Origin of the sequence: Leptolyngbya sp. GGD (assembly GCF_026735145.1) — a bacterium.
GTDB lineage: Bacteria > Cyanobacteriota > Cyanobacteriia > Leptolyngbyales > Leptolyngbyaceae > Leptolyngbya > Leptolyngbya boryana.
Map to the genome: position 1 here is coordinate 799814 of NZ_JAPQKE010000003.1, position 57671 is coordinate 857484.

General features: G+C 47.4%; 53 protein-coding genes (1 of these 53 cut by a window edge). 27 read left to right on the top strand and 26 right to left on the bottom strand.

What is annotated here, in order from left to right; genetic code table 11:
- Nucleotides 1-283 precede the first annotated feature (283 nt).
- Nucleotides 284-1093: a lysophospholipid acyltransferase family protein gene (locus OU814_RS18850; protein WP_268184701.1), complete on the top strand. Its 810-nt coding sequence runs from the start codon at nucleotides 284-286 to the stop codon at nucleotides 1091-1093.
- 47 nt (nucleotides 1094-1140) lie between these two features.
- On the opposite strand, the gene OU814_RS18855 is transcribed toward OU814_RS18850, so the two are convergent.
- The 3 genes from OU814_RS18855 to lepA all read right to left on the bottom strand — a co-directional run bounded on the left by OU814_RS18855 (nucleotide 1141) and on the right by lepA (nucleotide 5718).
- A complete protein-coding gene (locus OU814_RS18855) occupies nucleotides 1141-2556 on the bottom strand; it encodes a UDP-glucose dehydrogenase family protein (RefSeq protein ID WP_190652460.1) in 1416 nt (471 codons plus the stop codon).
- A 78-nt stretch (nucleotides 2557-2634) separates the two neighbouring features.
- Nucleotides 2635-3609 carry a UDP-glucuronic acid decarboxylase family protein gene (locus OU814_RS18860; RefSeq protein ID WP_017288266.1) on the bottom strand — a complete coding sequence of 325 codons (975 nt, stop codon included), beginning with the start codon at nucleotides 3607-3609 and terminating at the stop codon, nucleotides 2635-2637.
- 291 nt (nucleotides 3610-3900) lie between these two features.
- A complete protein-coding gene (gene lepA, locus OU814_RS18865) occupies nucleotides 3901-5718 on the bottom strand; it encodes a translation elongation factor 4 (RefSeq protein WP_017288267.1) in 1818 nt (605 codons plus the stop codon).
- Between the two features lie 303 nt (nucleotides 5719-6021).
- On the opposite strand from lepA, the gene OU814_RS18870 reads away from it, so the two are divergent.
- The 5 genes from OU814_RS18870 (at nucleotide 6022) to OU814_RS18890 (ending at nucleotide 11529) form a co-directional block, all read left to right on the top strand.
- Entirely contained in the window at nucleotides 6022-6246 is a 225-nt protein-coding gene (locus OU814_RS18870; protein ID WP_017288268.1) for a type II toxin-antitoxin system CcdA family antitoxin, read from the top strand.
- Between the two features lie 94 nt (nucleotides 6247-6340).
- Nucleotides 6341-8113 (top strand): sensor histidine kinase, encoded by a 1773-nt coding sequence (locus OU814_RS18875; RefSeq protein WP_017288269.1) that lies wholly within the window; start codon nucleotides 6341-6343, stop codon nucleotides 8111-8113.
- Between the two features lie 101 nt (nucleotides 8114-8214).
- Nucleotides 8215-8862, top strand: coding sequence for a DUF3386 domain-containing protein (locus OU814_RS18880; protein WP_017288270.1), 648 nt, complete (start codon nucleotides 8215-8217; stop codon nucleotides 8860-8862).
- A 118-nt stretch (nucleotides 8863-8980) separates the two neighbouring features.
- Nucleotides 8981-9217 carry a NifU family protein gene (locus OU814_RS18885; RefSeq protein WP_017288271.1) on the top strand — a complete coding sequence of 79 codons (237 nt, stop codon included), beginning with the start codon at nucleotides 8981-8983 and terminating at the stop codon, nucleotides 9215-9217.
- 77 nt (nucleotides 9218-9294) lie between these two features.
- The gene (locus tag OU814_RS18890) at nucleotides 9295-11529 is read left to right on the top strand and encodes a glycoside hydrolase (RefSeq protein WP_268184702.1); all 2235 of its coding nucleotides are present in this window, start codon (nucleotides 9295-9297) and stop codon (nucleotides 11527-11529) included.
- Nucleotides 11530-11561: 32 nt separating this feature from the next.
- On the opposite strand, the gene OU814_RS18895 is transcribed toward OU814_RS18890, so the two are convergent.
- Nucleotides 11562-12092, bottom strand: coding sequence for a hypothetical protein (locus tag OU814_RS18895; protein WP_268184703.1), 531 nt, complete (start codon nucleotides 12090-12092; stop codon nucleotides 11562-11564).
- Between the two features lie 83 nt (nucleotides 12093-12175).
- On the bottom strand, nucleotides 12176-12946 hold the full coding sequence (locus OU814_RS18900) for an Rpn family recombination-promoting nuclease/putative transposase (RefSeq protein WP_268184704.1): 771 nt from the start codon (nucleotides 12944-12946) through the stop codon (nucleotides 12176-12178).
- A gap of 177 nt (nucleotides 12947-13123) precedes the next feature.
- On the opposite strand from OU814_RS18900, the gene OU814_RS18905 reads away from it, so the two are divergent.
- Nucleotides 13124-14029, top strand: coding sequence for a cation diffusion facilitator family transporter (locus tag OU814_RS18905; protein WP_017288275.1), 906 nt, complete (start codon nucleotides 13124-13126; stop codon nucleotides 14027-14029).
- Between the two features lie 16 nt (nucleotides 14030-14045).
- Here OU814_RS18905 and OU814_RS18910 read toward each other — a convergent pair whose 3' ends face one another.
- The 3 genes from OU814_RS18910 to OU814_RS18920 all read right to left on the bottom strand — a co-directional run bounded on the left by OU814_RS18910 (nucleotide 14046) and on the right by OU814_RS18920 (nucleotide 16110).
- On the bottom strand, nucleotides 14046-14723 hold the full coding sequence (locus tag OU814_RS18910) for an ATP-dependent Zn protease (protein ID WP_268184705.1): 678 nt from the start codon (nucleotides 14721-14723) through the stop codon (nucleotides 14046-14048).
- Nucleotides 14720-15526: a D-alanyl-D-alanine carboxypeptidase family protein gene (locus OU814_RS18915; protein WP_190652466.1), complete on the bottom strand. Its 807-nt coding sequence runs from the start codon at nucleotides 15524-15526 to the stop codon at nucleotides 14720-14722. The genes OU814_RS18910 and OU814_RS18915 overlap by 4 nt, the downstream gene beginning before the upstream one ends.
- 71 nt (nucleotides 15527-15597) lie before the next feature.
- The gene (locus tag OU814_RS18920; RefSeq protein WP_017288278.1) at nucleotides 15598-16110 is read right to left on the bottom strand and encodes a phosphoribosyltransferase; all 513 of its coding nucleotides are present in this window, start codon (nucleotides 16108-16110) and stop codon (nucleotides 15598-15600) included.
- Between the two features lie 117 nt (nucleotides 16111-16227).
- Here OU814_RS18920 and OU814_RS18925 point away from each other — a divergent pair, with 117 nt between their 5' ends.
- From OU814_RS18925 to OU814_RS18955, 7 genes are all read left to right on the top strand, one after another.
- A complete protein-coding gene (locus tag OU814_RS18925) occupies nucleotides 16228-17661 on the top strand; it encodes an MFS transporter (protein WP_268184706.1) in 1434 nt (477 codons plus the stop codon).
- A 102-nt stretch (nucleotides 17662-17763) separates the two neighbouring features.
- Nucleotides 17764-20331 (top strand): NACHT domain-containing protein, encoded by a 2568-nt coding sequence (locus OU814_RS18930; protein ID WP_268184707.1) that lies wholly within the window; start codon nucleotides 17764-17766, stop codon nucleotides 20329-20331.
- Nucleotides 20304-20498 (top strand): hypothetical protein, encoded by a 195-nt coding sequence (locus OU814_RS18935; protein WP_268184708.1) that lies wholly within the window; start codon nucleotides 20304-20306, stop codon nucleotides 20496-20498. Before OU814_RS18930 ends, OU814_RS18935 begins: the two co-directional genes overlap by 28 nt.
- An 18-nt stretch (nucleotides 20499-20516) precedes the next feature.
- The gene (locus OU814_RS18940; RefSeq protein ID WP_268184709.1) at nucleotides 20517-21380 is read left to right on the top strand and encodes an Rpn family recombination-promoting nuclease/putative transposase; all 864 of its coding nucleotides are present in this window, start codon (nucleotides 20517-20519) and stop codon (nucleotides 21378-21380) included.
- A gap of 238 nt (nucleotides 21381-21618) precedes the next feature.
- On the top strand, nucleotides 21619-22266 hold the full coding sequence (locus OU814_RS18945; RefSeq protein WP_268184710.1) for a CIA30 family protein: 648 nt from the start codon (nucleotides 21619-21621) through the stop codon (nucleotides 22264-22266).
- 10 nt (nucleotides 22267-22276) lie between these two features.
- A complete protein-coding gene (gloA, locus tag OU814_RS18950) occupies nucleotides 22277-22705 on the top strand; it encodes a lactoylglutathione lyase (RefSeq protein ID WP_017288295.1) in 429 nt (142 codons plus the stop codon).
- 63 nt (nucleotides 22706-22768) lie between these two features.
- A complete protein-coding gene (locus tag OU814_RS18955; protein ID WP_268184711.1) occupies nucleotides 22769-24244 on the top strand; it encodes an iron uptake porin in 1476 nt (491 codons plus the stop codon).
- Nucleotides 24245-24301: 57 nt separating this feature from the next.
- Here OU814_RS18955 and OU814_RS18960 read toward each other — a convergent pair whose 3' ends face one another.
- The 3 genes from OU814_RS18960 to OU814_RS18970 all read right to left on the bottom strand — a co-directional run bounded on the left by OU814_RS18960 (nucleotide 24302) and on the right by OU814_RS18970 (nucleotide 26649).
- Complete coding sequence (locus OU814_RS18960; RefSeq protein WP_242045181.1) at nucleotides 24302-25135, bottom strand: hypothetical protein; 834 nt, start codon at nucleotides 25133-25135, stop codon at nucleotides 24302-24304.
- 171 nt (nucleotides 25136-25306) lie between these two features.
- The gene (locus tag OU814_RS18965; protein WP_017288298.1) at nucleotides 25307-25909 is read right to left on the bottom strand and encodes a DUF1517 domain-containing protein; all 603 of its coding nucleotides are present in this window, start codon (nucleotides 25907-25909) and stop codon (nucleotides 25307-25309) included.
- A 95-nt stretch (nucleotides 25910-26004) separates the two neighbouring features.
- Nucleotides 26005-26649 (bottom strand): hypothetical protein, encoded by a 645-nt coding sequence (locus OU814_RS18970; RefSeq protein ID WP_017288299.1) that lies wholly within the window; start codon nucleotides 26647-26649, stop codon nucleotides 26005-26007.
- Between the two features lie 115 nt (nucleotides 26650-26764).
- Between OU814_RS18970 and dacB the strand changes: the two genes are divergently transcribed.
- Nucleotides 26765-28222 (top strand): D-alanyl-D-alanine carboxypeptidase/D-alanyl-D-alanine endopeptidase, encoded by a 1458-nt coding sequence (dacB, locus tag OU814_RS18975; RefSeq protein ID WP_268184712.1) that lies wholly within the window; start codon nucleotides 26765-26767, stop codon nucleotides 28220-28222.
- 94 nt (nucleotides 28223-28316) lie between these two features.
- Here dacB and OU814_RS18980 read toward each other — a convergent pair whose 3' ends face one another.
- From OU814_RS18980 to OU814_RS19030, 11 genes are all read right to left on the bottom strand, one after another.
- Nucleotides 28317-29909: an iron uptake porin gene (locus OU814_RS18980; RefSeq protein ID WP_268184713.1), complete on the bottom strand. Its 1593-nt coding sequence runs from the start codon at nucleotides 29907-29909 to the stop codon at nucleotides 28317-28319.
- A 314-nt stretch (nucleotides 29910-30223) separates the two neighbouring features.
- Nucleotides 30224-31615: an efflux RND transporter periplasmic adaptor subunit gene (locus OU814_RS18985; protein WP_268184714.1), complete on the bottom strand. Its 1392-nt coding sequence runs from the start codon at nucleotides 31613-31615 to the stop codon at nucleotides 30224-30226.
- Nucleotides 31616-31675: 60 nt separating this feature from the next.
- A complete protein-coding gene (locus OU814_RS18990; RefSeq protein WP_268184715.1) occupies nucleotides 31676-34039 on the bottom strand; it encodes an ABC transporter permease in 2364 nt (787 codons plus the stop codon).
- Complete coding sequence (locus tag OU814_RS18995) at nucleotides 34039-34782, bottom strand: ABC transporter ATP-binding protein (protein ID WP_190652476.1); 744 nt, start codon at nucleotides 34780-34782, stop codon at nucleotides 34039-34041. Before OU814_RS18995 ends, OU814_RS18990 begins: the two co-directional genes overlap by 1 nt.
- Nucleotides 34783-35046: 264 nt before the next feature.
- Nucleotides 35047-35922: a metal ABC transporter permease gene (locus OU814_RS19000; protein ID WP_017288306.1), complete on the bottom strand. Its 876-nt coding sequence runs from the start codon at nucleotides 35920-35922 to the stop codon at nucleotides 35047-35049.
- Nucleotides 35885-36610, bottom strand: coding sequence for a metal ABC transporter ATP-binding protein (locus tag OU814_RS19005; protein WP_017288307.1), 726 nt, complete (start codon nucleotides 36608-36610; stop codon nucleotides 35885-35887). Before OU814_RS19005 ends, OU814_RS19000 begins: the two co-directional genes overlap by 38 nt.
- Nucleotides 36607-37575, bottom strand: coding sequence for a metal ABC transporter solute-binding protein, Zn/Mn family (locus OU814_RS19010; RefSeq protein WP_036045906.1), 969 nt, complete (start codon nucleotides 37573-37575; stop codon nucleotides 36607-36609). The genes OU814_RS19005 and OU814_RS19010 overlap by 4 nt, the downstream gene beginning before the upstream one ends.
- A 162-nt stretch (nucleotides 37576-37737) precedes the next feature.
- Complete coding sequence (locus OU814_RS19015; RefSeq protein WP_190649288.1) at nucleotides 37738-38175, bottom strand: type II toxin-antitoxin system VapC family toxin; 438 nt, start codon at nucleotides 38173-38175, stop codon at nucleotides 37738-37740.
- On the bottom strand, nucleotides 38168-38386 hold the full coding sequence (locus OU814_RS19020) for a hypothetical protein (RefSeq protein ID WP_017288310.1): 219 nt from the start codon (nucleotides 38384-38386) through the stop codon (nucleotides 38168-38170). Before OU814_RS19020 ends, OU814_RS19015 begins: the two co-directional genes overlap by 8 nt.
- 141 nt (nucleotides 38387-38527) lie before the next feature.
- Nucleotides 38528-39070, bottom strand: a complete 543-nt coding sequence (locus tag OU814_RS19025; RefSeq protein ID WP_017288311.1) for a peroxiredoxin — start codon at nucleotides 39068-39070, stop codon at nucleotides 38528-38530.
- A gap of 30 nt (nucleotides 39071-39100) precedes the next feature.
- Nucleotides 39101-40495 carry a BCD family MFS transporter gene (locus tag OU814_RS19030; protein WP_268184716.1) on the bottom strand — a complete coding sequence of 465 codons (1395 nt, stop codon included), beginning with the start codon at nucleotides 40493-40495 and terminating at the stop codon, nucleotides 39101-39103.
- Nucleotides 40496-40626: 131 nt separating this feature from the next.
- Between OU814_RS19030 and OU814_RS19035 the strand changes: the two genes are divergently transcribed.
- Nucleotides 40627-41580, top strand: a complete 954-nt coding sequence (locus OU814_RS19035; protein ID WP_268184717.1) for an aldo/keto reductase — start codon at nucleotides 40627-40629, stop codon at nucleotides 41578-41580.
- Between the two features lie 80 nt (nucleotides 41581-41660).
- On the opposite strand, the gene OU814_RS19040 is transcribed toward OU814_RS19035, so the two are convergent.
- Together OU814_RS19040 and uvrB are read right to left on the bottom strand one after the other, a co-directional pair.
- Complete coding sequence (locus tag OU814_RS19040; protein ID WP_017288314.1) at nucleotides 41661-42503, bottom strand: DUF4351 domain-containing protein; 843 nt, start codon at nucleotides 42501-42503, stop codon at nucleotides 41661-41663.
- 129 nt (nucleotides 42504-42632) lie between these two features.
- On the bottom strand, nucleotides 42633-44636 hold the full coding sequence (uvrB, locus tag OU814_RS19045) for an excinuclease ABC subunit UvrB (protein ID WP_268184718.1): 2004 nt from the start codon (nucleotides 44634-44636) through the stop codon (nucleotides 42633-42635).
- A 200-nt stretch (nucleotides 44637-44836) separates the two neighbouring features.
- On the opposite strand from uvrB, the gene OU814_RS19050 reads away from it, so the two are divergent.
- The 10 genes from OU814_RS19050 (at nucleotide 44837) to OU814_RS19095 (ending at nucleotide 54085) form a co-directional block, all read left to right on the top strand.
- Nucleotides 44837-45025: a CsbD family protein gene (locus tag OU814_RS19050; RefSeq protein ID WP_026148649.1), complete on the top strand. Its 189-nt coding sequence runs from the start codon at nucleotides 44837-44839 to the stop codon at nucleotides 45023-45025.
- Between the two features lie 248 nt (nucleotides 45026-45273).
- Nucleotides 45274-46770: a TM0106 family RecB-like putative nuclease gene (locus OU814_RS19055; RefSeq protein ID WP_017288317.1), complete on the top strand. Its 1497-nt coding sequence runs from the start codon at nucleotides 45274-45276 to the stop codon at nucleotides 46768-46770.
- Nucleotides 46771-46972: 202 nt separating this feature from the next.
- Nucleotides 46973-48241: an MSMEG_0569 family flavin-dependent oxidoreductase gene (locus tag OU814_RS19060; RefSeq protein WP_268184719.1), complete on the top strand. Its 1269-nt coding sequence runs from the start codon at nucleotides 46973-46975 to the stop codon at nucleotides 48239-48241.
- 173 nt (nucleotides 48242-48414) lie between these two features.
- Nucleotides 48415-48897 carry an MSMEG_0572/Sll0783 family nitrogen starvation response protein gene (locus OU814_RS19065; protein WP_017288319.1) on the top strand — a complete coding sequence of 161 codons (483 nt, stop codon included), beginning with the start codon at nucleotides 48415-48417 and terminating at the stop codon, nucleotides 48895-48897.
- Nucleotides 48898-48949: 52 nt separating this feature from the next.
- The gene (locus OU814_RS19070; RefSeq protein ID WP_268184720.1) at nucleotides 48950-49930 is read left to right on the top strand and encodes a Nit6803 family nitrilase; all 981 of its coding nucleotides are present in this window, start codon (nucleotides 48950-48952) and stop codon (nucleotides 49928-49930) included.
- The gene (locus tag OU814_RS19075) at nucleotides 49923-50999 is read left to right on the top strand and encodes an MSMEG_0568 family radical SAM protein (protein ID WP_268184721.1); all 1077 of its coding nucleotides are present in this window, start codon (nucleotides 49923-49925) and stop codon (nucleotides 50997-50999) included. The genes OU814_RS19070 and OU814_RS19075 overlap by 8 nt, the downstream gene beginning before the upstream one ends.
- A 270-nt stretch (nucleotides 51000-51269) precedes the next feature.
- Nucleotides 51270-51755 carry an MSMEG_0567/Sll0786 family nitrogen starvation N-acetyltransferase gene (locus tag OU814_RS19080; RefSeq protein ID WP_190649264.1) on the top strand — a complete coding sequence of 162 codons (486 nt, stop codon included), beginning with the start codon at nucleotides 51270-51272 and terminating at the stop codon, nucleotides 51753-51755.
- Nucleotides 51755-52708 (top strand): sll0787 family AIR synthase-like protein, encoded by a 954-nt coding sequence (locus tag OU814_RS19085; RefSeq protein ID WP_268184722.1) that lies wholly within the window; start codon nucleotides 51755-51757, stop codon nucleotides 52706-52708. Before OU814_RS19080 ends, OU814_RS19085 begins: the two co-directional genes overlap by 1 nt.
- Nucleotides 52705-53805 (top strand): MSMEG_0565 family glycosyltransferase, encoded by a 1101-nt coding sequence (locus OU814_RS19090; protein ID WP_268184723.1) that lies wholly within the window; start codon nucleotides 52705-52707, stop codon nucleotides 53803-53805. The genes OU814_RS19085 and OU814_RS19090 overlap by 4 nt, the downstream gene beginning before the upstream one ends.
- The gene (locus OU814_RS19095; protein WP_017288325.1) at nucleotides 53798-54085 is read left to right on the top strand and encodes an MSMEG_0570 family nitrogen starvation response protein; all 288 of its coding nucleotides are present in this window, start codon (nucleotides 53798-53800) and stop codon (nucleotides 54083-54085) included. Before OU814_RS19090 ends, OU814_RS19095 begins: the two co-directional genes overlap by 8 nt.
- A 45-nt stretch (nucleotides 54086-54130) precedes the next feature.
- Here OU814_RS19095 and mutL read toward each other — a convergent pair whose 3' ends face one another.
- Together mutL and OU814_RS19105 are read right to left on the bottom strand one after the other, a co-directional pair.
- Entirely contained in the window at nucleotides 54131-55768 is a 1638-nt protein-coding gene (gene mutL, locus OU814_RS19100; RefSeq protein ID WP_268184724.1) for a DNA mismatch repair endonuclease MutL, read from the bottom strand.
- Nucleotides 55769-55991: 223 nt separating this feature from the next.
- Complete coding sequence (locus tag OU814_RS19105) at nucleotides 55992-56960, bottom strand: aminotransferase class IV (protein WP_017288327.1); 969 nt, start codon at nucleotides 56958-56960, stop codon at nucleotides 55992-55994.
- A gap of 237 nt (nucleotides 56961-57197) precedes the next feature.
- Here OU814_RS19105 and OU814_RS19110 point away from each other — a divergent pair, with 237 nt between their 5' ends.
- Nucleotides 57198-57671, top strand: the start of a protein-coding gene (locus tag OU814_RS19110; RefSeq protein ID WP_268184725.1) for a hypothetical protein. 1140 nt of this gene lie beyond the right edge of the window; the window shows 474 of its 1614 coding nt (coding positions 1-474); the start codon lies at nucleotides 57198-57200; its stop codon lies beyond the right edge, outside the window.

Genomic DNA, 57671 nt, shown 5'->3' on the forward strand with positions numbered 1-57671 from the left:
GCGTTGTTCAGCGCGTTTGACATTTACTAATATAAGCGACAAAACTGTAACTGTCAACACCTAAGTTATTCGATTTTAGAACTTAGGGTTTGAAGCTGCGAGGAAGGGAGCCTTGCAAAAAGAGTCAGTGATTCGTTCTAAATTCGTCAATCAGCCACCCCTAGAACTGTCCTCTGATAGAGCCGCACGATCGAGAAAACCCACTACCGTAAATGGAATATAAGGATCATCTACCGACCCTAGAAGGTACGAGTTTTATTCTGCTATGCTTCTGATTGACTTCATGCGCTCGCCAAAATCCTCCAAATCTCATGGCGTATTGACTCGCCCCGGTCTTTCCATGCCTCTGTCTCAATCTTCCGCTACTGCAAAGGAGCGACTTTGTTCTGCCGAATCCGAGTCAACCGCTCGTCCGCCCGTGGAAATCCCAAATTCTATTGTTCAATCTACCCGCTCGCGCTGTCTTCCGTGGCTGGCTTCTATTGCTTACCCGCTGGCGCGATACCTTGTGCTTCCGTTCTACTTTCGTCGGATTGAAGTCACGGGTCGAGAGCATTTTCCAACCACAGGTCCAGTGATCATTGCCTCAACGCATCGATCGCGCTGGGATGCATTCATGGTTCCTTATGCGGTTGGGCAAGATGTCACTGGACGCGTGTTGCGATTTATGGTGACTGCCGATGAGATTAAAGGGCTGCAAGGTTGGTTTATCCGACGTTTGGGTGGCTTCCCCATCAACACACGTCACCCTGGAATCTCCGCTTTGCGTCACAGCGTTTGTCTCCTTCAGCACGGCGAAGTCTTAGTCATCTTTCCGGAAGGCAATATCTATCGTCAGCCAGCACCGCTTAAACCGGGACTTGCTCGACTTGCACTTCAAGCGGAAGCGAGCCAGCCAGAACTAGATGTTCGGATCGTGCCGATCTCCATCCAATACAGCAAGCCGCTTGTCCCCTGGCGCACCGCCGTCAAAATTCATGTCGAAAAGCCCTTGAGTGCTATCGTCTATGCCTCTGACCATCCCAAACAAGGTGCAAAACGATTAACTGAAGATTTAGAAATCATTTTGCGATCGCTCTCGAACTGCCCATAAAAAAAGAGACGCATCGCTGCGCCTCTTTCGAGTTGAGAAGATGAAACTTAGCGACCGATACCGATATAACGGAAGCCTGCTTCCTCCATCACAGGTTGGTTGAGGAAGTTCCGACCATCGATCAAAATTGGGGTGTTCATCAGTTTTGCCATCTTGATGTAGTCGAGACTGAGGAACTGTTCCCACTCGGTAATCAGAGCGAGTGCATCACAGCCATCGGCTAAGCGCTCTGCATCGGTTTCGACGATCACATCCGAAAGACCATGACGCATTCCGGTCTGAGAAATAATCGGATCGTATGCCTTCACTTTTGCACCGAGCCGAGCCAAGTTCTCAATCACATTCAATGCAGGAGCATCACGCAAATCATCGGTGTCCGGTTTGAAGGTCAAGCCCAGTAAGCCGATCGTTTTTCCTTTCAAGATTTTCAAAGCTTGCTGCAGCTTCTCAACCACGATCAACCGTTGACGCTCGTTGACACTCACTGCAGCCTTGAGCAGTTGAGTTTCGTAACCATAATCATCAGCGGTGTGAATCAATGCCGAGACATCTTTCGGGAAGCAAGATCCACCCCAACCGAGACCTGCTTGAAGGAATTTGCTGCCGATCCGAGAATCTAAACCGATGCCTTTCGCAACCTGGCTCACATCTGCCCCAACGCGATCGCAGATATTCGCCACTTCGTTGATAAAGCTGATTTTGGTTGCCAAAAATGCATTCGCTGCATATTTGATCATTTCAGCTGAACTGAGATCCGTCACAACCACGGGAACTGGAGGCGCAGATTTAACTTCTGCAAATTGACGCTCTACGATCGGAGCATAGAGTTCTTTCATCAATTTGATTGGACGATCGTTGTTATTGCTGCCTAAGACAATACGATCGGGATTGAATGTGTCAAATACAGCCGAACCTTCGCGCAAGAATTCAGGATTACTGACGACATCAAAATCATAGTCGCCTGTCACCGCACTGGGCATGACTTCATCCACGCCGCCACCTGCTGTCGCGAGGACAGGCTGTGCTTCAGCCTTTTGGCGCTCTGCGATGCCATCAAGCACGATCATTCTCACCCAGTCACCCGATCCAATCGGAACTGTAGACTTATTCACAATCACCTTATAGCCGCCTTTGAGGTTTGAGCCGATGCCCCGGGCTACTGCTTCAACATAGCGGGTATCACTTTCCCCGTTTGGTAATGCAGGCGTGCCAACCGCAATAAATAAAATTTCGCCATGTTCAACACCCGCTGCGATATCAGTGGTAAATTCCAAGCGTCCAGACTGAATGGACGACTGCATGATTTCAGACAATCCGGGTTCAAAAATTGGGGACTGTCCCGCCTGCATCAACTTGACTTTTGCTTCGTTGTTGTCTACGCAAATGACATGATGACCAATATGCGAAAGGCAAGCACCTGTTACCAAACCTACGTAGCCTGTTCCAATAACGCAAACGCGCATAACTCTAGACTCCTCAAAACAAAGGTCAGTTTATTTCTCGCTAGCATTCCCGAATTTCAGAAATTCGGGAATGTTTGATTAATGCGTGGTGATGCTAGCCGCATCCAATTGAGATTGTGCTTCGGAAGCTTCAATACGGCTGCGAAAATCTGCGATCGTACGCTCTAATCCGTCTCTCAGCGAGATTGTCGGTTGCCAACCTAGGTGCGTTTGAGCACGAGTGATATCCGGCTTGCGACGACGCGGATCATCTTGCGGCAGTGGCTCAAATTTCAACGCAGCTTCAGGATTGACCATATCCTGAACCGTTTGCGCGAGCTGTAAAATTGTATACTCGCCTGGGTTACCCAGGTTCACAGGCCCAATAAAGTCGCCATTCATCAAGCGATAAAGTCCGTCTACGAGGTCGGAGACATAGCAGAAGCTGCGAGTCTGAGATCCATCTCCGTAAACTGTTAAGGGAATCCCACGCAGTGCTTGAACGACCAGATTGCTGACAACGCGACCGTCGTTTTCGAGCATTCGAGGCCCATAGGTATTGAAAATTCTAGCAACACGGATATCAACATCGTTTTGGCGATGATAATCAAAGGCAAGGGTTTCCGCGACTCGTTTCCCTTCGTCGTAGCAGCTGCGAATCCCGATCGGGTTGACGTTACCCCGATATTCTTCCGTTTGAGGATGCACTTCTGGGTCGCCGTAGACTTCTGAAGTGGATGCCAGCAGAAATCTTGCCTTGACACGCTTCGCCAATCCCAGCATGTTGAGCGTGCCCATCACGTTGATTTTGACAGTTTTGACTGGATTGTACTGGTAATGAACGGGTGAGGCAGGACATGCCAAGTGATAGATCTGATCAACTTCGAGCCGAATCGGTTCTGTAATATCGTGACGGATCAATTCAAAATTGGGATTTCCTAGCCAATGTTGAATATTGCGTTTATGTCCGGTATAAAAGTTATCCAAGCAAAGCACTTCATGACCTGTGTTCATGAGGCGATCGATTAAGTGAGAGCCAATAAAACCCGCACCACCAGTGACAAGAATTCGCATAAGTCCAGAATCTGTTGAAGTTGCAAACGAACGAGGGTCGGAGTTGCAAGGTGCTCAATCTTACGATTGAGTCAACTCTTGCTTGCCAAGATTGTACCCATTAAATTAACGAGCATCGCGGAGTGCATCCGGATGGAGCAAGCGGAAAGAGCTGATGTGAAACGAGCTTTTGCAGTTAGCACCATAGCAGAAGCCTTTGAAATGGGGGGTTCGTGTCGATCGAGTTCACCGAATCTTCAATCCCCAAATGAAAATCGCTCCAACTTTTTGGGTAGGAGCGATTCGAGCGTGTTAACTTTGTTCGTTTGAGAGTCGAAGCACTGCCATAAAAGCTTCTTGGGGCACATCGACCGTCCCGATCGCTTTCATGCGCTTCTTGCCTTTCGCTTGTTTTTGCAGCAATTTCTTCTTCCGTGAGATGTCACCGCCGTAGCATTTGGCTAGGACATCTTTACGAAGCGCCGGGATATGTTCACTGGCGATAACTTTGCTGCCGATGGCGGCTTGAATCGGGATTTTAAATTGATGGCGTGGGATCAGTTCGCGAAGTTTCTCTGTAAGCGCACGACCGACTCCATAGGCTTTGTCGCGGTGAACGATCGTTGCCAGCGAATCGACCGGATCACCGTTGATCATGATATCCAACTTCACCAACGCGTTTTCTCGGTAGCCGATCAGTTGATATTCCATGCTGGCGTACCCGCGCGATCGTGACTTCATCTGATCAAAGAAGTCTGTGACAACTTCTGCGAGCGGCAATTCATAAATCAGCGTGGTGCGTCCAGGGGTGAGATACTTCATATCTTTGAAAACCCCACGCCGATTTTGGCAGAGTTCCATCAACGTCCCCACATACGTTTCAGGCGTGATGATATCGACTTGAACATAAGGTTCTTCGATCTTTTCGCGCTCGGTAGGTGAGGGAAGTTTACCTGGATTATCGATCAAGACAACTTCGCCTTTGATCGTAGTGACTCGATAAACCACCGAAGGCGCAGTGATAATTAGATCCAGGTTATATTCGCGTTCTAGCCGTTCTTGGACAATTTCCATGTGCAGCAAGCCGAGGAAGCCACACCGGAAGCCAAAGCCCATCGCACTGGAAGTTTCTGGCTCAAAATTCAATGCAGCATCGTTGAGCTTTAATTTGTCGAGTGCTTCTCGCAATTCTGGGAACTGGTCGGCATCGGTCGGGAACATGCCGCAAAACACCATCGGTTTTGCTTCGATGTACCCAGGTAGAGGTTCAGAAGCTTTCTTCGCCGAGAGGGTAATTGTGTCGCCGACTCGTGCATCTTCTACTGCTTTAATCGAAGCCGCAAAATAGCCCACTTCACCTGCATGAAGTGAATCAACCTGGACTTGAGTGGGAGAGAGAACGCCCAGTTCATCGATCTGATATTCCTTACCCGATGCCATCAGGTAGACTTTATCGCCTTTTTTCACCTGGCCATCGACGACCCGGAAATAGACAATGACACCGCGATAAGCATCGTAATAACTATCGAAAATCAGAGCGCGGAAGGGATCGTTGGTTGTGTCTGCAGGGGGCGGAACTTTTTGCACGATCGCTTCTAAAATGTCGGGCACACCAATGCCTTCTTTTGCCGATGCCATGATCGCTTCCGAGCAATCTAACCCGACGACATCTTCGATTTCTTGGCGCACGCGATCGGGTTCTGCGCCGGGCAAATCAATCTTGTTCAGAACCGGAATGATTTCCAAATCGTGTTCCAGTGCCAGATAGACGTTTGCCAGCGTTTGAGCTTCTACGCCTTGAGAGGCATCGACGACGAGGAGCGCACCTTCGCACGCTGCGAGCGATCGCGAAACTTCGTAAGAGAAATCGACGTGTCCAGGCGTGTCGATCAAGTTCAACACATACTGCTGTCCATCTTTTGCGGTGTAATTCATTCGGGCAGCTTGCAGTTTGATCGTGATCCCGCGCTCCCGCTCCAGATCCATACTATCGAGGAACTGTTCTTTCATTTCCCGTGCGGTCACGGTTCCCGTTTCTTGGAGCAAACGGTCAGCCAGCGTAGACTTGCCGTGGTCGATATGAGCAATGATCGAAAAATTGCGAATGCGGTTGACGGGTACGTCAGTCATAAACTTCAGAAGGTGCAGGAGCAAAGGACAGGCACTCTCAGACAAAAGAGATGCTTAAGATATTTTAATGCTTTCTTCACTGAGTTCGAGAATTTGAGAGGCTATTAATAAAGAAACATCAGTTACGATAATTTCTCCTGGTGTCAAATTTGCCTCGAAGCTATCAATGAAAAAATGTTAAAACTTTGATGAATCTAGGTAAAAAACGGTACATCCATTTTATGGGGAAAGATCGCAACTGGGTGATTTTTACTGAATTGCCCCGACTCTTCAACCAACCTTCTCAGAGAAGGTGATTGCCTTATGAATGATAAAGTTCAAATTCCCGATCGACACAAAACCGAATTAGCCATTCAGATTGATTCTGATCTGTTGGATCAAGTCCGTCATTTGACGAACGATCCAAGCAAAGTGGTGGAAGTGGCGTTGCGGCAGTGGTTGAGAAGCGAAATGTACCGGGACGAAGACAATGCGCGGACGCTGCCAAGAAATCCACCTTTGCCTCCCCGAGGGGAATGGAACGATTAGGATAAGAAGTGAGCGATCGGGCATTGTGATCGGGCTATCTAGGTTAGGGTCGCGTTTGTGATGCCAGGTGTTGTTGCTTCGAGATTCAGGTCAAATGGTCACTTCTGTGGATCTTTCTACTTCTCTGTCTGATTCTTCTTACTCGATTGACTCGTCCGCTTCTGATTCTGCTGCACCCAGGGTTGCAGAGTTGATGATGATCCAAGATGCGGCGGGAGTTTTGATTGCGTTCGACTGGCAGAGGGCAGCAGATTTTCAGATTCAACCTGAGCATTTGTTGGGCAGATCGATTCAAGCCGCATTTGCACCCGTCTCTCGTTCAACCTATCTCGATCGTCTGAAACGAGTGCTTGCCTCTCAAACGCCCGAACAGTTTCGATGTCTGTTTGAGTGCGGCGATCGTACCGTTCTCTTCGACTTGGTGATGAGTCCGGTAATTTTGCCCAATGGAACAGCGGCACTCGTTGCTGTGACTGGCGAACAGGCGAATGAGCTAGATGAGATGCGATCTCCCTTGCAAGCAGTTGAATTGTCGCGTGGGAATTCGCTCGATCGCTATCAGCAGCTTTTGACCCAAATTGTTTGGAATGCGCGCCAGAATTTAGACCTCTCAACGATTTGGCAGGTCACCGTAGACGGATTGGGCATGGCACTCGATGTCAGTCGGTGTGTAATTTGTCCCTATGATCCCAAGCGATCGAGCATTAAGTCGGTGGCAGAATTTCGTCAAGATTGCATGACTTCATTGAAAGGGGCAACGTTTGACATTCAGAGCGATCCTTTACTCCAGAAAGCTTTGACAACACTGAACCCGATTCGGGCAGTGCGCCAAGCTCCCGAAGAGATTGAATTAAATTCGAGTCTGGATGTTCCTCAAACGCGCTTGCTGGTCGCCACCCATTATCAGGATCAGCCGAATGGGGTGATTATTCTCGATCAGTGCGATCGCGATCGCGTTTGGACGCAAGCGGAATTAGATTTTGTGCAGGAGTTAGCCGATCAGGTGGGAACCTCGATCGCTCATGCGGCATTGTTGATTGAACTGCAACGTGCGAATGATAATTTGATGCTGAAGCACCGCGAACTCGATGAAGCACGCCATCAAGCCGAGGAAGCGTCCAGACTCAAGAGTGAATTTTTAGCCAATACCTCGCATGAGTTGAGAACGCCGCTGAATGGAATGATTGGCTTTTTGAAGCTGGTTCTCGATGGGATGGCAGAAGATCCCCAGGAACAGCGAGAATTTATCGAAGAAGCTCATCGATCGGCAATGCACTTGCTGGACATCATTAACGATGTCTTGGATATCGCCAAGATTGAAGCTGGAAAGATGCAGATCGAATGCAGTCCAGTGAGCTTGCAAGAATTACTCGATCAAGTAGAAACGATGACTCGAACTCAGATTCGCCAGAAGAATTTGAGTTTTGAGGTGCAAATGCCTCAGACGCACGATGAAATTGTTGTGTATGGCAATTATCAGCGTTTGCTTCAGGTGTTGCTGAATTTGATGGGAAATGCGATCAAGTTCACCAATGAAGGCGGTGTGACCGTGAGTGCCGAGGTGATTAAAAAGCGAATTGTCGTGCAAGATGAGGAGTTGCCCGGACTGGTGAAGATTCGGGTCGCAGATACCGGAATTGGGGTTTCATTAGACAAACAAGACAAACTGTTCCAATCGTTTAGCCAAGTCGATGGATCGCTGACGCGGCAGTATGGCGGAACAGGTTTAGGGTTGGCAATTTCTCAGAAATTGGTAGAAGCCATGGGCGGAGTTGTCAACTTCTATAGTATGGGTGAAGGCTTGGGATCGACTGTGACGTTTACAGTGCCGTTGTATCAAGAGCCTGTAATGATTGCAGCAGATTAAATCGAGCCTGCTGGCAGCACCGACTCGATGAAGTTCAATCCTACAAGCGAGTTTGTGCCAAATTCTCTAAACTAGAACAAGAGAAGTAACGGAGATCTAGGATGACGACTGTGCAAACCGATGCTCGTGCTTTGTTTCGGGCTGCTTACGAAAATCGGTACACCTGGGATGAGAATTTTCCGGGCTATACCGCAGATGTAACCTACCGCGAAGGCGATAAGACTTACAACGCAAAGTGCCGCATCAATCCTGATTTCACCTTTGATGTATTTGACATTGAAGACGGAGAAGGCAAGAAAGCGATTCACGGGCAAGTTTGGGAAATTGCAGTGCATCGGGTTCGTCGGGCTTTTGAAGCGACGCATGGCGAGAATACATTTACGCTCGGCGCAACTGATCCAGATGGGAGCGTTGAGCTTTTAGTCGGTGGGAAGGGAGAAGGCGATCGCTATAAAATTCGCAATAACGAAGTCAGCCTCGTGCATCGTCACATTCATGGTGTCGTCGTGACGATTAATACCTTCAGCAGTCACGATACGGGCAGTGGCTATCTCTCGCATCGCTACGATTCGATCTACAGCGATCCGAAGACTGGCGCAGTCAAAGGCGCAAGAAGCGAATTTGAAGACCTGTACGAAGAAATCGGTGGGTATTACATTCTGACCAGCCGGACGATCAAAACTGAACAGCATACGAGCGAATTTTCGTTTGCGAATGTGAGATTGTTGGAACCTGCGAGCGTGGCTTAGTAGAGGGTGGGGAGTGGGGAGTAGGGGGTAGGGAGTAGAACTTTCTCCCCACTCCCCACTCCCCACAGTCCGCCAATCAAAGCTACGATGAGATCAACAAGTTGTTAGTAGGTGAACTATGTCTTTGACACTTACGCCCGAAAATGTCGAAACCGTTTTGGACGAAATGCGTCCCTATCTGATGTCAGATGGTGGCAACGTGGAACTGGTGGAATTAGATGGGCCGATCGTGAAACTGCGTCTTCAAGGTGCTTGCGGCAGTTGCCCAAGCTCAGCGATGACTTTGAGAATGGGAATTGAACGACGTTTGCGCGAAATGATTCCAGAAATCGCGGAAGTCGAACAGGTTTTGTAAGGAAATCCTGAAAATGAAATGGGGGGCAAGCGGTAGACTATTAAACTGAACAGGTCTATCCCAAGCCTCCATTTTTTATGCCGTATCCGCTTCACGTCGCTTTCATCTGGCATCAGCATCAACCGCTTTATAAAAGCCGTGGCGATGCGAATTATTATGCTGCTTCTGAGGGGCAATATCGCTTGCCTTGGGTGCGGCTGCATGGAACCAAGGATTATCTTGATCTAATTCTGTTGTTAGAACGTTATCCAAAATTGCATCAGACGGTGAATCTTGTGCCGTCGCTGATCATGCAAATTGAGGATTATGTGGCTGGAACGGCACTTGACCCGTATTTGATCGCGACCGTTACGCCTGTAGAGAACCTCGATCGCGCATCCAAGGAATTCGTGATTGAACATTTCTTTGATGCGAATCAGCATACTTTAATCAATCCGCATCCGCGCTATTCAGAACTCTACGGGCAGCGGCAGGAACGGGGACGCGGTTGGTGTCTGGAGAATTGGCAGGAACAGGATTATAGCGATCTGCTGGCTTGGCATAATTTGGCGTGGATTGATCCGTTGTTTTGGGATGATCCAGAGATTGAGGCTTGGTTGAAGCAGGGGAAAGGGTTTACGTTGAGCGATCGCCAAAGAATCATCGCGAAACATAGAGAAATTCTCAGTCGCATCATTCCTCAACATCGCAAGATGCAAGAATCGGGTCAGCTTGAGGTGACGACAACCCCTTACACGCATCCGATTTTGCCGCTGCTCGCAGATACGAATGCGGGACGGGTAGCTGTACCGAATATGACGCTGCCAGAATCGCGCTTTCAGTTTGCAGAAGATATTCCTCGGCATTTGAATAAAGCTTGGCAGATGTATGAGGAGCGATTTGGGTGTGCTCCACGGGGCTTGTGGCCTTCGGAACAGTCGGTGAGTCCTGAAATTTTGCCGTATGTTGCAAAACAGGGATTTCAGTGGCTGTGTTCGGATGAGGCAGTGTTGGGATGGTCGCTGAAGCATTTCTTCCATCGGGATGAGACGGGGAATGTTTATGAGCCGGAGAAGCTTTATCGTCCGTATCGGTTGGAAACGCCTGCGGGAGATTTAGCGATCGTATTTCGGGATCATCGGTTGTCAGATTTGATCGGATTTACTTACAGCGCGATGGAGCCGAGGCAAGCTGTGACGGATCTGGTCGGACATTTAGAAGCTATTGCGCGATCGCTCAAAGATCAAGCGGATCAACCTTGGTTAGTGACCATTGCATTGGATGGTGAGAACTGTTGGGAGTTTTACCCACAAGACGGTAAGCCTTTCTTAGAACTGCTTTACCAGACTTTGAGCAATGATCCAGATATCAAGTTAGTTACCGTTTCAGAATTCATTGAGCAATATCCACCGACAGAAACGATTCCTGCACAACAATTGCATAGTGGTTCTTGGGTCGATGGAAGCTTTACAACCTGGATTGGTGATCCTGCCAAAAATAAAGCTTGGGATTTGCTCACTGCGGCGCGTCAGACTTTAGCAGACCATCCTGAAGCAACGGAAGAAAACAATCCCGAAGCTTGGGAAGCACTGTATGCAGCAGAAGGATCGGATTGGTTCTGGTGGTTTGGGGAAGGACATTCCTCGAATCAAGATGCCATGTTTGATCAGTTGTTTCGAGAGCATTTAGCAGCGTTGTATCGATCGCTGAATGAACCTGTGCCTGAGAATGTTCGCCAGCCTGTTGAGGTTCACGAAGCTCGTGGAGATCATACGCCGCAAGGATTTATTCATCCGATGATCGATGGTCGCGGCAATGAGCAAGATTGGGATAAAGCGGGACGAATTGAAGTCGGAGGTGCGCGCGGAACGATGCACCAAAGTAGCCCGATTCAGCGCCTTTGGTATGGGGTAGATCACTTGAATCTCTATCTTCGCTTGGACTTTCAGACGGGCGTACAACCGGGTAAAGAGATTCCGCCAGAGTTGAATTTACTGTGGTTCTATGAGAATCGCCCGATGCACAATAGTCCGATTCCGCTCGTCGATTTGCCGAAGGAATCGCCTTTGAACTATGCGTTTCACCATCATTTGGGGATAAATTTGCTGACTCAGACGGTTTGGCTGCAAGAGGCGGGTGAGTATTCGCGCTGGCAGTCACGGGCAAGTCGGGCACAGGTTGGAATTGATAGTTGTGTTGAGATTGCAATTCCATGGGCGGATCTTCAGGTGGAGCCGGATTATGGATTGCGCTTAGTTATCGTGTTCTCAGAGGGTGGACGCTATCGACAGTATTTGCCAGAGAATGGAATGCTTGCGATTTCGGTTCCGTAAGATGGGGGCGATCGTCGTTTTGGGCGATCGCTCTACTCTCTTGCGAAGATAGTTACACCGCTAGGTGTAGCAATAACAAATGACTTACCACTGTAAGAAAACCCATACGCTCGGATATCAGCGTCTTCATATATTTTGGTCATCCTGTCAGGCTTACTATACAGATAAGAATTAGGGGGAAGCAAAATCACCATTTGCTCTGGGAAACTCAATGTGACGCATTCAAGCTGCCAACCGTCTTCTGTAATAGTTGAAAGTCCACCTCCAAATAAACCAGCCATTCTAATGATGCGATCGCTTAAGATACCAATGCCTTGAGCTTCCAGGTACGTCTCATTCTCATAGTATTCCTCATCATCTCTTACAATTTTTTGCCCTTTGAGACAGTCAATGACACCTCGACCTTGTGAAGATACAACTAGCAAGTTGTCAGATTCACGATCATAACCAACTGAGCGCAATCCGCCTGTAGAGAAAGTGGCAAGGCGTTTCCAAGGATCTGGCACTTGGTCAATTTCTAGGGATCGCAATCTTTTCTTCAATGGCTCTAAATGGTTATACATACTCGTGAGTTGACACTGAATACGGAGTTTCTTAAGTTGAACAACAAGTCCTAAGCGGTTTCTAAGAGCGCAGAGCACGATCACTAGTTCTGTGGAGCATCATTCATTTGTTGTTGAAGGTGTTGAACTTCTTCGATCGACAAACCTGTTCCACGTGCAATTGCTTCAATTGGAAACCCTTCACGCAGGAAATTCATCGCAATTTCTCGTCGATTTTGCTCTTTTCCTTCTGCCAAGATTGAACGATAAACAGAGGATTCCTGCATAATGTCTCTCCGTAATATGCGATAAATAATGCCATCCTCTAATTTTAACCCGGCGAGAATAGCTGAGGTGGCAATTAGGTTCGCTTGTGTAGCAAGGTCTGGAATCTGCTCGATCGCTTGTGCTGCTTGCCGTAATGTTGATTCTGGATTTAGTGTCTGTCCTAGAACCGCAAAAGGAATTAGACCAGGATATTGCAAGAATAGATCATTCGGCTGCTCCCACAAACGGATGACATCAAATTCGTGGCGCGTACGTTCCAAGGTAAAGTCCGTTTTGTGAACGAGGTCAGATGCGGTTTGCTTGAGATAAATCACGACTTGGCGCATCGTTTTTGTTTTATCTCGTCTGTATCCTCGCCCGCGATAATCGAACATTCTGAATGGAATATCTGGGTCAGGACGGGTTTGAAATTCTAGGTGCAAAATCATGTTGTCTGACTCTAGTAGAATCAGAGCATCAGCGCGAATTGGGTCAAGTGAAAGCTCTGAAGGCTGAATCTCAGTTAAGATAACGGGTTCTCCAAGTAACCAACTCGCAAAGTCCGCTGAGAAGTTTTCAGCTAAAAAGCGACAAGCATCGTCGTACATTTTTCCGGTCTATAAAGCAATACAAATATACTGTATAATTGCGTTTCAAGCTAGTCTAAAAAGAGCGATCGCGCTTTCCACTCACACAATCAGCATCTCTTCATTGCAGGCTAGACATCTGAATAAACGTTCAGATATTCTGAAGACAGTCTTTGAAGGTTGAGCCGCAGCATTCTAATGCATCATCATCACCATCACGATCATTCAACCGTTCGATACGATCGCGCTTTTCTCATCGGTATCGTTCTCAATTTAGGCTTTGTAATGGCTCAAGCGACGTTTGGTTGGTTGACGAATTCTCTCGCTTTACTCGCGGATGCGGGACATAATTTAGGCGATGTTTTGGGACTTGCGATCGCTTGGGGCGCATATACACTGGCACGTCGTCGTCCCACGAAACGTCATACTTACGGACTGCGGAGAGCTTCGATTCTCTCACCACTGATTAATTCTAGTTTGCTGCTCAGTGTGACGGTCTTTATTGCGATCGAAGCGATTCAGCGCTTGATTGATCCGAAACCTGTCGAAAGTCTGACCGTGATAATTGTCGCTGCGATCGGGATTTTGGTGAATGGTGCAACAGCTTTGATGTTCCAGAAAGATCATCAGCATGATGTGAATGTGAAAGGCGCATTTCTGCACATGGTTGCAGATGCTTTAGTTTCGGTGGGTGTGGTCTTGAGTGGGTTGATCATTACTTTGACTGGGTGGCAGTCAATTGATGCGATCGCAAGTATGGGAATTGCGATCGTGATTGGAATCGGTGCATGGAATTTGCTGCAAGAGTCGCTCAGTTTGGCATTAGATGGTGTGCCTGCAAATGTAGATTTACGAGCGATTCAAAACTATTTACTAGACTTACCCGGAGTTGGCTCGATTCATGATTTACATGTGTGGGCACTGAGTTCAACAGAACCCGCTTTAACAGCACATCTCGTCATGCTTGCAGGCGTACCTGGGTCAGATTTTCTGGCTCGGATTTCTCACGACCTGCACGATCGTTTTGGAATTGAACACAGTACGATTCAGATTGAGACAGGTTCAGCTTTTCTGCCTTGTATGCAGAGCGATTGCGGTATGTAGAGCCTAAACACGGCAATTAAGATTGGTCTTGAATCGCTGAATAACATTGTTCGATCGATTGATTCTCCTGCAAAGCAACGACTAACGCGTCGTAGGCTGACTGATGATTTTTCAGCAGATCTTTCGCTCTCAAAATAGATAAACGCTCCCGCTGAGGCAATTCTGACGCAGGAATACGTAATTTCGTTAAAGTCTCACGGAATTTCTGGCGATCGTCTGCGCCCCCTTCTGAATTGCCATACGCTAATTGCTCTGCCGCAATTCCTGCCATCCAGACCGTACAGTAACGCTCAAGCAATTGGGATGAGAGCTTGCCTTGCTGAAGTTCCGCTTCTAATTCCTGAGTGTCAAACTGCACACCACCCAGTCCGGCTTGCCCTTTGCGAAACGCTTGCCACGCATTTAAGGTATAGCCCACGACCGGAATTTGCAGTTGTTGAGCAACAAGAAAATGTCCCGCTTCATGCCGCAGAACGCGATCGCGATGAGCCGGAGAAAACCGAGCAAGCCAATCGAGGCAGAGTGTGCCAAACTTCCCTTGCCACTGAAATGAATCCAGCGTTGCAAGTCCAAGAATGCTAAAGGTTGCGATCGCAGGAATCGCAGGCGAAAAATTCAGCAACGGACTGAGCAAGGTGCTCATCGTCATAGTGAAAATGCCGATCGCAACGAGATTCAATGCAGTTTGATTCATGGATTTGGGGTAGGCGGATTTTCTTGCTTGAATTCTTTCGCTCTGTAGAAGGTTTCTAAGCTTTGCTTATCCCCTACAAATCGCCAATGCCAAGGCTCATAAGTCACGCCTTGCTTGTTTCCCTGGGGAAAAGAGAGTTCAAAATTAAATCTTGTCGCATTGGCAGCCAGCCATCGGTAGGCAGGAGTCTTATCGAAATCTGGACTGAGATTTACCGCTGGAACCGTGCCATCGCCAATATCGATCGCGTATCCAGTGTGATGTTCACTATATCCAGGCGGCGCACTGACTAAAGCACGCTGTTCTGGGGTCTGTGCCCGTTCTGCTTTGACATCAAAATAAACTTGCTGCTGTTCTTGAAGCGATCGAAATCCAGAAAGCGGATTGAGAATTACGCCTTCGGCATTCGCTGCTGCCACCATCTCTTTGAAGGCTCTAGCAGCAGGAGTTCGCATTTTTATTCCACCATCAGCAGAAACGGCTTCGAGGTCGTTTAGCGGTGCTTCGGGATAGGCAAAATGATTGAGAAGTCTCCCATCATCCGGAGATTTTGCGTCACTCGGCTGTGGGCTTTCCGCGACAGGAGTCGGACTGGCAATGCTGCGACTCAGCCACCATTGATAGGCAAGCCACCCGCCTCCGGACAGTAGCGCGATCGTCACCAGTCCGCCTAGCCATAGCCAAAACTTCGAGCCAGACTGAACCGGAGGCGCAATCGGAGATTCGCGCTCAGCAATCGGAATGTCATCAAAAGACGGTGCTTGATCTTGCGGAGGTTTTCCCGGCTGACTGGCATTACTCAAGAGGGGCGCTCCTCAACTCCACGGCTCACAGTATTACAGAATAGCAATAATCCGGGATTGCGATCGCAGCGTCATTCCACTTTCTCCAGTTCCAGCAGATCAGAGGGCTTCATATCCTCGTATTTTTCAAACGGCTGGTGAATCCAGGGATTATCCGCCAAATAATCGACGTAATAGTCAGGCTTGATCACCGAGCAATCTTTATACCAGAGAACCCCGGTGCGCATTTCTTCGATATAGAAGCCGTAATGCTGTTTGAGCCAAGGAATCGTTTTTTGCAGCGTCACACCCGAATCAACGAGATCATCCACAATTAAAACGTGGCTACCCAGATTCAGAGTCGTCATACTGAGATCTTTGGAAAAGACTAACGCACTGCGCGATCGCGATCCACTCCGATAGGAAGAAGTAGACAACACTGCCAAAGGCACATCAAACATGCGAGAGAGGAGATCTCCAATCCGTAATCCGCCTCTAGCTAAACAGACAATCTGATTAAATTCCCATTCAGATTTGTAGACCTGAAGGGCAAGTTTCTCGATCAAGCGATGATAGTCTGACCAACTGACATAGAGATCCGACATAGAGTTGAGGATGAATTATAGAGTTGAGGATGAATTAAGTTTTTCTGCGACTTGTGCGATCGCAGCCGAAGCCGAAGAAAATAATACAACTTGTTAACCCGGCTTGTGCGATCTGTTATGAACAATTCTGCTAATGAATCGGCCTCTGAAAAGCTTAACTTAAAGACGAAGGTGGCGTATGGAGCAGGGGATTTAGGACCTGCAATTACGGCAAATATTTTAATTTTTTATCTGTCGCCTTTTTTAACCGATGTCGCAGGACTCAATCCAAGTTTGGCAGGGCAAACGCAGTTAATCGGAAAAGTTTGGGATGCGGTGAACGATCCGATGGTCGGGGTGATGAGCGATAAAACGCGATCGCGCCTGGGTCGTCGCTATCCTTGGATTTTGGCGGGTGCGGTTCCGTTTGGGTTTTTCTTCTTCTTGCAGTGGATTGTGCCGAAATTTAGCGATAACGCAGGTTCGCAGCAGTGGGGATTGTTTTGGTATTACACGTTTATTTCGATCGTGCTTGGCTGGCTATATACAGTGGTGAATTTGCCGTATACGGCAATGACTCCTGAAATGACGCAAGACTATGACGAGCGTACCAGCTTGAATAGTTTTCGATTTGCATTCTCAATTGGGGGCAGTATTCTGTCGCTGATTTTAGTCGGCTTGATTAGCTCTAGATTTCCAAATTTGAGTGACCGATATGTTGCGATCGGGATGGTGTGCGGTGTTTTGTCGGTGTTGCCCTTGTTTTGGTGCGTTTGGGGGACATTCGATCGCATGAAAGCGGTCGGATTACAGCATCCAGAAGCAGAAATGCCTGTGTCGATTCCGATCGTGCAACAGCTTAAAATCGCGTTTAGTAATGGGCCTTTTCTGTTTGTGGTGGGAATTTATCTCTGTTCGTGGCTGAGTTTTCAACTGACAGCAGCAATTATTCCTTACTTTGTTGCAAGTGTGATGCGGTTGAATGATGCTTGGGCAGTGCCGAGTGTCGTTTTAGCTGTGCAATTGACGGCGATGCTCATGCTTCCTGTTTGGAATCAATTGAGTCATCGGATTGGGAAGCGGGGGGTTTACTTTGCAGGCATGGTGCTTTGGATTATTGCTCAAGGTGGCTTGTTCTTTTTGCAACCGGGACAAATGACTTTGATGTATACCTTGGCGGTGATGTCAGGATTTGGAGTTTCAGTGGCTTATCTGATTCCGTGGTCGATGTTGCCGGATGTGATCGAACTCGATGAGTTGCGGACGGGACAGCGGCGCGAAGGCATTTTTTATAGCTTTGTGACATTTTTGCAGAAGGTTTGTTTGGGAGTTGCAGTAGCAGTGGTATTGCAGCAATTGGGGAATGCGGGATATGTTCCGCCGACTGATGCAGTTCCTTTGCCTGTGCAGCCGGAGAGTGTGTTGTTGGCGATTCGATCGTCGATCGGGCCTGTGCCGACAGTTGCTTTACTGATTGGCATGGTGTTGACGTATTTCTATCCGATTACGAAGGATGTGCATACTCAGATCCGATTGCAGTTGCATGAGCGGAAGCGCGCTCAAGGGGAATAGTGAAATGTGCGATCGTAAAATCAAAACTCAGTCGCGAATGGAATTTCCTGATTTTTCTCGCTAGAGTATGAGACATTAAACGACTCTTTGCTCTGACAGACGATGCAGCCGATCGAGATTTTCATTTCCTACGCCCGTAAAGATGAATTGCTGATGAAAGAGTTGGAGAAGCATCTCAGCAATCTGAAAAACCAACGCATCATTCGAGCTTGGCATAATCAACAGATTCCGGCGGGGGCTGAACGGGCTGAACAAATTGATCATTATCTCGAATCGGCTCAAATTATCCTGCTGCTGATTAGCCCGGATTTTCTAGCTTCTAGGGAGTGCTATGGAGTTGAACTCAGACGGGCAATGGAGCGGCATCAGGCAAAAGAAGCGATCGTTATTCCCGTGTTACTGCGTCCGGTAGATTGGCAAGGAGCACCTTTTAGCCAATTACAAGCTTTGCCGCAGAATGGTAAACCGATTACTACATGGAAAAATCGGGATGAGGCATTTCAGAATGTGGCGACGGGGATTCGTTATGCGATCGCATTTCCGCATTTAGACATTGACGAGATCGTTCAAGAAGTTCGCCAAAAGATTAGCTCTGACATTCAAAAACGCTGTGGCTCGATGCGCGTGTTGGATATGGAGCAACCGATTACGATCGATTCGATTTACACAACGGTCAACATTCTAGAAAAGCTCACAGGAAATCAACGGCGCAGTATTGAGGAATTGCTCGAAGGTTGTAATTTTGAAGACTTCGATCGCTTTAGTTTAGGAAGAGTGCAGCAAAAACGAATCCCCGGATTAGAAGCAGTTCAAAAGCATGACAAACTCTTGATTTTAGGCAAGCCCGGAGCAGGAAAAACAACATTTCTCAAGTGGTTAGCGCTGCAATGTCAGGCAGGACACCTGTATGCAAATCGTGTTCCAATCTTTGTCACATTGAAGGAATTTGCTGAAGCATCAGGGCGACAAAGCTTGATCGAATTTATTGCAAAACAATTTGCTGAATGTGGAATCGAGAATTCTGAAATAGTCAAAAAGATTTTGCTGGCAGGTCGATCGCTGATTCTGCTTGATGGATTAGACGAAGTTCGAGCAGAAGATCAAAAACACGTCTTAAGGACAATTCAACAGACTTCGCTACAGTTCAATGGCAATCAATTTGTGATGACCTGTCGGATTGCAGCCAAGGAATACACGTTTGAGAGCTTTACAGAGGTCGAAGTTGCTGATTTTGATACGGAGCAAATTGCTGACTTCGCTTTCAAGTGGTTTCAGCATAAAGATCCAACTAAAGCAACAGAGTTTCCAAAAGCATTAAAAGTACATCCAGGGTTACAAGAACTTGCAACGAATCCCCTCTTGCTGACTCTGCTGTGCTTGGTTTACGGCGAACAAGCTGGATTTCCAGCAAACCGAGCAGAACTCTACAAAGAAGGCTTAGATGTCTTACTGAAAAAGTGGGATGGCAAGCGAAACATCACACGAGATGTCGTATACAAACAACTTTCGCTCAATCGCAAAGAAGACTTACTGAGCCAGATTGCTTTTAATGCGTTTACGCGAAGCGAGTACTTTTTCAAGCAGAGATTTGTTGAGGAGGAGATTCAAGACTACATTCGCAACTTACCTGATGCGAATCTTGAGCCGAAAACCTTGCAACTTGATCGCGAAGCGGTGTTGAAATCCATTGAATCGCAACATGGCTTACTCGTTGAGCGGGCACGCGGAATCTATTCATTTTCTCATCTGACTTTTCAGGAATACTTTACCGCTCGACGAATTGAAAAGGCTGAGGAAGATTCCACAGAGATTGTCTGCCATGTCACCGAAAAGCGTTGGCGAGAAGTCTTTTTGCTAACAGTTGGAATGCTAAGAAATGCAGATAAGTTTTTGCTGGCAATGAAGCGAGAAATCGATGGCATTCTAGCGAAAGATGAGAAACTTCAACAATTGCTTACTTTTGTTGAGCAAAAGTCTTGCTCAACAAAAGCTTCAAAAGCTTCCTATAAACCTGCTGCAATTCGAGCTTTTTACCTCGCCCTTGACCTCGCCCGCGACCTCAACTTCGCCCTTGACCTCGACCTCGCCCGCAACCTCGACATCGACCGCAGCGACCGCAATCTCGCCCGCAACCGCAACCTCGACATCGACCGCAGCCTCGCCCTTGACCTCACCCTTGACCTCGCCCTCGCCCGCGACCTCGCCCGCGCTGCCCTCGACCGCGCTGCCCTCGACCGCGCGGTCGCCCTCGCCCGCGATCCCAAATTGAAACAAAAGCTCCAAAAGCTTAGATCACAACTTCCCTCACTAGAAAACCGGGAACATCTCGATCAATGGTGGAAAACAAATGAACAGAATTGGAGTGAGCGACTTAGAACTGTAATGATTCAGCATCGCAACATCGGGCACAATTGGCAATTGACTACGGCTCAGAAACAGCTTCTCAATCAGTACTACGAAGCTAACTGTCTCCTTGTAGCCTGTCTCAACAGCGATTGCTACGTCAGCCGCGAAGTCCGCGAGGAAATCGAAGCGACCTTACTGTTGCCCTACAATCGCTCCGGCATCAGCACACGACCCAAGCCAAAGACGCAACCTCGAAAATTTGGAAACGCGATCGACTCTCTCAGACGTGCAATTGGATGGATTATGCGATCGATTGGATTGTGAAATGCGATTGGACATGGCGATTGGAAATAGCGATCGTGAATGTGGAATTGTTGCTGCGTTTTATTCGGCTTCAGCCCCCTAAATCCCCCATTCTGGGGGACTTTGAGCAATTGGAATCGGATAAATTTAGCGATCGTGCTTCATCAATTCATGCGATAGTACATTGACCGAATGCTATCCAAGCTATGCGCCGAGATCCCCTCTTCTATAAAATCTTCCAGCAGTCGCCAGATCTCCTTTTTGCCCTCATTCGAGATCGTCCTGCCAACGCCGCCAACTATCGCTTCGATTCCGTTGCCGTCAAAGAACCCAAATTTGAAATCGACGGCGTATTCCTACCTCCCGAATCCGACGAACCCGGCATCGTCTACTTCTGCGAAGTCCAATTCCAAAAAGACGAAGAACTCTACGAACGTCTCTTCAGCGAATCCGCCCTTTACTTCTACCGCAACACTGCCCGCTTCTCAGACTGGCAAGCCGTCGTCATCTATCCCAACCGCAACACCGAGCAAACCAAACTACACCCCCATCGATCGCTCCTCAATGGCGAACAAGTCCACCGCATTTTTCTCGACGAAATCGGAGACATCGAATCGCTTCCGCTTCCAGTCGCCGCACTCGTTTTGACCATTACAAAAGAAACCGAAGCCCCCCAAGCTGCAAAAACCTTACTGTCCCGTATCGAACAAACGCCATTAACACCCAAGCAAAGAGACGACATAATAGATATCGTCACCTCCATTCTGGTGTATAAATTTGCAAACCTAAGTCGAGCAGAGGTCAGAGCCATGATCGGACTGAATTTGTCTGAAGAACCCCGCGCAATTCGAGAAGCTAAAGAAGAAGGGCGAGGAGAAGGACGAGAAGAAGAAGCCGTTATCCTGCTGACTCGAATCTTAAGCCGCCATTTTCAGCAAGAAATCCCTGAAAGTGTACGATCGCAACTCGCTACCTTATCTCTTCCAATTCTCGAAGACCTCAGCGAAGCACTATTCGACTTCACCAACCTGGCAGATTTAGAAAATTGGATCGCAGAACACACCAATTAACGCAATTCTCAATGCCTGCATAAATCCAATACCGCAACGTGAACTTCAACATCCTCAGAATTCACAAGTATTGGATCGAAAGCACGATCGATAAAATTAACGCACCTATCCAAAGACCTCTTTGCTTTAGCATCGTAATCTTTGCAGTATCAGGAACAAATGAACGAGTTGAAACCACGATCAGGAATCAAGGTTTCGTCGCTAGAGTAGGGGAAAGCCTCTTCATTTGGTGAATATCATGGCTCAGTGGGATCTTGGTCGATTTGTGCAAACATTAGAGTATTTTGAAGCGATACCCGTCGTTAGCTGGCTACAAAACATGTTTCAACCACGCCCCAAACCTTTGACCTCAAATGAAACTGTTCTCTTCGACTTCAACGATTCAGCAACAGATTTGAAAAATACTTGGGGGGCACTTGATGATGTCGTGATGGGCGGTGTTAGTAATAGTGGCATCCGTCTTGAGGGGGGTGTTGCTGTTTTTACAGGCAATGTCTCGATCGAGAATTCTGGCGGATTTGCCTCAGTTCGGACACGCAATTTTGATCCATCCCTTGATTTATCGAATAGATCCGGAGTTGAACTGCGGATCAAAGGTGACGGCAATCGCTATAAATTTCTCATCCGTGATAGTGATGGGTGGGATAGTACAGGTTATTCTTACTCGTTTGATACTGTTGCTGGCGAATGGATGACGATTCAAATTCCTTTTGCCCAGACGGTTCCAGTGTTCCGGGCAAAGACCGTTCCAAATGCCAGACTGGCGACTGAACATCTTCGGTCGTTTCAACTGATGCTGAGTAAATTTGAATATGATGGAGCGTTGAATCCCAGATTTAATCCTGGGACATTTCGCTTAGAAATTTTGTCGATCGCTGCCTACTAGGAGAAAGTTGATGCGGTTATTACACACGATGCTACGAGTTGGAAACTTAGACGAGTCGCTAAAATTCTACTGCGACACGCTTGGAATGAAACTCTTACGAAAAAAAGATTATCCCGGCGGTGAATTTACTTTAGCGTTTGTCGGCTATGGCGAAGAAGCAGATCACACCGTCATCGAACTCACCTACAACTGGGGAAAAGAGCAGTATGACTTAGGCGATGCTTACGGTCACATTGCGATCGGGGTCGATGATATTTACGCAACCTGTGAGGCGATCGCCGCGCGTGGCGGAAAAGTAACGCGGCAACCTGGTCCAATGAAACATGGCTCTACTGTGATTGCCTTTGTTGAAGATCCGAATGGGTACAAGATCGAATTGATTCAGCTTGGAACACAAGGATCAACTTCAGAGAAAAAGGAGGCAACCGCGAACGCTTAAAGCGCGCTCGGGTTCAGAGGGCTGCTATAACTAAGTTTGGCAGCCCGTCTGAGGAGTGAGTCTGTGAAAGAGTTGAATTGGATCTGTATCGGTATAATCCTTGCAACCGCCGTTTTGCCAGCGCGATCGCAGCCCGTTTCCGATGAGCCGAGCGAGCCAATGGAGCAAGTCACGACTGTTTCAGAATTGACCGATATTCGTCCTAGCGATTGGGCATATCAAGCGGTTAAATCCTTAGTCGAGCGTTATGGAATTCTCTCCGGCTATCCAGATCGCACCTTTCGCGGCAATCGTCCTCTGACTCGGAATGAATTTGCAGCCGCGATCGCAAATGTCATCGGTCGAATCGAAGAACAATTAATTGCAGGCAATTCAGCCAATACGATCGCAGAAGATATGCAAACGATTCGCCGCGTGGTTGCCGCGTATGGAGAAGCCTTATCGCAGCTACGATCGCGCGTTGATGATCTGGACAATCGGACAGCTACAGTCGAACGTCAGCAATTTTCGACAACGACAAAGCTGAGCGGGCAAGTTTATTACGGTGTGACGAATGGTACAAATGATCAGGCAACATTGCTGTCTCGCGTGCGGTTAAACTTACTCACCAGCTTTCAAGGGAACGATGTGTTAGTGACGCAACTCCAAGCCGGAAATGATGGGCGAGATGCAATTTCCAAAGCACACGACGCGCGGCAAAACTTACTAGGAACGAATGGAATTTTGGCAGACGGTGGCGGACTCGATGCTGTCGGAGTTCCGCGTGAATTGAGAGTTCGTAAACTCTACTATTCATTTCGCCCAAGTGAGAATTTGCAGGTTTCAGTCGGATCAAATTTACCACCTAGCGATTTTATCGATCGTAATCAATTTGCCAATCAATCCGGGCAAAACTTTGGATCGAGCTTTTTCGCGAACAATCCTTTGATTGTGCAGAATGAAATCGATCGCTTTGGGGGAGCTGGTGCGGCAATTGCTTGGAATGCGAATCGAGCATTGGTGATTCGAGGACTGTACGCTGCTGCCGATTCTGCAACCACAGGATTGTTTCAAGACCGCTATCAAGCCAGTCTCGAAGCTGAATATACGATTCCAAATCAACCGATCACCGTTCGCGCCCAGTACACTCATGCTGATATTAATGGCACGCAGATCAATGCGGCTGGTTTAAGCGCAGAATGGGCGATTCAAAGGCGATTCGGAGTGTTTGGAATATTTGGACGATTGGGAATTGGGAGCTATGAAGGCTTTAACTCCATTCTCCAACAAGATTTAGACCTCAATCCAAAAACTTGGGCGTTAGGGGTTTCGTTTCAGAACTTTTTAATTCCCGGATCGAAAGCTGGACTTGCTGTTGGACAACCATTTATTAGCGATCGCTTAGGCAATAAGACTCAGACGAATTTTGAAGCATTCTTTGGTCTGTTGCTCAACGATCGCTTGAATATCAGTCCTTCTGTTACGGTCGTATCGAATCCGAATAATCGGGCGAGTCCGACGATTTTAGAGTGGTCGTTGCGGGTGTTGTATGAGTTTTAGGTTGGTCGTGAATTGCATTACGAAAAAGCCCCCGATGATCGAGGGCTTACTAAATCTTTAACGTCTTCTGCCGCTACCGAACGACGATCTCGATCGCGTTCCGCTGCCAAATCCACCTGGGCGATTGACTCGGCTTGGAGTGGAGCGATTCGATCGACGAAGGGTGCTGGTTCCGTATCCCGATCCGGTTGGGCGATCGCGATTAATCGCCGGGCGGCGCACGCGCGGATTATTCAATCCTGGAGAACCGATTCGACCCGTTGAACGGAAGACTTGTCGATTTCGTTCAACCACAGGTGCAGAGCGATAGCGTTCTTGGTAGCGATTCACCGCTTGACCGTAAGAAGAACCATAACCACCAAATCCTGTCAAAGGCACACCTGGCTGATAGAAGGGCGGCACATAGTACTGAGGACGGAAGAGTAAACTCCCGATCGCTTGACCTGCTAAAGCCCCTGCAAACGGAGACCAGAAACTCGGCTCTTGGCGCACAACCACCGTTTCAGTCCGACCCGTTTGGGGATCAGTGACATTCTCGGTAACGTTATGGACGTACTCAATTTTGAACTCTTCAGGAATATGCAGCGACACTTCCCCGTTTTCAGACTTGAGGTAAGCTTTTTGACCTGCTTTTACCTCGTCTGGAGTCAATTGAGCTAGCTTCAAATTTTCAGTTCTAAACGCCGAATTGACTCCAGCAGGCGTATCTCTGAGAAGAACCGTATACTCGCCTGTGCCATCATCAAACGTGGCTTGCTGAACCCCAAACTGACCATTGGGCAATTTTTGATCCGCACGAGTGGTTGCAGCGGGGCGATCTTGCGGACGTTGAGGATCGCCTAAAGAAGAACTGCTACAGCCAACTGCAGTCCAACATAAAGCTACCGACATAGAGAGGGCAAGAAATTTTCGCATCATCGATCGAGCGAGGTTAATGGAGATAAACATGGGTGTTTCAGTACCGTTCTAGAGTCTCAGAGGTGGGGGAGTGGGGAGTGGGGGAGTGGGGAGAAATTACCTTTTGCCCCGTGCCCCTATTCCCCCGTTCTTTACCTTCCGATTCTAAAGGGGAATCAGTTCTGGAAAAAATTCTATAAGCTGATCGGTGCTAAGTTCGTCACCCAAACGAGAGGGAGAGAAATGAACTTGAACGGCTCGGAGACGTTCTTGGTAGTGCAAATTGATGATCGCTTTCAGTCCAGCTTGCAGTGCCCGCAAATCCGCTAAATCCGTTTCGAGTTCAGGAGCTTCTCCTTCTGCTGCGATCGTAATCATCACGACCAAATTCTGCGTGACGGGTAACGTCAATTCGTCAGGTGAGGTTTCCGCACTTTCAAGCTCAGGGGCACTGAGATAGCGTTGAGCCGAATCGGTAAATAATTCGTTCACGTAGTCGCCTGCTTCGCCTTCATCCCGAATTGCATCGCCTTCATTGGCGGCAGATCGCCAGTAGGTTTGGTACTGCAATAAACTTTGACAAATTTCAACTAACCCTTCGCCGAGGGTATGTAAATCGCCCTCTGACGCGATCGCATCTCGACCTGCTTGGTTCAACACGCCTAACAATGGCGCGACTTCATCCCCCGCCAAATGGATAAAAATACGGCAGACGACAAAGCGACTTCTGCCTGTGAATTGATTGAAGCGATCGCGCCATGAACTCATAATCAATGCGTCCCCAGTCTAAAATCTTTCAGAATGATAAACCGCCCTAGAAACAGAAATTTCTATCCCAGGTTGAAATCTTTGCACCTGGGAGATTAGCTAATCGAAATTGGTACATTGCGAAATACACGGACATTTGGAATATCGAGATCAATGCGATCGAGCGTATCAGGAACTCGGAGCGTCACCGAAGTGTTCAGGCTTGATCCAGGACGCAAGTTGCTTAGACTGATGAATTGATTATTAGAGGCGGGTGTCTGAATGACTGGATACTGCTCATTTGTGCGGGAATTGAGCGCGATCGCATTGGCAAGATTGATAGTCGGAGCCGCAGTGACTGGGCGATCAAGCCGACGCACTTGCAGTTGAATCGTGGCTGAATTCGACGAGCCGCGCGTTGCAGATAACAGTTCAACCTGAGCGGAACGGTCTTCAGTCGGTTGGATAAATTGACCCTGTGTAACCTGCTGCGGTTGGGATAGAAAGGGCAACAATGGACGGCTTACAGACGGATTCGACGATTGCGGTTGAACAGAAGATTGCCGTCTGACTTGAATCACCGCGTAGGCACTGAGGAAAAATGCAATCAGCGATATGAGTAACGCTAACCCTGAGAGAATATCGCTCAAAGGGGTGCCGGAATTTTCATGCCGCATCGGCGGGATCGGGCGATCGCCAAGTGGACGATCGAGATCTGACTCCTGCATTTTCCGGGGTCGAAGATCACGTTCTTGCACCATAATGATCACTCTTTGAAGATTGTGCTTCAATTCTATTGGTGAAAGATAAACTTCCGCACTGTACTAAGGGGAGATTTCACCGATATCTACCGTGAATTGTTGTTGCAAAATCGTCATGACCGTGTTCTCTCAGCGATTGATTATTAGTCTACTAGGATGGTTTTTTCTGGGTCTGACAGGGTTCACGACAAGTTTGCGTGCCGAATCGGGGGCAATTTGCTCGCAACAATTAACTCCGCAAATTGATGCGATCGTCAATCGTCCAGAGTTTGCCCGATCCAGATTTGGGGTGATGATTCAGACGCTGGACAGTCGCCAGACGCTCTATCGCCGAGATGCCGATCGCTTTTTTATTCCGGCTTCTAATATGAAGCTGTTCACGACGGCGATCGCGCTGAAAGAGTTCAGTCCTAATTTTCGGATTCGCACTTCGGTGTATGGTGCGCCGACTGCAAATGGATGGCGGTTACGATTAGTCGGGCGAGGCGATCCGAGTTTGAGCGATCAACAGTTGAAAGAAATGGTGCAGCAGTTGAAGCGGCGCGGGATTCAGCGAATTGCAGAATTGACGATCGAGGATAGTTATTTTGGACAGGATAGTTTGATTTCCAGTTGGGCAGTCGGAGATATCCAAGCGCCTTACGCGGTGCCTGTCAATAGTTTGATTTTGAATCAGAACAGTTTAGGCTTTCAGGTGATACCGCAAGCCGTTGGACAACCGTTGCAATTAAAATGGGACGATCCAACGCAGGCGCAGTACTGGCAAGTCGATAATCGCTCTCGAACGGTCGAGACAAAGACCAAAGAATTTTTGCAAATTCAGCGAGATTTGAGCCAGTCGATTTTGAAAGTCGAGGGGCAGTTGCAAGTTGGAGCGAAGCCCGATCTCTGGGCGATCGCGGTTCCGAACCCGAACCAGTATTTTCTGCGGCAGTTGGTGCGATTTCTTCAGGAAGAGAAGATCTCAGTAGAGCGATCGCAGATTAGTGATCAAGCAATGCGACCGTTTGGAATTGAGGTTGCAGGAATTGATTCGCCGCCTTTGAGTGAATTGGTGAAAGAAACGAATACGAATAGTAATAACCTCTTTGCAGAAGCACTGCTGAGGACGATTGGAGCAAAGAACCCACAGGCAGAGGGTCGCACGGTTTTAGAGAAAGGGCTAGCAACTGTTGCTGTGCGATTAAGCCGTTTGGGTATTGAATCGAACGAGATTGAACTCGAAGACGCAGCCGGATTGTCGAGAAAAAATTGGAGTACACCTGCGGCTTTTGTGAAGTTACTCCAAGTCATGCTCCAGCAACCAGAAGCAAAATATTTTCGAGAATCTTTAGCGATCGGTGGAGAAACTGGGACATTAGCAGGTCGATTTCAAGATCATCCAGCAAGAGGCATCACCCAAGCCAAAACGGGAACTTTAACCGGAGCAACAGCACTGTCCGGCTATATTACTCCGCCTCGTTATTCCCCGATCGCATTTAGCATCATCATCAATAACGCGCAAGATTTTACAGCCCAACGAACTGCAATCAGTGAAATTGTAGCAATATTAGCACGAGTGAAATCTTGCTAAGTTGAATGATCTTGATGCAACAGCGATCGCATTCATTTCCCCACTCCCCACAATCAACCTACTGAACTACTAGCACGGATGAATTGAAATGGTACTAAAACAGAAATGTTCCCCGTAAAGTTCCAATCACAACATCAGGATTTTCATTAGATTGATTCGGTGCAGTCAACCAAATTAGACCTCCGGTGATAGAAAGATTATCCGTCAACTGGTGCTTGTAAAAGCCTTCGACACGGAATGGGAAGGCTTGCTGGAAAGGAACACGTGCTCCATCCAGATAAAATCCTGTGAGATAAGGCTCAACTCCTAGTACGATCCCGCCCAGATTTCCTTTTTTCCCTAAGTCTGGAAATGCGAATGCTAGTGCATAAGACCAGGTGTAATAGTAATCCGATGATCCTCTAGGAATCGTAAAATCGCGACCATTTGTTGTCGTCACCCATCCATTGATCACAAGTCTGGGACTCACCCGAAAGGTTGCCGCGACTCCAAAAGAATTATTGTAAGTGTCCTCAGGAACAAAAGTATTGGCAGTCGTCAGTTTTGTTCCTGCAACCTCAGCGAAATTCGTGTTAGAAATTGCTGTGAGGTAGGTGTAATTGTAGGTCAATCCCAATGAGAAGCGATCGCTGGGTGTAATCGTCAGTTGTGCCAGTGCTGAAAAGCTTCCATCTAGGAAACCTCCATACTGACCTGGAAAATTTCCTGTTCCGTTTGCTAAGTAGCCGAGAGAGAATTCTAAGACTCGATTGAGTTGAGTCGTAATGCCAACGCCCGAACCAAAACTACTGCCCATTCGGTAGATTGGGCTACGTTGCCCAAAAGTAGAGAGAGAGCCATTGCCCCCATCAAAGTCTTCAAAGTAAGGATTTAAAGTAGGTACATAATCTGCATGTTCCCCTCCATTCGCAATCACAGCCACTTTCGTTGTCTTTCCAACGGGAAAGCGATAGAGAAGAGAACTGAGATAAATGGCTCCAGGGGTCGCTGTTGGGTTTGGAGAGATAGAGGGAACACAGCAGCTTTGAGTGTTGGGGAAAGGACGGATGACATTAAACGTTTGGATGCCTTCCCGATTTGGAAAGCCAGGTTGAGCTGCGATCGTAAAGCCAGGAATATCAAAGTTACCGGATTGAAACCGGAGTCTGAGTAGATCTGTGCCTAAAAAACTGGTGTCAAAGTTTAAGCGCACCCGATTCGCAAGAACAGCATTTTGAGTTGGAGTAGTATCTGATGTCGCTTGAGTGACGCGCGTTTGATTATCGTCGCCCGTCAACACATCCGTCAGCGCGAAGATGACTTCACCCGTGAGTTTGGTCGTTGTCGAAAATTGTTGCTTTTCGAGTGCTAGAGTCCGTTCTTCTAGTTGACCTACCTTTTCACGAAGCATTGCAAGCTCTGCTGCAAAATCTTGCTGAAGTCGTTGGAGTACAGTTAGATCCTCTGCCCGTACTAAGTCAGCCGCTGCTGTTTCAAGTATCTGATTCAATCGATTGATGCAGGCGTTCAATCCCGCAGCAAATTCGTAACGAGTCAGTGCTCGATTGCCTTGAAAATTGCGATCGGGATAACCCTCTATGCACTTGTAGCGTTCCGCCAGAGATTGTACCGCTTGAAATGCCCAATCAGTAGGCTGAACCTGGGAAAGTTCTGATACGGCAGTGATCGACTTCAGGGATGAAGACATGTCTTCATTTACACTATCTTCCGACGGCTGCTCAATTGGTGCGGCTAGAACTGAAGGAGAAAAAGCGATGCCAATACTTAGGATAGCGAATAGAGAAAGCCACATTTAAGACCAAACTCCGTGAATCAATACTGAGAAAACCCCACAATTAAAACACAGAAACAAGAAAATGAACGTCGTGCAAAATTGCATCAACTTTCATGCGACTTGAGCAATTGTTGTTGCTGCTCAGTTTGGGTTCGGTTTCTCCCTGGAACGCTTTGGAATCTCAACGATCTGATCAATTTTGTGCTCATCCGGTGCTTTATCGATCGCTAACGAGGCTTCACCAGTGTTCCAGTTTTGATTTGTTCATTCGGATGCAGGATCACTGTTTCTCCAGCTTGTAAACCTTTTTGAACTTCTGCTTCAAAGGTGCTGCGCTGACCAATCTCAATCGATCGTTCTTGAGCTTTGCTATCTTGAACACTAAAAACACACCAAGCTTGGTCACAGCGAAACAATGCACTCAAAGGCACTTTCAAAACATCTGGATTCTGCCAAACGACAATTTGCACATCTGAACGATAGCCATCACCGAGCGATGCAGGTGCATTGATAAAATCACCAATAACATTGACGCGCTGTTCTTCCACACCCAAGGCAGAAATTTTAGTAAATGCTGAAGGCTCAACCTGACGAACTTTCGCTTTGAGCATTGGCATTCCCGCTCCCGCTTGGACTAAGATCACATTTCCAGGTTTGATCCTCAAAGCATCGGTTGATAAGACATCAATCACAATCTCTAATTTTGAGATATCTCCAATTTCGAGCAATGGGGTTCCAGCCGTGACGGATTGGGCGCTTTGCTGCAAGAGTCGTAAGACTTGACCACCGCTTGGAGAACGAACGGATGTGCGATTCGCTTCATCTTGCAGTTTTGCAAGATCTGCTTCGATGCTAGCAATTCTCGCATCATATACTTTCAGCAAATAGTCTGGATCGCGCTGTTCGGCTTGTAAAACGGTGAGTGCTGCTCGTGCAACATCGACCTCAGCCGATGCTGCTTTTGCGGCGAGTGTCGCACTCTCTAGCTCTTTGGCTCTTGTAATTTCAACGAGTTCCGCATTTTCGAGATCGCGTCGAGAAATCACCCCGGACGCTGCCATTTCTTGGGCACGTTGGCGATCGCGCTGAGCTTGATTGAAGGCTGCTTGTGCTTGAGCCACACTGGCTTCAGCTTGGCGTTGAGTCGCGATCGCGGCTTGAATCCGTGTTTGTGCTTGGGCGAGTGTTGCAGATTTCGGTCTTTGCGTTGCAACTCCTTCTCGCTGAGCACGCGCTTCTGCGAGTCGTCCCAACGCTTCCTGAACGGGTGCAGTTAAGGTTAAAGGTTCAATCTGAGCAACAATTTCACCAGGTTGAACAGCATCGCCAGCTTTAAGCTGAATCCGGGTTAAGCGACCACTAACAGGTGCAGAAATGACAAAGCGATCGCGAATCCGAGTTTTCCCTTCAGCAGCGACGCTCACTTGTAATTCGCCTCGTGTGACTGCCTGAGTTTCGACCACGATCGGAGTGGGACGAAATGCCCAAACGATTGCCGTGAAAGTTGCGATCGCGGCTCCCCCGTAAATGAGCCACCGGGATTTTTTCTTTGGAGAATGCGGAGATAAGTCTTCTCTCAGGTCTGACGCAGGCTGAGTTGTCCGAGGGAGCAGCTTCATGGCAATCTACCAACACTGACGTTTCCAGAGTAAAGAAGAAGTTTGAGGAAGTTGTGAGGACTACTCGCGCGTTTTCAGCACTGCAACTAAATCCAGATGATCTAGCTTCCGCCGCACGATTAATCCTGAAATGAATGCCGCGCTGGTCACAACAATCACGGCAAAGGCATAGCTCGCACTCGTTACAATTGGCGGAAGTCGATAAAGTTCGGTGTTGTAGGCGATCGACAGCAGGACAACTAATCCATAGCCAACTAAAAAGCCAACGGGAATTGCTGCGATCGTTAATGCTGCCTGTTCTCCGAGTAGAACGACCGCAATTTGAACGCGTGAAAAGCCAATAATGCGCAGAGTTGCAAGTTCTCGACTGCGTTCGGATAAAGCAATTCGAGCCGCATTGTAAACGACACCAAACGCAATAATACAAGCAAAGACGATTTCAACGGCATTCATGATCTGTCGCGTATCCGCGATCGTTTTCTGAAATCGCTCAATTGTGGTTTTGCGAAGGTTCACTGACGCGATCGCGGGCGTTTGCTTGAGTAATGCGTACAATCGATCCAGTTGAGCCGCATCGACTGCGAGATACGCGCCAGAACTCGTCTCCCCTTCCTGCATCAATCGATTCAATGCCCGTCGTTCCATATAGGCAGATAAGCCGACTAAATCATCAACCAGCCCTGCAACTTTGACATACCGAGTCGGGCGATCGCCTTCTAGCACTTCGACAGTTAGCGTTTCTCCGGTTCGGATATGCAGCTTTTCTCCGAGTTTAGCTGTTAGCAAAATTCCGTCTATCGGTAATGGAATGGGATTGAGTTGTTGATCCACAAGTTGGTGCAATTGCCCGTTTTCGACTAATCCTTGAATACCGAGCTGGTGCGTATATTGCTGATTACGAAATCGAACAGCAACGATGCGAAACGGTTCAGAGTAAAGCACACCTGGTAAATGATCGACTTCATACCGCACGGATGCAGAACGTGGCTCATTGAAAATAATCGTGACATCTTCACGCTGCATTAAGCGGAATTGCACATCGATCAGATAGCTAATCGCATCTTGAGAATAGCGCCCAACAATTAACATGGCGATCGCTAAAGCAATTCCTACGATCGACAACAGTGCTTGAATCGGCTTCCGCTCTAAATTCCGTAGAATAATCCGTCCCACAGGCGAGAGAAAGCTCTGTAATCCCAATCTTTCCATCAATGTTCGCCGGAAATGAGCCGGAGGTTCTGGACGCATAGCTTCGGCTGGCGGCAGCGAAACGGCATGTCGAACTGCAACAAATGCCCCAATGATCGCCGCACTCGCACTAATCGCGATCGCACTTAACACTAATCCTAGACTAATCTGATAGTTCAAATTCGGAAAATGATAGTACTGCGTGTACATTTTCAGCATTCCTGAACCCATCCAGAGTCCAACCCCTGTGCCGATCGCGCCGCCTAAAAACACAATGACTAAGACTAATTTCAGAAAATGCCATCCCACACTCCAATTGCTATACCCAAACGCTTTGAGAATTGCAATTTGATCGCGCTGTGTCCCAATTAACCGAGACAGCAGAATGTGCAGTAAAAAAGCAGCGATCGCCAAGAAAATACTTGGAACAATCATCGCGTGAGATCTGAGTTGAGTGATCTCGTCAGTCACAAACTTAGTTGAGATCTGATCTGCTTGCTCATACGCTCCAAATCCTCCATAAGGCTTGAGCAATTGATCGAGCTGAAAAATCACAGCTTCTGGATTCGTTCGAGGACTCAGAGAGAGGGCTAGATCATTAAATGCGCCATCAAGGTTAAACGCAGTGCCTAAAGCTTTTCTGCCCATCCAAAATACGCCGAACCGTTGATTGTCAGGCAGCACATCCCCTGCTCGAATTTCGTACACATATTCGGGTGAAAGTGCAATTCCGACAATGCTAAGCTGTTGCCATCGACCATTGATAATGGCTCCAACACGATCGCCTATTTTCAGGTGATTTGCGTTAGCAAATGCCTCACTGACTAAGACTTCTTCGGCGCGTCCAGGTTCTAGATACCGTCCTTGACGAATAAATAAATCATTGAGCGTGGGTATCGGTTGCTCTGGTACAGACACGAGTCGCCCAATTGCTGGTTCTTTCTGTCCGGGCACATCCAGCGTGACATCCACTACGACTCTAGATTGAACCTGGGCAACTCCTGGGATTGCTTGAATTTGCTCGATGAGAGGCTCTGGCGCACGTTTGAGTTGAGCAAAAACTTGGGCAAGTCGATACTGCTGATAGTAAGCAGATTGCGATGCAGCGAGCGATTGATAAGCACTAATCATGGCAATAAAAATTGCAATCCCACAGGCGACGACTAATGCGATCGCAATCACCTGCCCGCGCAGTTTCCACAAATCTCGCACCAGTTTGTAATTGAGTGCTTTCATCACCACTCCAATGCCGAGGGGGCTAGCTTGTGTTCGTTGTATTGAATGTTTGTAATTTCGCCGCTGCGCATTGTAATCACTCGATCTGCCATGCCTGCAATTCCAGCATTGTGAGTAATCACAGCCGTAGTTGTACCTAGCTCTTGATTCACTTGTGCTAATGCTTCTAAAACAATCTTGCCAGTTTGAAAATCTAATGCCCCTGTCGGCTCATCGCAGAGTAAAACTTCAGGACGTTTCGCGATCGCTCGTGCAATGGCAACGCGTTGTTGTTCTCCGCCGGATAGCTGAGCCGGGAAATGATCGAGTCGATCGCTGAGTCCGACTAATGCTAATGCCTGTTCCGGCTTCATCGGATGTCGAGCAATCTCAGTCACGAGTGCCACATTTTCGCGTGCAGTCAGACTTGGAATCAGATTGTAAAACTGAAAGATAAACCCGACCGAATTTCGGCGAAATCGAGTTAAAACGGCATCATTCGCATTGGTTAAATCCTGATTGCGAAAGTAGAAATGCCCACTTGAGGGAATATCCAATCCGCCTAAAATATTCAGCAACGTGGATTTACCACTGCCAGAAGGTCCAAGCAGTACCACAAATTCACTTTCGTAGAGATCAAGATTTAGCGATCGTAAAGCATGTACTTCAACTTCTCCCATGCGATACACCTTGCTAATCCCTTCGACATGAAAAATCACAGGAGCAGATTGCCGAGTGGTTGGTTGAGCGAGGGAGATGTTCATAGGAGGTGAGGGGTGAGCGATGCAGAACCGATATTCTTCTTAGTTGTAGGCAAAGAAGTTGAGGAACTTGTGAGGGTTATCTAGACTGCGTTTCTATCCCGCACCGGGTTTTGAATCCGGTGCTAATCGTGCGAACTCCCTGAAGGGACTCCCGAACTCAGCCATTGGCTTGGAAATGCAGTCTCTTCAGAGACTTTGTCCGACGAGCACGGGGCTTCAACCTCGTGCGGCGCGCTCGCGCTCGTGCGGCTCTCTCGTGCAGCTCTAAGCCTTATTGAATTTAGTTCTGCTCCGCCAGAGTTCCAATGATTTCGTAGCGACAAACACTACGATAAATAAGCAAAACTGAACCAGAACAATGCTTGGGCCTGAAGGAAAATTGAAAGCACCTGACACTAGCATTCCGGCAATGCTGCTCAATGCTCCGATCGCAACTGATCCAGCTAAGTAGGGGTTAAATCGATGGCTGATCAATTTCGCAGTCGAAGCTGGAATGACAAGAAACGCATTGACTAGCAAAATCCCGATCGCTTTAATCGCTACTGCTACCGTCAACGACAACAGCACCACAAATAAATAACGATGAAACTGTACCGAAACACCTTGTACCTTAGCAACTGCCTGATTCAACGTTAAAAGAATCTGCTGTTTCAACGTCGCCATCAAGATCGTCACACTCACAATCAGTAGCAATCCTGTCAGTGTGATATCTGCCCAATTGACTGCCAGAATATCTCCGAACAGCACGCCCATCAGATTGCCCCGATAGCCTTGAATAAACGTCGTCAGAATCACCCCGATCGCTAAAGCTCCCGACAGTACAATATTCAGAACACTATCGCTCCAAAGATTGGTTTGATCAATCAAATAAAGCACTGCGACCCCAAACAGTAACGTGAATGGTAACAACGTCCAGTTTGGATCAATTTGCAACAAAACGCCGATCGCGATTCCAACGAGTGCTGCATGACCCACCGCATGAGAAAAGAAAGACAACTGCCGCAACGCCACAAAGCTGCCTAAAAAACCACACAACAATCCCATCAGTACCCCGGCAACGATCGCGCGCTGCATAAAGGGATATTGCACAAGATTGATCAAATTAGTGCTGATGTCGGTAACGGCTAAAGGCAGATCCATAAGTTTGTAGCAAATTATCGCGGGATAGAGCGACCTCTGGCTTGCCTGTGCAAACGAGCGATCGATTCAGACACAGAACATAATCGCAGTGCCGATTCACCATGTCTAGATCATGCGACACTTGCAGCACTGTCCAACGTTCTTCTTGCTGAAGCTCGTGCAGAAATTGATAAAATTCCGCCTCGCCCTGCACATCCACTTCTGCAAAAGCTTCATCCAGAATCAGCAATTTTCGAGGACTGACTAAACAATATGCCAGTAAAACCCGCTTCAATTCGCCGCCGCTCAGCGTTCCGATCGCTTGATGATGTAAATGCAATGCATTCACTCGACGTAATGCAGTTGCTACGGCAGTTCGTTTCTGCCCTTTTCCCGTGTATCCCAATGCGACTAATTCTTCAACAGAAATCGGAAAGCTGCGATCGAAGATGAAATTTTGAGGCATATAGCCAATCTGCGATCGCAAATTTCCCAAGCGTCGAATCGGACGACCGAAAATTTCGACCGTGCCCGTGGATTTGGGAAGTAAGTCCAGAATGGCTTGGACTAACGTACTTTTTCCAGAGCCGTTCGGACCCACGATCGCACTGAGACTGCCCGCCGGAATTTCAAACGAAATATTTTCGATCGCAGTGTATCGTCCCCGTTGTACCGTCAGTCCTTCGACTTTCAAAATAGAATCAATCACTTGAAGGCTTGTGTGAGAGTTTGCAAATTCGATCGCATTGCTGTGAGATAGTACTGAGGGTCAGTTTCTCCCGCTTCTAGAGAATCTAGAGGGCGTAACGTCACTTTGAGATCATTAGAAAGACTATTCAATAATTTGTTATCGACCCCTGGTTCACTGAATAAGGCTTTCGCCTGAAATTGTTTGACTGCATCGACTGTTGCTTGCACATCGGCTGGAGAGAGTTGATCTTCAGGAATTTCAACCACCGCAACTTGTTTGAGGTCATACCGTTTTGCCAAGTAGGGAAAGGCATCGTGAAACGTGATGAAGGTACGGTCTTGAAAGGGTTTTAATGTTTGTTCAAATTCAGTATTGAGTGCTGCTAATTGTTGCAGATAAGCGGCTGCATTGGCTTCGTATTTCGATTTATTTTTAGGATCGGCGGCGATCAGCCCGTCTCGAATCGTGGTGACTTGCTGTTTGGCAAGTACGGGATCGAGCCAGACGTGCGGATTGCCGTCGCTATGGTCGTGATCATGTCCCGCTTCTTGCCCTGTTTTGACGACTTGCGAGGTTTCGCCGATCGGGGTAATCCCTTTGCTGGCATCGATCACTTTGAGTTTAGTGTTTTGTGCGCTTTTGATGGTGTCGTCGAGAAATTCTTCCATGCCTAAGCCGTTTTTGACGACGACATCGGTTTCGCTCAAGGCTTTGACATCAGCCGGAGTAGATTGATATTCATGCACCTCGGTTCCAGGTTTGAGCAGGATATCAACTTGTGCCGCATCGCCTGCAACGGCTTTGGTGAAGAGATAAACCGGGAGAAAAGTGGCGACGACGCGCAATTTCTTCTCAGAATTCGCAGCAGGGGAAGACTGGACATCTCCAGTCGTTTGGGGAGGCGGGGCGGACTGTGTACAACTTGTGAGCAGTCCAAAGATGAGTAGAGAGGTAGCACAAGCGATCGTCGATTTCCTTCTCATGAGAGACACTCCAACCGATGAAAAGACGAATTTCATCATACAGTGAGAATGAGTCTCATTTTAATTGATCTGAATTTCTTAATCGATTTCTCACTCTGGGATAAAACGGTTCTGTCGCCTCGGAGCGATTCTCAGAAACGCTGATAAATGTTCTATCACTACTTATGATTGTGCTGGTAATCGTTGAAATTCCAGCCCGACTTGAATAAAATGTGCATCTTCAGTGAGGACGTGAAGAATGCCAAACTCCTGCATCACTGCCATTGAAGTGAGATCCGTGAAAGAAATCTGTGGTTTATCGAGATACTTCAGGCGTAGGGTTTGGGCTTGGGAAAAGCGCGTTTCATCTATCTGAATCAGTTGAAATTGGTCGGTAGAGAATGCGGCAGAAAGTTGAAGCATTGCTTTCTGTGCTTGATAGGCATTGAGGCGCTTAAAAAATAAGGTAAAGGTTTCGTCTAGGACGAACGTTGTTGTGTAGATCAGTGTTTTTTGTTTAAGTAGAGTGCGATAGAGAGTTGCAACTTGTTGGTGTCGCCGTTCTCCAGCATCGTTTAAGGTTAACCATCCCCAAGTATCGATCAAAATGGAATTAACCATAGAGTGTGTCATCGATCGAGCTTGCAAGATGACCGTGGGTATTTGAGCCGACAAATTCAATTAGAGGGTCAACTGTTGTGGGATCGTTCAGCGGAAGAGGGGGGGTTTTCTGTAGAGTTTCGACCCACTGGAGCAGAAGAATCACTTGACGATCGCTCAGATCAGAAATCGCTTCAATCAGTTGTTGGCGCGGTGTAGTTTGGGAGTTCATTGTATGGAATGAGGTGTAACTCGGCTTCATTTTAGCAAGGATGAGATTGAGTTTTATTTGGGCGATCGCTCAGACAAAATTAGACCTCCAAAGATTTGGAAACCTCGGAGGTCTAAGCTCTATGTGATCGTTTTGAACAAACTACTGAAGCTCTGCCAATGTCGCCAGTACTTCACGACTATGGACGATCGGATTCACCCCTGTAAACGTCGCCCGCAAAATTCCTTCAGGGTCAATAATGAAGGTGTGCCGCGCCGATCGAACTCCGATCCAAGACCCATACGCCTTGCTGATTGTGCCTTTCTCATCTGCCAATAACGGGAATTTCAACCCTTCAGAATCACAAAAGTCACTGTGAGAATTCACATCATCTGCACTAATCCCCAACACTTGCGTATTGCGATCGCGATATTTCGGCAAATCTTCCTGAAATTTTCGCGCCTCTAATGTACAGCCCGGTGTAAAGTCAGCCGGGTAAAAATATGCCACAACCCATTGACCACGGTAGTCTGAGAGCGAAACCATGCCTGCGTCAGAATTGCTCGGCAAGGTAAATTCGGGTGCAGGTTTATTAATCTCAGGGAGCACTCCCCCCATGGCAAACGCTGGAAAAGTGAAGCTCAGGCTGGCAACGATCGCCAGCACACTACTGAAAAATCCAAGGATGAGAGTTCGACGGGTCATAAGCAACAAAACTTAATAAAAACACATCTTCTAATCTAACTCTCCTTGCAGAATTGTCGAGATTGCAGCTTTCGTCTTCAAATGAAACGCTTTCACATCGACACGATTGAGTAAGGTTACGGCGATCAACATGCCGATCGCTTGCAGCCCAAACACAAGCGCATAAGCCAAAGTCAAATTCGGGAAAATGGCTTTTCCTAAATCCAAAGCACCCCCACCCATAACCGTTGCTAACGCTCTCGCCAACGCCTGCGCCAAACCCCAAGCACCAATGAATGTTCCCGCCGTTTCAACTGCTGTGAGATCAAGCATCAAACTCAATGCCCCAGTTGTGGTCACGCCGGAAGCTAGCCCAAATAAGAACAATCCGCTTTGCAAAAGCTTTGGATTTGCCATAAAGCCCGCAAAGATGAGCAACGTCATACAAGCCGCAACGAGCACACAGCCGAGCTTTGCAGTTCTGGTTTTCCCTAACCGTGGCACGATCGCAAAGCCAGCACTACTAATGCCAACCAAGGTTCCCGTACCCCAAAACGCATTTAATCGAGTCGTCTCGGACACCGACATCTTGAACACTTGCCCACCATACGATTCCATCACTGCGTCTTGCATGAATAAGCTAATCGTCATCAAGAGCAAGAAAGAGAAAAATAATCCTGTTTGTGGAGAAGCGGTTAACACGCGGACTGCGCGACCCAATGTAATTTGATCTTCGCGATCGTTGTCTTGCGATCGCGTTGCAAAGTGCGAATACTTTTTCTCAACTCCCAACGTTGCTAAGATACAAAGCCCGCAAACAATGCCTGGAATGATCACAAATAAGCGATCGACGGCTGGACGCAACTGTTCGAGTGGAATACTGCCTTCAGTCGGCAACAATCGAGAACTCAGAATTGCACCCAAGACAATTCCAACCATCAACATTGACCAAACGACCCCGACGAGTCTCGATCGATTGTCTTCCTCGGACACATCGACCAGCAAGGCGGCAAAAGGCGTGGAGCCTGCACTCAAGGTCAATCCATACAGTGCAAACACTAATCCCAACACGACAAGCCACATCTGAGTCGGCGCTGCCCATCCTACAGATTGCAAACTCGCGCCCAATTGCCACATGACTTGAACCGCAAGAAATGCAGCGATCGCAAACAATACCGAAGCAATCCAAACGTAGCCTGTGCGGTGATAGCCTGCGATCGGCTTTGCATCAGACAGTTGCCCAAACCATAATCGCGCCGGAGCCATGAATTGATGAACTGCGATCGCACTGGCGGCGAGGGTTGCTGGAATTGCCAGTTCTTTAATCATGACGCGGTTCAAAACTCCCAACGTCAGCACTGACATCATGCCGAGTCCCATCTGGTACAACCCAAGTTGAAACATCGTAAAAAGCTTGATTTTAGGAGGTGTTCTTACCGCTTCCATAACAATATCTAACGCTGTGAATTGATATTCATTAGCTTACGGCAGTCGATAGGTCGTTCTAAAGGCGAATGTCAGAATTGAAATCAATTATTAAACTTAAAATAACGTTACAAACGCAAAGTGAGATCTGCATGGAAACATTGATGACGCTCGGCAAAACGGATTTGAAGGTTCCATCCCTGTGCATTGGAACTTGGGCGTGGGGCGATTCGTTGTTCTGGAGCTTTGGCAAAGAGTATGGAGAAGCAGATCTAAAACAGGCATTTGATCGTGCGATCGCTGCGGGTGCGACGTTTTTTGATACGGCTGAAATTTACGGATTGGGAAAGTCTGAGCAATTTATCGGTCAGTTTATGCGGCAGAATCCGCAGCCGATTCAAATTGCGACTAAGTATATGCCGCTGCCGTGGCGATTCAATGCGGATGCAGTGCATGATGCGGTAACAGCAAGTTTGCAGCGCTTGGGCGTAGACTCGATCGCGCTGTATCAAGTGCATATGCCGTTTGACTTTTTTATGAGTAAAAAAACGCTGATGGAAGCGTTAGCCGCAGAAGTCGATCGCGGACGGATTCAAGCGATCGGCGTGAGTAATTATTCGGCAGATCAGATGCGAGAGGCACAAGGGTATCTCGCAGCAAAGGGAGTGCCGCTTGCTGTGAATCAAGTCCGATATTCGCTGCTGAATCGCGAGATTGAGGCAAATGGGATTTTTGATACGGCGAAAGAGTTAGGCGTAACAATTTTGGCGTATAGTCCACTCGCTCAAGGGTTACTGACTGGCAAATATAAGCCGGAGAATTCAGATACAGTGACCGGCGCGAGAAAGCTTGATCCAAAATTTAGTCGGCAGGGGTTAGAGAAACTGATGCCTGTGATTGAGCAGTTAACGGAGATTGGGAAAAAGTACGATCGCACTCCGGCTCAGGTGGCGTTGAATTGGTTAATTGCTCAGGGCAATGTGATTCCGATTCCGGGAGCAAAAACGGCAAGTCAGGCAGAACAAAATGCAGGAGCAATGGGCTGGACGATGGAACCGGAAGAGTTAACGAAATTGGATGCGCTAACGAGAAGCTATCGTAAGTAAGAGCAATCCGGAGATGGCTAGAAATTATGAGAATTCTAGCCATCTCTAAAAGGATCTTTTTATACCTTCAAAATATCCTCTTAGGCGTTATGGTCTAACCAAGCTGTCAAATCCTCGCTCTGGGTGAAGTCTAACAAGGCTTCGCCTAACGCTTCCAATTGCTCGATCGACAATGCTTCAACTTGAGCAGTGAGTTCTGGTGAAGGAGCACCAACTCGACGAGTGAGTTGTTTTAAGATCAGCGATCGCTCCCGCTGTTCTCCTTCTCGTAAAATCTCCTGATACCAGGGTGACTCTCGCAGTACTGCCATATCCCACCTCATGATTTGCCGCACAACTTCACTACTCATCACAAAACTAGCAAAAAATGCCAGCAGTGATTCCAATTCTACTAATTGCTCGTCCCTGCGCAATTGATTTAAGGCACGTTGTACCACAGTCGTCTCTCCACCATTCTTCAGCACGGGGACAAACGGCAAAAGTGCGTTCAACGATTGCTCAAATACGATCGTCGCTTCGACTTCCCATAGGTTAATCACGTGGTAATCTTGCCGCACCGCTAGCCCCATGAAATTTGATTCGTAGCGATTGAGAATCGTGACTGTAGATGCGGGGGGCAAGATGTTGATTAAGACTGGATAGGTCGGGAGGCTGTACTTCTCTTCAGCTAGAGCTGCATAGGCTCGCATTCGCACGGGCAACTTGTCGTTGTAGCGCAACTGCAACTCATTGAGAATTAGAAACTCTCCCTGCGTGGGACTGTAAGCTTTTACCAAAACATCGTTTTCTCGACTGACCCACTGAAAGTCAGATCCGAGGATTCCTTGAGCAATCACATCGGGTTGCTGAGTTACCCATTGCACCCAGGCAGTCGGTGCCAGACTAATGAGACGTTTACTACCAATATCAGCTTTTTTGACCACAGACTATCGTTGAGAAGTAGTTCAAATAGCCTACCATCTTTTGATTGAAGTCGTAGATTTTGCCGAATGAGTGGGTGAATTCAATCTCAAAAAGTCGGATTCTTTGAGAAAAATCCGACTTCTACTCGATTACGCTCGATTGCCCAACAGCTTGTCTCGCAAGTGTTTGATCTTGTCGCGATATTTTGCTGCTTCCTCAAACTCCATCTTTTTCGCTGCTTCCTTCATCTGCACCTCAAGCTGAGTAATCAGCGTCGGAATATCTTCTAAAGGAATCTCATCTGCTTGCTCGTAAACTTGATCCAACTCTTGAGCATTCAAACGGCGAGACACTTCCAGGAATGCCAAAATCGCATTGTTCGATTTCTTGATAATCGGCTTCGGAACAATGCCATGTTTTTCGTTGTATTCCATCTGGATAGCTCGTCGTCGCTCCGTTTCGCTAATCGCACCTGCCATGCTATCGGTTAAATTATCCGCATACAGAATGGCTTTTCCTTCTACATGTCGAGCAGCACGTCCCATCGTTTGAATCAGCGATCGCTTCGCCCGCAAGAATCCTTCCTTATCTGCATCTAGAATCGCAACCAGCGAAACTTCTGGTAAATCCAATCCTTCCCGCAGTAAGTTCACCCCGATCAGCACATCGAATGTGCCTTCTCGCAGGTCTTGCAGAATTTCGATGCGCTCGATCGACGTAATCTCCGAATGCAAATATCTGACTCGAATGCCGCGCTCTTGAAAATACTCGGTCAAATCTTCTGCCATTCGCTTCGTCAGCGTCGTGATGAGCGTGCGTTCTCGTTTTTCAACTCGGATTTTGATCTCATGTAGCAGATCATCGACCTGCCCTTGAGTCGGGCGAACAAAGACTTCAGGATCAAGCACACCCGTTGGTCGAATCACTTGTTCAACCACGTGATCTTCTGAAACTTCTAATTCCCAATCGCCCGGAGTGGCAGAAATGAACACACACTGATTCACCTTTGCCCAAAATTCCTCTGCTTTCAGTGGGCGATTATCTGCCGCGCTTGGTAACCGGAAACCGTGATCGATTAGCACTTTCTTCCGCGCTTGGTCGCCGTTGTACATACCTCGGATTTGCGGAATCGTTACGTGAGATTCATCGATCGCAAGTAACCAATCATCCGGGAAGTAGTTCAGCAAACATTCTGGTGGATCGCCGGGATTGCGTCCGGCTAAATGTCGCGAATAGTTTTCAACGCCATTGCAAAATCCCACCTCTCGCAAAACTTCCAAATCGTAGCGCGTGCGTTGTTCTAGGCGTTGAGCTTCTAGTAATTTTCCTTCAGTCTCAAGCTCGACTAAACGCTGTCTTAGCTCTAGTTCAATATCATCGCAAGCTTGCTGTAATCGATCTTCGGGTGTGACAAAGTGACGAGCCGGATAAATACTCACTGCGTCCATACTTTGCAAAGTCGCACCTGTTACCGGATCGATATAGCGAATCGCATCGATTTCATCGCCGAAAAATTCGACTCGAATAATGCGATCTTCGTAAGCTGGTCCAATTTCTAGAACATCCCCTTTGACTCGGAATTTGCCCCGACCCAGATCGAGATCATTGCGAGAATATTGCACAGACGCGAGATCTCGTAAAACTTGCCGTTGATTGATCTCTTCTCCGACTCGCAATGGAATCGACGCATTCAAATATTCTGAAGCAATCCCTAACCCGTAAATACAGCTAATTGAAGCTACTACAATCACATCGCGACGTTCAAACAGCGATCGCGTTGCCGAGTGCCGCAACATATCAATTTCTTCGTTAATCGAAGCAGTTTTCTCAATGTAAGTATCGCTGACCGGAATATAAGCTTCAGGCTGATAGTAATCGTAATAGCTGATGAAATACTCAACTGCATTATTCGGAAAGAATTCGCGCAATTCATTACACAGTTGGGCTGCCAGCGTTTTGTTGTGAGCTAGGAGTAAGGTCGGTTTGCCAATTTTCTCGATCGTTCTCGCAATCGTGTGCGTTTTTCCGGTTCCAGTCGCGCCGAGCAGAGTTTGATAACGATTGCCTGCCTGAATACTTTTGACCAGTTGTGCGATCGCTTTGGGCTGGTCGCCAGTCGGCTCAAAGGGAGTGTGAATGTTAAATTCTGGCATTGTGAATTCACTGGGGTTCTATTCAATTTTAGCGGTTTCTTTTCCGGCAGTGGCGGCACTTCTCTATCGATCGAGGGAGAAATTGATCACGCAACAATCCAACTCTAGCCAGACTCAAAAATTAAGAAAAATCGTTAAATTCGATACATATCGATAGCGCTATCGACTGATTTATCAACAAATTTCTAAGGAGAATGATCATGAGTTTAGAAGAAAGAGCGAAGGCAGCTGCGAAGAACGTTGAAGGTAAAGTTCAAGAAGCTGTAGGCAACATCACCAACGACCCAGCCGACAAGATGGAAGGCAAAGCGAAACAAGCCGAAGCTGGCGCGCGCAACGCTAAAGAAGATGTGAAAGACGCAGCGAAAGATGTTGTTGACCGTGCATAGTCGCTCTTAATTTTCACTTCAACTTGATCAAGAGATGCCTGAGCTGGGCATCTCTTTTTTACGAAAAACCGACATTTTGAAAAAACGTAGCTTAATTTACATTTAGTTTCCGCTTAAAGTCAGATTGTTAGAATAAGTTAGATCTATGTCTAATTGTTAAGAAATTGTGATTGAGAAAGACGATCGAGCGTAATCTGACGATGAAGACACGATCCCGCAGACCGCCTAATTTTTGTTAATTTATAGGCATGTTTATTACTGCTGATCTCCTGCTCAATTATCAACGCTGTAGTCGTCGAGCATTCCTCGATCGATATGGAGATGCTGAGCAAAAAGATCCGCCCAATGATTATCTGCTGAAACTGATTCAAGACAGTGCAGAAAATCGCCGACAAGTCCTCGCAACCGAAGATCAAGAACATCGCCAACCGACTTATAAAAGTGGAGATTGGCAAAAAGGTGCGGAAGAAACCTTGAAGTTGATGCGGGCGGGTGTAGAAAGAATTTATCAGCCGATTCTGTTAGCAGAAGAAGGAAATGTAACGCTCGTTGCCAATCCAGATTTATTAGTCAAACGACCGGGACAATCCATTTTTGGCGATTGGATTTATGTTCCGACTGAGATCAAACTCAGCAAGCGTCCGAAGCAGGAATATCAAATTATCGTGGCGTACTTTGTGAAGGTGCTGGCTGCGGTGCAAGGAGCTTGGGTCGAGGAAGCTTGGTTGATTTTGAAAGAACGGGGCGCGTTTGCGGTGGATTTGTGGGAAATCATTCCGCGAATGGAAACGATTCTGACCAGTTGTATTGAAGCGGTGACAGGCGAAGAAGAACCGGAAGTGTTTATTTCTCGCAGTCGATGTAGTTTATGCCATTGGTTCAGTCATTGTTATGCGATCGCCAAATCCGACAATCATTTATCGCTGCTTCCCGGTGTGACTCAATCGCGTTATGCCCAATTACAAGCGTTAAATATTACGACCTTAGAAGCCCTAGCTGAAATTCCTGCAAATCAGTTAGAACCGTTACCTGGATTTGGCAGCGAGACGGCGCGCAAGTTGGTCAGACAAGCGCGAGCAACTTTGCAGAATGTGGCGCTCTTAGGTGAAAGTTTAGCCGCGCATACGGTAGGAAAACGACCGTTTGTGATGCCAACGATTCCTACGGCTGCGATCGAACTTTATTTTGATATCGAAGCTGAGCCGAGTTTGAATCTGGTGTACTTGCATGGCGTGTTGGTCGTCGATCGTCTCCAGCAGACGGAAACGTTCCATCCCCTGCTTGCAGAGAAACCAGAAGAAGAAGCGATAGTGTGGCAAAAATTGTTGGATTTAATGTGGGCGTATCCGAATGCGCCCATTTTTCATTTTTGCCCCTATGAAGTACAGACGATGGAGCGATTGGGTAAAGTCTTTGAGACTCCTGATGAGTTGGTTAAACCGCTGCTGACGCGATTCATCGATTTGCATGACTACGTCACACAGACCGTGACGCTTCCGGTTGAGAGCTATGCGCTGAAACATATTGCGCGATGGGTTGGGTTTGATTGGCGTGATTCGACGGCAAATGGGGCACAGTCGATCTATTGGTATGCTCAATGGTTAGCAACGAGCGATCGCAGTTATTTAGACTCGATCGTGATGTACAACGAAGATGACTGTCGAGCGACCTATCAGGTGAAAGAGTGGCTAGTTGAATTTTTAGAAGCGGCGACTTTAGCCGATGATTTTGGCTACGCGGTTTAGCGGTGAATCGAGAATCGTTGATGCTCAAGTTCATGAATCCGATGCGTAAAATCTGATGAGCTATCGATAATGAGAGGGAGACGTGATGTGCGATCGCGCTGACTCTCTTTACAGCTAGACTCATCCTTCCGGTAGTGAAAACTACAACGCTCCTCTACGATCGCGCTTTACGCTGCCTAAAAATGCGATCGTGGAGTTTTCAATGCAAAGCCATTATCCAGTCATTATTGTTGGCGGAGGGCAATCAGGCTTATCGATGAGCTATTGCCTGAAGCAGAAGAATATTGAGCATCTGATTTTCGAGAAACATAAGATCGCTCATGCGTGGCAAGCCAAACGCTGGGATACTTTCTGCTTAGTGACTCCAAACTGGCAATGTCAGCTCCCAGGCTTTCCCTACTCAGGCGACGATCCGCGCGGATTTATGCAAAAAGATGCGATCGTGGATTACATCAAGAGCTATGCTGCTTCGTTCGATCCACCGATTCGAGAAGGTGTTGAAGTCTTGAAGATTATCAAAAATGACGATCGATTTGAGCTAACCACTTCGGCTAGCAATTACACAGCTGATCAAGTTGTCATCGCCGCAGGAAGCTACCATCAACCGAAAATTCCACGTCTTTCTGAACGATTTCCGTCAGCGATCGTCCAACTCCATGCGTCTGAATACAAAAGTCCAGACTTCCTACCCGATCAAATTCTGGTCGTAGGAACTGGACAATCCGGCTGTCAAATTGCTGAAGATTTGCATCTTGCAGGTAAAAAAGTTCATCTTGCTGTCGGAAGTGCTCCGCGATCGCCTCGGCTGTATCGCGGTAAAGATATCGTGGATTGGTTAGATCAGATGGGGTACTACGATCTCTCGATCGACGATCATCCTCAAAAAGAATCGGTCAGAAGTAAAGCAAATCACTATGTCACAGGTCGCGATGGCGGACGAGAAATTGACTTGCGGCACTTTGCCCGAGAAGGAATGAAGCTCTATGGCAGATTGAAAGATGTCAATGGCAGCACGATCGAGTTTGAGAACAATCTCAAACAGAACCTAGATCATGCCGATGCAGTTGCCGAAAGTATTAAGCGAACCGTCGATCAATTCATTGAAAAAAACCAGATTGATGCTCCAATCGAGCCACCTTACCAACCTGTATGGGAGCCAGACTCAGAAGAGTTAACGCTGAATGCTGCTGACATTGAAGCGATCGTGTGGTGTACCGGATATCAATCTGATTTTCGCTGGGTGGAAGTTCCAGTGTTTGATGGCAAAGGCTATCCTGGGCACGAGCGCGGCGTAACGCAGATTTGGGGCTTGTACTTCCTCGGCTTACCTTGGCTCTATACCTGGGGTTCTGGACGATTTTCAGGCATTGCAAGAGATGCTCAGTATCTTGCAGATTATATTGCTGCAAGAAAGAAAGTCTCACAAGATAGTGCTTGGAGTGTTGTGAATGAGTTTTTACTCGGATCATGACCTGTTGATTTAGATAGGTCAGTTTTTGGGTTTTGCTAGCTGTGTAACCCTTCGATCAAGCTCCCTAGTTTTATGATCAGTGTTCTAGTTCTAGTAGCCAGCACTACAAAAGTTAGTAACCAATCCCCACTAATCTTGCAGCAAGCTCATCTATCAAATTTAAGGAGATCGCTATGCCAGAGGTTACAGCTCCCGCACATCAAACTGGCGATTTCTTTGTAGACTACGAAGAAAAAGTTTTTCCAGATGTCAAAGCGGAACCTGGCGAGAAAGCTTTAGTCACGTTTCACACCGTTGCTTTTGAAGGCTCGATCGGATTTGTGAACTTGCTTCAAGCTACCCGATTACTCAGAAAAGGCTTTGAAACTTCGATTTTGCTCTATGGACCTGGTGTAACTTTGGGGGTACAACGCGGCTTCCCGAAACTCGGAGATTCTGCTTTTCCAGGACACCAGAACTTCAATGATCAACTGAGCAAATTCATGGCAGAAGGCGGCAAAGTTTATGCCTGTCGCTTTGCATTGCAAGCGCTCTATGGTCATGGTGAACCTTCTTTAATTCCTGGAATTCGACCGATCAATCCATTAGATGTCTTGGATCTCGTTCTGATGCATCGCAAAGATGGTGCATTTATCCTCGATACCTGGACACTTTAAAAGCTCCGAAAATCTCCGATTGCAAGTCTAATTTTCACTTACCTCTCCCACAATGACAGATGCTCACATTGTTCGAGCGGCAGCCGTACAAATTAGTCCAGTCCTGTTTAGCCGTGATGGGACAACCGAGAAGGTTTTAGACGCGATCGCGTCCGCTGCCAAATCAGGCGCGCAGCTCGTTGTCTTTCCAGAAACCTTTATTCCGTACTATCCTTACTTCTCGTTCATTCAGCCTCCAGTGCTAATGGGCAAAGAACACATGCGGCTGTACGAAGAAGCTGTGATTGTTCCTAGTCCAGTCACAGATGCGATCGCTCGTGCTGCTCGATCGTATGGTGTCGTTGTCGTTGTGGGAGTGAACGAGCGAGACAACGGATCGCTCTATAACACTCAGCTTGTTTTTGATGCGAATGGAACCTTGGTTTTGAAGCGCCGCAAAATTACGCCAACTTACCATGAGCGCATGGTTTGGGGACAGGGAGACGGTGCGGGACTAAAAGCGATCGACACTGCGATCGGGAAGCTTGGAGTGCTTGCCTGTTGGGAGCATTACAATCCACTCGCGCGCTATGCTTTGATGGCACAGCATGAGCAAATTCACTGTTCACAGTTTCCAGGCTCAATGGTTGGGCAAATTTTTACGGATCAAATCGAAGTTACCATTCGCCATCATGCTTTAGAAGCAGGCTGCTTTGTTGTGAATGCGACAGGTTGGCTCTCGCCTGAGCAAGTTGCACAAATTACGAGCGATGAGAAGCTTCAGAAGGTTCTAACAGGTGGTTGTAATACCGCAATTATTAGTCCCGAAGGTAATCATCTTTGTCCACCGATTTTAGAAGGAGAAGGAATTGCGATCGCGGATCTCGATTTCTCGCTGATTACGAAGCGCAAGCGTATGATGGATTCTGTGGGGCATTATGCTCGTCCTGATCTCCTTCAGTTGCAGGCAAATTTTGATACTCAAACGGTGCTAAAGGAGTCGCTCGAAGTGCAGCCAGCAGAACAGTTTTTAATCCCTAACCTCAATGAATAAGCAACAACTCATTACGGACTTACAATCACATGGATTGAAGCTGATTGACTCTCAAATCGGTGCATCAGGGCGACAAGGTGGAGCAGGACCTTCAGATCACAAAGCAGTGACGATCGAAGGAACAACCATTATGGTTCCGATTTACAATACACCTGCTGCAAGTTCTCCCTATAGCACTAATCAAACGGCTCAAGTTTTAGAACTAAATGGAGAAGCGATCGCCCCGATTAGTTTTCCTAAGCAACCCAAGTTCTACAACTTCACCACAGAAGACGGGATTCCTTACTGGAAGATTGCGTTACTTCATAGTCATGATGTCCTTGCAACCACAGTTTTGCAGACCTGTATGCGATACAGCGATGCGGCTACAGCTTGTCAGTTTTGCGCGATCGGGCAATCTTTAGCGACAGGGAAAACTATTGCTCGTAAAACGCCAGCGCAACTTGCAGAAGTTGCAGAAGCGGCAGTTCGGCTCGATCACGTGAAACACATGGTGATGACGACCGGAACACCAAATACGAGCGATCGCGGTTCAGCTTACCTGACAGAATGTGCAGCCGCTATCAAAGCAAAAGTAAATCTTCCCATTCAAGCTCAATGTGAGCCACCGGATGATTTTGCTTGGTTCGATCGGATGAAAACGGCTGGAGTGGATAGCTTAGGAATGCACTTAGAAGCGGCTGATCCAGAAGTGCGAGCAAAAATCATGCCGGGCAAAGCTTCTGTGCCACTAGATTACTATTACAAAGCTTTTGAGGCATCTGTTAAAGTGTTTGGTCGGGGTCAAGTTAGCACTTACTTGCTTGCAGGACTCGGTGATAGCTTAGAGACTTTGATTGAAATGTGCGATCGCTTAATTCGTCTCGGTGTTTATCCTTTTGTTGTGCCGTTTGTTCCGATTACAGGCACGCCTTTAGAAGGACATGCTGCTCCAGATCGTGACTTTATGCTGGCTTTGTATCAGCAAGTTGGAGCAATGATCCAGCAATCAGACTTCTCTGCAACTGAGATGAAAGCAGGCTGTGCAAAATGTGGAGCTTGCTCTGCTTTATCCAATTTTGAGTCTTAGGGGAATAGTTTGTTAATCGTGTACCAGAAAACATTTTTTCGCTGCGTTGCGATTCCGCCCTCGATTAAAATCGGGGTTAACAAAACGAAGTCCACTAAAGGGACTAAAACAGCCAGCCTGAGAGTGTTCCAGTCCCTTCAGTGGACTTTTCTCTATTAGCCCCGATTTTAATCGAGGGCGAGGCAGAATCGGAGCTTAGGGACTTTATTAACCGCAAGTTCCTAGCTATCAAATTTTGAGTCTTAGCTGTCGAATTTTGAATCCTAACCTATGTCCTATCAGTTTAAACTTGCTCAATCCGCGAGAGAAGTTCAAGCTTACTTCGATCTGCGTCGATTAATTTTTACAGAAGAACAACAGCTATTTGAAGATGATGTAGACGAACTTGATCGAATTTCCTATCCGATTATTGCCGTTGATCAGGCTCAAGTTGTCGGTGTTGTGAGAATCTACGAAATCGAACCTGGCATCTGGTACGGTGGCAGATTAGGCACGCATCCAGACTATCGAAAAGGCTGGCAGATTGGCAAAGGTCTCATCTACAAAGCAGTTACCACTGCAAATACTTGGGGCTGTCAGCAATTCTTAGCCACCGTTCAGCTTCAAAATGTGCGATTCTTTCAAAGATTACATTGGCGATCGCAAAAAGAACTGATGATCTGCGATCGACCTCACCATTTGATGGAAGCTGACCTCGATTTCTATCCGCCCGGAACTGAACCGCGCCCAATTCTTGAGGTTCGGGAGGCATCTTGATGCTGTCATCTCTGGCTGACCAACTTCATCGCTCTTTGGGGTTGCTGCAAAAGCAAGATATTCAAACTGCGGCGAATGCGTTGAAATCTGACTGGAGCAATGCAAAAATTCGATTAGGGGATGATTGCGCAGCAATTCGCGATCGCGATGGCTATCTTCTCTTTGCGGCTGAGGGAATGTTACCGCAATTTGTCGAGCAGGAGCCTTGGTTTGCAGGCTGGTCGGCAGTCATGGTGAATGTGAGTGATATCTATGCGATGGGAGGAACTCCGATCGCGGTTGTCGATACGATTTGGAGCAAAACCGGGCAGAATACAGATGCAATCTGGGAAGGAATGAGAGCTGCATCTGCGGCTTACAATGTCCCCATTGTTGGCGGACACACAAACTGCCATAGTTCTTATACAGCATTATCTGTCGCAATTCTGGGACGCGCAAATCGTGTGATTACTAGCTTTGATGCTCAACCTGGAGATTTATTATTAGTTGCTACTGATCTTCGAGGTCAACCTTATCCCAACTATCCCTTCTGGAATGCTGCAACTAATGCCGATCCAACTCAACTGCGAAAGAACTTGTCGATTTTGCCAAAACTAGCTGAAACTGGGCTTTGCAAGGCAGGCAAAGATATCAGTATGGGCGGCATTATTGGAACGCTGATTATGTTGTTAGAGACTTCTAACTGTGGAGCGATTCTCAATCTTGAACAAGTTCCCTGCCCGAATGAGCTTGCATTGCACGAGTGGTTAGTGCATTTTCCAAGCTATGGCTTTTTATTGAGTATTGCGCCTCCTCTCGTTCAGCAGGTGCAAGCTTTATTTCGAGAACAGGATTTAGTCTGTGAAGTTGTTGGAGAGATTCAGGCGAATCCGCAGTTGATTCTACGATCGTATGGTGAATCGCTCGAATTCTGGGATCTCTCTAAGCAGGGACTGACAGGGTTTGCACCATGAAAATCGCACTCCTGACTTACTCAACCAAACCGCGAGGAAGTGTCATTCATACCTTAGAGCTTGCAGAAGCTTTGCATGATTTAGGACATTCTGTTTGTGTGTTTGCGCTGGATAAAGATGGCAAGGGATTTGATTATCCGCTCTCTTGCCAGGTGAAATTGATTCCAGCCCATCCTGCTCCATCGGAAATTGACCAACTGATTGCTCAACGGATTCAAGAATTTGTCAATTACTTCAATCAGTTTCCGCAGCAGTTTGACTGCTACCATGCTCAGGATTGTTTGAGTGCAAATGCGCTAGCAATTTTGCGAGAACAAGGATATATCCCGCATTTTGTTCGCACGGTGCATCATATTGAAGACTATCAAAGTATTTATTTGCAACACTGTCAGGATCGATCGATTCGAGAAGCTTCTCTGTGCTTTTGTGTCAGCGATCGCTGGAAGTCTGAACTCCAAGAACAATATCAAATCAATGCTCCACGTGTGATCAATGGCGTAAACCTCAAACGATTTTCGGCTCAAGATCATTTCTTTGATTTTTCAGGTCATCCCATCTATCTGACCGTCGGCGGCATTGAACCCCGAAAAAACTCTATCCGTCTCTTGCAAGCTTTTCAGCAAGTTCTGACTCGATTTCCTCAAGCGCAATTGGTGATTGCAGGGGGAGCGACTTTATTTGACTATCAAGAGTATCGTGATGAATTTTTTGCGATCGCCGAATCTCTCAATCTAAAAGACTCACTGGTACTACTTGGCGTAGTTGCTGATGCTGACCTACCCAAGCTCTACCAGAGCGCCGATGTTTTTGTATTTCCATCTGTAAAAGAAGGTTGGGGCTTAGTCATTTTAGAAGCGATCGCTAGTAAAATTCCTGTAATTACTTCCAAACAGCCGCCGTTTACTGAATTTCTCAACGAAACGCAAGCGCTACTCGTTGATCCTTACTCAGTTGATGCGATTGCCTCAGCAATGTGTTCCGTGTTTGATTCTGCCGATTCTCTAGTCGCTCAGAGCCAATCGGTTCTCTCCCAATACACTTGGGAAATTTCCGCTCAGCAACATATTCACCACTACCAAACTTTACTTTATGCCTGAAATCCGGTTTCAAATCCGTTGGTCTGACGGAACACAAGATTCTTGCTATTCTCCCTCGCTGATTGTTAAAGAGTACTTTAGTCCCAACACAGATTACGCGCTAGACGATTTTGTTGAGCGATCGCGAACTGCCTTGAATATTGCCAGCGATCGCGTCAAAGCAAAATACGGAAGACCCTGTGGGCTTGCGCTTGGGCAACTGCAAGAAATTGAGGAAAAATCAAAACAGTATGCTCAGATTCCTAATGCAAAAGTCCGTGTGATTGGATTTATTGAATAGCCAGTTAATGCATTCAGAAGCATTGGATTTGAGCAAGTTGGACAATTACTCAAGTCCATGACTTTTGCCAATCACCCAACTGCGGCGGAAAAATCGCGCCAAACTCGATTCTTCCAACGATAGATAAATCGGACGACCATGTGGACAAGTCCGCGGATTTCGAGTGCGCTGCCAGCGATCGATTAAACTCTGCATTTCCTCAAGCGACAATGGCACTCCATTCCGAATCGCACTTCGGCAAGCAACTGCCACCTGTGCCGCCTGCAAATCTCCCCCCAAACTCAATTCAATCAATGCATCGGCACAATCCTCGCGTTGAGCGAGCAACTCAGGAGCCGATCGGACTGCCCACAATTGTTCTCCAAACGGATCAACTTCAATCCCAATCCGCTCAAGCTGTTCGATTTGAGAGCTAGAAAGCTGATTCAGAACAATCGCAGGTTCGAGTGGAATGAGCTGCCAGCGATCGCTAATTTCTTCAAACAACACCCGCTCATGGGCAATATGCTGTTCGATTAACCACATACCTGAAGCATGTTCTGCCAAAATATAGCGATTGTGAACTTGAGTCAGAGCTTTCAACGGAGAAAGGGGAGCAGGTTCGGGACGGATTTCACGTGATACATGATAGCCCGCCTCAGATTCAGCAGCTTTGATCAACTGGCTCGCTTGAGCCGTATAAAGACTATCGGGAACCGTATCAGGATGAATGCGAAGCGCTTGAGCGATCGCACTTTTTACCCGCTCTTTCCACTCGTCCAAGTTATGTACGTAAACTTCAGCTTTCGCAGGGTGGCGATTCCAATCGATATGTTCAGGATTAAGGTGCAGATGAACTAAGCAAATCGGATGCCGATCGCGAGGTAACGTTCGCCGAAATGCGCCTAAGATCGTTTGTTCTAGATCTGAAAATTTTACAAATCGCCCATTGATCGCAACTCTTACCCAGTCTGGGCGATGTCGATGAGCGCGGTCGGGCAATCCCAAGACTACAGAAATTCCAGGCGATTGCAGTTCTGTTAAATCCTCGATTCGCACATCTTTCAACAATTGCGGAAGCAGATCTTTCGCAGAGTGACCGCCCCAGAGATTAAACCATACGCGATCGTTTTGATAAACCTGCCAGGTGATGCGCGGATGAGCTAAAGCAATTTGATAAATCGTTTGTTGAATTGCTTTTAACTGCTGTGAAATAGATGGCAGTCCTTCCCGTCTCGCTTCCCAAATTTCAAATAAGCGATCGACTATGACAATCGTTCCGGGTGCGATCGCAACCGATTCGATTTGATTCGCTTCTCCCTCAGAACTATAAGCCACGCGCCATCCCGGTTCTGAAGCACTGCGGCTGAGGATTTCTAAACTAGAGAGTTGCGCCAGACTGTGTAATGCTTCGCCTCGAAATCCTAGACTATGAATTTGCCAGAGATCGGCGCGATCGCGAATTTTACTGGTGCTATGCGGCTGTGCAGCTTGGCGCAAGTTCTCCAAAGTCATGCCTGCCCCATTGTCTGCAACTCGTACTCGCCACTGGTCTGCCCAAATGGAAACAGTAATTCGAGTTGCTCCAGCATCAATGGCGTTTTCGACGAGTTCACGAACAACTGCGGCAAGAGAGTCGATCACTTCTCCAGCGGCGATGAGGTGAATTACGTCGATCGGTAGCGGTTGAATCTGCTGTCCCATTCCTTCAGTTTACAGAAATCAAAAAGGGGATTGGAGGAATGAAAATCACAATCGCCCGAAGTTCTATCTCATTCGCCTTCAGATCCGGTCTGATGGATGGATTCGCTCAGGCAAAGCAAACAACTCTCTTCTGATGCGCTGTGAAAAAATGGTGTCTAGAAAAGAAAAAAGCCATTGCTGGAATCTCTTCAGCAATGGCAAGGGTTGGATTTTGTTTGATCAATTAGCCAACTGTAGTTAGCTCGGGAGCTGATGCAACCTTACTAGGAGCCGGAATCAGAGAGAAATCAACAGCCGGATGCGGATCAAGTCCAGTCACAGCATTGTGATACCGTTCCGCGATCGCATTGATAATCGGAGAATCCCCATACACGGTTTTCTCAACCGATTTCACAGGTGTAACCTCGCTCAAGGTTCCAACGATTCCGACTTCATCAGCGATGATCAACTCGGTACGCTCGATTGGGCGACGCTCAAACGGGATGCCCATCGATTGACATAGGCTTTCAATGATATCAACAGTGATGCTCTCTAGCGCACCTTCCCACGCTGGAGGTGTGAAAACTTTGCCATCTCGCACGACCAGAACACAAGTTTGTAGGGTTTCAGCGACTCGTCCTGATTCGTTGAGGATAATCATGTCGGAATATCCGCGATCGCGTCCTTCGATCTTGACGAAGCGAGCGATCTGATAATTTGTGCTGGTTTTCACGCGTGCAGGCAGCGCTAAATCTGACCCGCGCTTCCAAGGCGTAACCCCCAAATTCATAGGAGCAGGGCGGGTCATGGGAGTTTGATATGCGGTGAGAACGAGATTGCTCGTACTGCCTTCGCCCCAGAAGCCTTCATCGCCGTATAGAGTGGCTCTGACCCACATATTGCGATCGGGTCGCCACAGCAGTTTGACCAAATCATGATGTGCCTGCTCGAATTCCTCGTAACTCATCTCGAAAGGGATATAGAGCACTTTGGCAGAGCGAATTAAGCGATCGTAGTGTCTTCGCATTGCCACAATACCGAAACTTCCGTCCGGTTGCCAGTATCCTTTGAGACCTTCAAAAACGTTAAGTCCTCGAAGTATAGCTTCACTCGAAATATGAAAATTGGCTTCTTCCCAAAGGCAAATCTTGCCGCCAAAGTAAACATATTTCGGTTTTTGCAGTTGAGTAACAGAAGGAGGGGGTGAAACCATGAGCTTTAGATGTGAAAGTGAATAGGATAAAGTGGAGGTCAAAAAGTAATTAAGGATTCAGAGTCTCCACTCACTCTTATCGTCAATTATTGGTCTTCTGTCTAGCAATTCTACGGATATCTTCATTGAATCCTTGTATCCCTGCGCGATGTTTAAATTTTGCGCGTGAATGTCTTCGATCAAACGGGGTCGCCAAGAACCAGTATTGTGATTAGGCAATCCATACCATTGTGTGAGATGAATACTCGTTCAATTCCCAAAATTTCGGTCTGGTTAATTCTGACTCTGGCGATCGCAACGGTCTACGCCGGGTTGGCACTGAAAGATGCGTTCTCAGACGCAACCGTAATTCAGGATGATGCGCGAGTGTATTTGATCTGGATGCAGCGATTTCTCGATCCGTCGCTGTTTCTCAATGATCCAATGGCGCAATATTTTCATTCGGTTACCCCTTGGGGGTTGGGCACGCTGTATTGGCTCGCATCACAGCTTGGAATTACGCCGATCGTATTCAGCAAAATTCTACCTATACTGGTCACACTGCTTCTAGGCTGGTATGGCTATCGCTTGACTTTGGCCTTGTTTCCTGTGCCAATGGCTGGATTTCTGAGCAGCGTCATTCTGCTGCAAAGTTGCTGGCAGCGGGATGATCTGGCTTCAGGGTCTCCGCGAGCATTTTGGGCATTGTTGTTAGCTGCATTCCTTTACTAT

What these genes read in the sequence shown, in the direction of transcription:
- OU814_RS18850 (WP_268184701.1), top strand. Translation starts at nt 284, where the DNA reads ATGCGCTCGCCAAAATCCTCCAAATCTCATGGCGTATTGACTCGCCCC.
- OU814_RS18855 (WP_190652460.1), bottom strand. Translation starts at nt 2,556, where the DNA reads ATGCGCGTTTGCGTTATTGGAACAGGCTACGTAGGTTTGGTAACAGGT.
- OU814_RS18860 (WP_017288266.1), bottom strand. Translation starts at nt 3,609, where the DNA reads ATGCGAATTCTTGTCACTGGTGGTGCGGGTTTTATTGGCTCTCACTTA.
- lepA (WP_017288267.1), bottom strand. Translation starts at nt 5,718, where the DNA reads ATGACTGACGTACCCGTCAACCGCATTCGCAATTTTTCGATCATTGCT.
- OU814_RS18870 (WP_017288268.1), top strand. Translation starts at nt 6,022, where the DNA reads ATGAATGATAAAGTTCAAATTCCCGATCGACACAAAACCGAATTAGCC.
- OU814_RS18875 (WP_017288269.1), top strand. Translation starts at nt 6,341, where the DNA reads ATGGTCACTTCTGTGGATCTTTCTACTTCTCTGTCTGATTCTTCTTAC.
- OU814_RS18880 (WP_017288270.1), top strand. Translation starts at nt 8,215, where the DNA reads ATGACGACTGTGCAAACCGATGCTCGTGCTTTGTTTCGGGCTGCTTAC.
- OU814_RS18885 (WP_017288271.1), top strand. Translation starts at nt 8,981, where the DNA reads ATGTCTTTGACACTTACGCCCGAAAATGTCGAAACCGTTTTGGACGAA.
- OU814_RS18890 (WP_268184702.1), top strand. Translation starts at nt 9,295, where the DNA reads ATGCCGTATCCGCTTCACGTCGCTTTCATCTGGCATCAGCATCAACCG.
- OU814_RS18895 (WP_268184703.1), bottom strand. Translation starts at nt 12,092, where the DNA reads ATGTATAACCATTTAGAGCCATTGAAGAAAAGATTGCGATCCCTAGAA.
- OU814_RS18900 (WP_268184704.1), bottom strand. Translation starts at nt 12,946, where the DNA reads ATGTACGACGATGCTTGTCGCTTTTTAGCTGAAAACTTCTCAGCGGAC.
- OU814_RS18905 (WP_017288275.1), top strand. Translation starts at nt 13,124, where the DNA reads ATGCATCATCATCACCATCACGATCATTCAACCGTTCGATACGATCGC.
- OU814_RS18910 (WP_268184705.1), bottom strand. Translation starts at nt 14,723, where the DNA reads ATGAATCAAACTGCATTGAATCTCGTTGCGATCGGCATTTTCACTATG.
- OU814_RS18920 (WP_017288278.1), bottom strand. Translation starts at nt 16,110, where the DNA reads ATGTCGGATCTCTATGTCAGTTGGTCAGACTATCATCGCTTGATCGAG.
- OU814_RS18925 (WP_268184706.1), top strand. Translation starts at nt 16,228, where the DNA reads ATGAACAATTCTGCTAATGAATCGGCCTCTGAAAAGCTTAACTTAAAG.
- OU814_RS18930 (WP_268184707.1), top strand. Translation starts at nt 17,764, where the DNA reads ATGCAGCCGATCGAGATTTTCATTTCCTACGCCCGTAAAGATGAATTG.
- OU814_RS18935 (WP_268184708.1), top strand. Translation starts at nt 20,304, where the DNA reads ATGGATTATGCGATCGATTGGATTGTGAAATGCGATTGGACATGGCGA.
- OU814_RS18940 (WP_268184709.1), top strand. Translation starts at nt 20,517, where the DNA reads ATGCGCCGAGATCCCCTCTTCTATAAAATCTTCCAGCAGTCGCCAGAT.
- OU814_RS18945 (WP_268184710.1), top strand. Translation starts at nt 21,619, where the DNA reads ATGGCTCAGTGGGATCTTGGTCGATTTGTGCAAACATTAGAGTATTTT.
- gloA (WP_017288295.1), top strand. Translation starts at nt 22,277, where the DNA reads ATGCGGTTATTACACACGATGCTACGAGTTGGAAACTTAGACGAGTCG.
- OU814_RS18960 (WP_242045181.1), bottom strand. Translation starts at nt 25,135, where the DNA reads ATGTCGGTAGCTTTATGTTGGACTGCAGTTGGCTGTAGCAGTTCTTCT.
- OU814_RS18965 (WP_017288298.1), bottom strand. Translation starts at nt 25,909, where the DNA reads ATGAGTTCATGGCGCGATCGCTTCAATCAATTCACAGGCAGAAGTCGC.
- OU814_RS18970 (WP_017288299.1), bottom strand. Translation starts at nt 26,649, where the DNA reads ATGGTGCAAGAACGTGATCTTCGACCCCGGAAAATGCAGGAGTCAGAT.
- dacB (WP_268184712.1), top strand. Translation starts at nt 26,765, where the DNA reads ATGACCGTGTTCTCTCAGCGATTGATTATTAGTCTACTAGGATGGTTT.
- OU814_RS18980 (WP_268184713.1), bottom strand. Translation starts at nt 29,909, where the DNA reads ATGTCTTCATCCCTGAAGTCGATCACTGCCGTATCAGAACTTTCCCAG.
- OU814_RS18985 (WP_268184714.1), bottom strand. Translation starts at nt 31,615, where the DNA reads ATGAAGCTGCTCCCTCGGACAACTCAGCCTGCGTCAGACCTGAGAGAA.
- OU814_RS18990 (WP_268184715.1), bottom strand. Translation starts at nt 34,039, where the DNA reads ATGAAAGCACTCAATTACAAACTGGTGCGAGATTTGTGGAAACTGCGC.
- OU814_RS18995 (WP_190652476.1), bottom strand. Translation starts at nt 34,782, where the DNA reads ATGAACATCTCCCTCGCTCAACCAACCACTCGGCAATCTGCTCCTGTG.
- OU814_RS19000 (WP_017288306.1), bottom strand. Translation starts at nt 35,922, where the DNA reads ATGGATCTGCCTTTAGCCGTTACCGACATCAGCACTAATTTGATCAAT.
- OU814_RS19010 (WP_036045906.1), bottom strand. Translation starts at nt 37,575, where the DNA reads ATGAGAAGGAAATCGACGATCGCTTGTGCTACCTCTCTACTCATCTTT.
- OU814_RS19015 (WP_190649288.1), bottom strand. Translation starts at nt 38,175, where the DNA reads ATGGTTAATTCCATTTTGATCGATACTTGGGGATGGTTAACCTTAAAC.
- OU814_RS19020 (WP_017288310.1), bottom strand. Translation starts at nt 38,386, where the DNA reads ATGAACTCCCAAACTACACCGCGCCAACAACTGATTGAAGCGATTTCT.
- OU814_RS19025 (WP_017288311.1), bottom strand. Translation starts at nt 39,070, where the DNA reads ATGACCCGTCGAACTCTCATCCTTGGATTTTTCAGTAGTGTGCTGGCG.
- OU814_RS19030 (WP_268184716.1), bottom strand. Translation starts at nt 40,495, where the DNA reads ATGGAAGCGGTAAGAACACCTCCTAAAATCAAGCTTTTTACGATGTTT.
- OU814_RS19035 (WP_268184717.1), top strand. Translation starts at nt 40,627, where the DNA reads ATGGAAACATTGATGACGCTCGGCAAAACGGATTTGAAGGTTCCATCC.
- uvrB (WP_268184718.1), bottom strand. Translation starts at nt 44,636, where the DNA reads ATGCCAGAATTTAACATTCACACTCCCTTTGAGCCGACTGGCGACCAG.
- OU814_RS19050 (WP_026148649.1), top strand. Translation starts at nt 44,837, where the DNA reads ATGAGTTTAGAAGAAAGAGCGAAGGCAGCTGCGAAGAACGTTGAAGGT.
- OU814_RS19055 (WP_017288317.1), top strand. Translation starts at nt 45,274, where the DNA reads ATGTTTATTACTGCTGATCTCCTGCTCAATTATCAACGCTGTAGTCGT.
- OU814_RS19060 (WP_268184719.1), top strand. Translation starts at nt 46,973, where the DNA reads ATGCAAAGCCATTATCCAGTCATTATTGTTGGCGGAGGGCAATCAGGC.
- OU814_RS19065 (WP_017288319.1), top strand. Translation starts at nt 48,415, where the DNA reads ATGCCAGAGGTTACAGCTCCCGCACATCAAACTGGCGATTTCTTTGTA.
- OU814_RS19070 (WP_268184720.1), top strand. Translation starts at nt 48,950, where the DNA reads ATGACAGATGCTCACATTGTTCGAGCGGCAGCCGTACAAATTAGTCCA.
- OU814_RS19075 (WP_268184721.1), top strand. Translation starts at nt 49,923, where the DNA reads ATGAATAAGCAACAACTCATTACGGACTTACAATCACATGGATTGAAG.
- OU814_RS19080 (WP_190649264.1), top strand. Translation starts at nt 51,270, where the DNA reads ATGTCCTATCAGTTTAAACTTGCTCAATCCGCGAGAGAAGTTCAAGCT.
- OU814_RS19085 (WP_268184722.1), top strand. Translation starts at nt 51,755, where the DNA reads ATGCTGTCATCTCTGGCTGACCAACTTCATCGCTCTTTGGGGTTGCTG.
- OU814_RS19090 (WP_268184723.1), top strand. Translation starts at nt 52,705, where the DNA reads ATGAAAATCGCACTCCTGACTTACTCAACCAAACCGCGAGGAAGTGTC.
- OU814_RS19095 (WP_017288325.1), top strand. Translation starts at nt 53,798, where the DNA reads ATGCCTGAAATCCGGTTTCAAATCCGTTGGTCTGACGGAACACAAGAT.
- mutL (WP_268184724.1), bottom strand. Translation starts at nt 55,768, where the DNA reads ATGGGACAGCAGATTCAACCGCTACCGATCGACGTAATTCACCTCATC.
- OU814_RS19105 (WP_017288327.1), bottom strand. Translation starts at nt 56,960, where the DNA reads ATGGTTTCACCCCCTCCTTCTGTTACTCAACTGCAAAAACCGAAATAT.